The following is a 50,660-nucleotide window of genomic DNA, read 5'->3' as shown; positions in this document are numbered from 1 at the left end:
ACCGAAAAGTTGTTATAAACAACCTTTCTAAATGATGGTGGTGGGAGAAGGATTCGAACCTTCGAAGGCAGTGCCGGCAGATTTACAATCTGCTCCCTTTGGCCACTCGGGAATCCCACCACGGGATGTTGCTATGATGATTAAAGGCCACTTTAACCACCGAAAAGCCGTTATAAAACAACTCTTCAAAATTAATGGTGGTGGGGGAAGGATTCGAACCTTCGAAGGCAGTGCCGGCAGATTTACAATCTGCTCCCTTTGGCCACTCGGGAACCCCACCACAAGTGCGGAGCGGATAATAACAAACATTTCAGCGCTGTAAACCCTTTTTGTTATATTTATCGAATACTTGCTTGATTTTTCATCACTAAGCTAATTTTTGCTTAACTTTACATTTCTTGACGTTACTCCTGCCCTAGTTCAGATATTATTCGGCGAGTATTTTTATGATGGTTTTAGCAAATGAAAAAAATGGCCGTAGCAGTATTAGTCGCCGCAGTATTATCAGGTAGTTACTTTTACTTTCAAGGAACGTCACATGCTGCGCAAAAAAAATCACCGCCCGAGCGATCGCAACGTGTTGTTTCTGTAACAACGGATGAGGTTGCTTCGGTTGCCGTTGCTCAATCGTTATCATTAGTTGGTAAATTGAATGCAGAACATGCGGTTAATGTTGCTGCTGAAGTGTCGGCTAAAATAAAAACGATTGCTGTCCCTGTTAATACAACGGTTACCAAAGGACAATTACTGATCCAACTTGATAATGATAAAGCCGCTGCTGCCTACGATGAAGCATTGGCATATCGTAATGATGAGCAACGTAAATTAACTGAATTTAAACGGTTGCTTGTTCGTGGTGCTATTACTAAAACAGAAATTGATGCTCAAGCTGCCAGTGTCAGCATTGCTAATGCACGTTTAAAAGCCGCATTAGCTAACCTTAACGATCATGCTATTCGAGCACCGTTTAATGGCACTATCGGATTATACGATTTTAGTCCGGGGCATATGGTTGCTGCGGGTGGTGAGTTGTTTAATTTTGATGACCTTTCTTCTATGCGTCTGGATATTGAAGTACCAGAACAATATATCTCCTCTTTAAAGGTTGGAATTAACGTTACTGCTAGAAGCCAAGCCTGGGGCGATCGTGCTTTTGTGGGCAAGATTCAAGCTATTGATTCACGTGTTCAACCTGACTCATTAAATATTAAAGTACGGGTGGTATTTGAAAATAAAGATCACGCGCTAAAACCGGGAATGCTACTCGCTACCGATATTGACTTTATTCCGCATCAGCAAGCGATTATTCCTGTGCAAGCATTAGAATATTCAGGCACTAAACGTTATGTATACATTGTTGACGATCAACAAAAAGTCCATCGCACTTTGGTTGAACTTGGCGAGCGTATTGATAATAACGTAGTGATACAAAAGGGCATTAAAATAGGTGAGCGTATTGTTGTACAAGGATTAGTCAATATGCGCGATGGCATCACCATTAAAGACATAACGCCTGCTGCTGGAGTGACGAGCTAATGTGGTTATCTGATATTTCAGTAAAGCGGCCAGTGGTTGCTATCGTATTAAGTTTGTTGTTGTGTGTATTTGGCATTGTGTCTTTTTCTAAACTGGCTGTACGTGAGATGCCAGATGTAGAAAGTCCAGTGGTGACCATCATGACCACTTATGAAGGTACATCAGCAACGGTAATGGAAAGCCAAGTTACCACGCCGATAGAAGATGAATTGTCAGGTATCAGTGGTATAGAGAATATTACCTCGATCACTCGTAATGGTATGTCGCGGATCACCGTTGAATTTAATATGGACTGGGATCTGACTGAAGGGGTAAGTGACATTCGAGATGCGGTTGCTCGTGCTCAACGTCGATTACCAGATGATGCCAATGATCCTATTGTTTCAAAAGATAACGGTTCTGGTGAGCCCGCGATCTATATTAATTTATCATCATCAGAGATGGATCGTACTCAGCTGACTGATTATGCGCAGCGAGTATTAGAAGATCGTTTTAGTCTGCTTGATGGCGTTAGTTCAGTAAGCCTGAGTGGTGCTTTATACAAGGTAATGTATATCAAGTTACAACCTGTCTTAATGGCAGGACGCGGTATCACCACCAAAGATATTGTTAACGCGCTTAAAGATGAAAACGTTGAATTACCCGGTGGTGAAGTCCGTAACGATCAAACGGTGATGTCAGTACGTACCGCACGCTTATATAAAACCGTTGATGATTTTAAGCATTTAGTGATCCGCAAAACGGCAACGGGAACACCTATTTATCTTAAAGATGTTGCTAATGTCGCGATTGGTGCTGAAAACGAAAACTCGACCTTTAAAAGCAATGGCGTAGTCAATTTAAGTTTAGGCATTGTAACGATGTCTGATGCTAACCCGCTCGATGTTGCGAAAGAAGTGCGCGCTGAAGTGGCGAAGATGCAAAAGTTTTTGCCGCAAGGGGCGTCGTTGACGATTGATTACGATGCAACGGTGTTTATCGAACGTTCGATTAATGAAGTTTATAACACTCTGTTAGTCACGGGTGCGCTAGTGATTCTGGTGTTGTATATTTTTATTGGTCAAGTGCGTGCAACTTTAATTCCTGCAGTAACGGTACCAGTGTCATTAATCTCGGCATTTATTACGGCTTATTTCTTTGGCTTTTCAATTAACTTGCTGACACTAATGGCGTTAATTCTGGCGATAGGATTGGTGGTCGATGATGCCATTGTGGTGGTTGAAAACGTTTTCCATCATTTACAACGTGGAGAATCACCGTTATTAGCGGCTTATAAAGGCACTCGCGAAGTAGGATTTGCGGTTATTGCAACCACAGCAGTCTTGGTGATGGTGTTCTTACCGATATCTTTTATGGAAGGTATGGTTGGGCGATTATTTACTGAATTTTCAGTGTTACTTGCAATGGCGGTGATCTTCTCATCTTTAATCGCATTAACGTTAACACCAGTAATGTGCAGTAAATTACTTAAAGCGAATGTGAAACCAAATCGATTTAATCTGTGGGTTAATCGTCAATTTGATAAATTAGAAAATGGTTATCGCGGTATTGTTACTGTTGCGGTAAAAAAACGTTTCGTGGCACCGATTGTGGTATTAGCGTGTATTGCCGCCAGTGCAGGGTTAATGAAAGTGATCCCCGCTCAACTCGCACCACAAGAAGATCGCGGAGTACTCTTTGCTTTTGTGAAAGGTGCAGAAGGTACCAGTTATAACCGTATGATTGGCAACATGGATCAAGTTGAAGCCCGCTTATTACCATTACTCGGTAAAGGTGTACTGAAATCTGTCAGCATTCAATCACCAGCATTTGGTGGCCGAGCAGGGGATCAGACTGGCTTTGTGATCATGCAATTAGAAGATTGGAATGATCGTTCTGTTAGTGCTCAACAAGCCTTGGGTCTGATCAGTAAAACATTGGCCGGTATTCCTGATGTACGCGTAATGCCAATGATGCCAGGCTTTCGTGGTGGATCATCTGAACCCGTACAATTTGTATTGGGCGGTGCGGATTACCAAGAACTGTTTAAGTGGGCGACTAAGCTTAAACACATTGCTGAAGATAGCCCGTTAATGGAAGGTGCTGATTTAGATTATGCTGAAACAACCCCTGAGTTACTGGTGAATGTTAACCGTGAGCGTGCGGCTGAATTAGGTATTCCAGTAACTGAAATTGCCGAAACATTAGAAGTGATGCTTGGTGGACGTAGTGAAACGACCTTTGTTGATCGCGGTGAAGAATATGATGTTTATCTGCGCGGTGATGAAAATAGTTTTAACAGCTCAACCGATTTAAGTCAGATTTATTTACGGGCGAAAAATGGCAAGCTAGTCACGCTTGATACTGTCGCTTCAATTGATGAAGTGGCATCAGCACAAAAGTTAAGCCATAACCAAAAGCAGAAATCGATCACCCTAAAAGCAAGCCTTTCTGAAGGTTACACGCTAGGTGATGCGCTTGATTTTCTTGATCAACAAGCGATTGATACGTTGCCGTCAGACATTACCGTTAACTATGCTGGTGAATCACAAGATTTTCGTGATAACCAAAGCAGTATATTCGTGGTATTTGGCTTGGCGTTATTGGTGGCTTATTTAGTGCTTGCAGCGCAGTTTGAAAGCTTTATCAACCCGCTGGTGGTAATGCTAACGGTGCCGATGGGAATTTTTGGTGGTCTTGCTGGATTATGGGTAATGGGGCAAGGGCTCAATATTTATAGTCAGATAGGCATGATTATGTTGATTGGTATGGTAACTAAAAACGGTATTCTTATCGTTGAATTTGCTAATCAGCTGCGTGATAAAGGAATAGAGTTTGAGCAAGCGATTATCGATGCCTCGGTACGTCGTCTACGCCCAATTCTAATGACAGCTTTCACGACTTTATTTGGTGCATTACCTTTGATTCTATCAACGGGGGCTGGTGCTGAAAGTCGTATTTCAGTCGGTACTGTGGTGTTCTTTGGAATGGCATTTGCCACTTTAGTAACACTATTAGTGATCCCTGCTATGTACCGTTTATTGTCAGCGAAAACGAAATCTCCAGGATATATTGAAGCGCAATTAGAAAAAGAATTGCAGCATGATTATGTCGGCCGTATTAGCCACGGTGATTTACCGAAGTAAATAATATGAGTAGCGAGTTTGCGAAAGGTTAAAAACTCGCTACTCGCTACTCGTCTCACAATCAGTTAAACTTCCCCTCATAACAACTATCGAGCAAGTAAACTACAATTAAGTGGTTTATTGCCCTGATCGACCTAAAGCCCTTTATAGAAGAAAACCATGTCACAAAATTCTACTGACCAGCAGAGCCCGAAAGGGGTTCGACTTAATAAATTTATCAGTGATACAGGCTATTGCTCACGCCGTGAGGCGGACAAGCTGATTGATCAGGGACGTGTAACCATCAATGGCACTGTGCCAGAAATGGGTATGCGCGTAATGGATAACGACGAGGTATTGGTTGATGATAAGCCACTACGTAGCAAAGAGCGTCCAATCTATATCGCGCTGAATAAGCCAACAGGTATTACTTGTACTACAGAACGTCATATTGAAGGCAACGTGATTGACTTCATTGGTCACCGTAAGCGTATTTTCCCGATTGGTCGTTTAGATAAGCCTTCTGATGGTCTTATTTTCTTAACCAATGACGGCGATATCGTTAATAAAATTCTACGTGCGGGTAATTCGCATGAAAAAGAATATGTCGTCCGTGTTGACCAAGCGATCACTCCTGAATTTATTGAAAAAATGTCTTCTGGGGTTGAGATCTTAGATACAGTGACCTTGCCATGTAAAGTCACTAAAGAAACGAACTTCTCATTCCGCATCGTATTGACTCAAGGCTTAAACCGTCAAATTCGTCGTATGTGTGAAGCGTTAGGTTATGAAGTGTATAAACTTCGTCGCGTACGTATCATGAACATTACGATTGATGGTCTACCAAACGGTAAGTGGCGTTATTTAACTGATGCTGAAATTAATGAAATTCAGCAGTTGATCGCTCAATCAAGTGGTACTGAAGAAGCATCAAAAACTGATGCTGAAGGCCGTACGATTGCAAAAGCAACAGATGCTAAGTTGTATGATCATCGCCAGCAAGAAGCACGCAACGAACGCCATGCAGCTGAAAAGCAGTTTAAAACCTATAGTGGTACTGGTGATTTCAATCGTCGTCCAGATGGTGCTAACCGCAGTAGCCGTAATCGTAATGAAGATCGTAATGGTCACAATGAAAGTCGTGGTGGTCGTACTGATGCACCTCGTCGTAATAATGATGATCGTCCAGCACGTACTTCAGCGCCAAGCCGTGATAGTAAACCAAGCTTTGGCGGTAAGAGCAGCGGTATTAAAAAGTGGAAATCAAAACGCGAAGAGTAAGAGCGTAGATCTTGAGGTTCGAAGTTTCGAGTCTTGAGGAAGAGCAGGGAAGAGCTTAGATCTCGAGGAGTGAGATAAAATAGAAACGAGGAAAAGTGAAGGCAATAAAAGCTGCTTAACTTTCCTCGTTTTTTTGAACCTTATTTTTTCGCTACTCGTTACTACTCTTTCCTCTCCCCCCGAAACCTCATCCCTTTTTTCCCTCACCCTTCGTTACTATTTATTTAAGGATTAAAAATGAAAATTGTCGCGGTAACAGCCTGCCCAACGGGTATAGCACACACCTATATGGCTGCGGATGTTCTTAATAAAACCGCGCATCAAATGGGGATAAAGATCCAAGTGGAAACCCAAGGTGCTATGGGCATCGAGAATTTTCTCACGGCTAAAGATATTGCCAACGCAGATATTGTATTAATTGCCTCTGATATTGAAGTTGAACAACGGGCTCGCTTTACTGGTAGCCGTATTCATTGTGTGACGATTGAGGAAGTATTAGTTGATGCAATAGCGGTAATTGAACGTTGTCAGCAATTGTGTCAATAATTGTGATTACGTCACAGCTCTACTAAAGGAATAATGATGTTAGAAAGACGGATCACATTCTATTGTGGTGAAGCAGGGCTACCTTCTTATCAACTTAATCAACTCAAAAAGTTAACCACTTACTTTCAATCAAAGGTTGAGTTATTTAATGTTAGTCAGCTTACTCGCGCTCCAATATCACAGCCCTTAAAAATGTTGTCATTAGCCAATAAACCGTACGCTTTATGCCAGTTAATTATCAAAGGCAATGATGCTGAATTAGCTAACTTAGTGTTAACTGACTTTATTGGCCAATATGCGTTATCACTATCACAATTGTCGCCTTCATTACCCTTTAAGATCAGTTTCCCATTAACCAGCATTAGTTATGACGATTGTCGCGCCAGTCATTGTAGTGATAAAGCTGATACGATTGCCCAATTAAGCCAAATGTTGGTGGCGCAACACGTTATTTCTTCAGAACAACAACCCGCATTACGGCAAGCGTTATTAGCTCGAGAAACTATTTCTGCAACGGTTATGGGACCGAGTATCGCACTGCCTCATATTATGCATGAGATGATAGCCACGCCTGCAATAGCGATTGTGTGCCATCACCAGTCTATTGATTGGGGCTCATCTCGAGGCAATATCACTCGAGCTATTGCGATGATATTACCTAAACCACCACCTAAAGCAGTGATCATGGCATTTGCGCAGTTTTCAAAATGTTTATTAAATGATGATTATTGCGCAGCGTTAAAATTCGCTCAACAGCCACAAGAACTTAAAGCATTAGTGATTGAAGCGTTGAGATAGTGGCTTATGCTACCGCTCTATATTCTGATGGCGTTCGACCGGTTTTATTTTTAAATACGCGACAAAAATAATTTACATCGATAAAGCCGCAGCGACTGGCAACTTCAGTTAATCGAAATGGATATTGACGTAACATAAATTTGGCGCGCTCAATGCGAACCCAGCAAATATAGTCAGCTAGCCGCATGTGTCCTTGCTGACGAAATAAGCGTGATAGATGGTTAGGCGTAATATTGAATCGATTAGCAATGGTATCGCGACTAATTGCACGGTGAAAATTCTCTTGGATATAAATACAAATTCCTTGATAGAGATCTTCAGTACGGTTTTTTGATTGATGCAGCGGTACATGCAGCATGTTACGGGTGTAGCTTAGCAATGCTTGCAGTAAATGTTCATCCATCGGCTGTTGTTGAGGTTCGGTAGCTAGCATGTTGAGAGCGGTTAAGATCGGATCAATCGCATGTCCGGTCCATGCTTGAATAGAATGCTTTTGGACATCATAAAACTTAGGGCTATCTTTGGTTTTACTGACCAAACTAAAGCCTAATTGACGCTTACCAAATAATAAACTCAGTACTGAACATTCAGTATTCCAACTCGGTTGGTTCCAACTGTTGGGGGGAATATAGATAGCATCGCCAGCCATTAAACTAATTTGGCAAATGCCATTATCACCATCATCAAGTTGGTTAACATATTCACCTTTAAGCACCAGTTCTAGCCGTGGAAAGTTGACTTGATAGCTAAATTGCGGTGGTTGAGTTTTACCGCCTGCAAACCAAATTCGATTAAAGCTTTCTCGTTCCGTTAAGATTGAGTCGATTAAATTAAAGAAAACATTGTCCATAGTATTCACTTTATATTTGCAGTGGCAGTAGCAGGATTGTTAGTTTGTGCTGAATAAACAGTTTAAGTTTTGCTATAGTGCGGTCAGTTAGCGCATAACGTTAATCATAATGGTTAATGCAATGCCATCAACATTTTGAGCAATAATAACAATAGGACCTGAAAATGACTGACTCTACCCGTGCTGTCTTTTATAAGATGGGTAACGTGATCCAAGATTATGCTTGGGGCAGTGTAACATCAATTGAACATCTGTTTGCTATTCCAAATCCACAGCAAAAACCGCAAGCAGAAATGTGGATGGGTGCACATGCTAATGGCTGCTCAACAATTATTGTTAATGGTGAAACTGTTCGCTTAGCCGATTTTATTGCCACAGATCCAGATGCAATTATTGGCGCAGAAACCCAAGCTAAATTTGCTGAATTACCTTATTTGTTTAAAGTGTTAGCGGCAGAGAAAGCATTATCAGTTCAAGTTCATCCCAGTAAGCATCAAGCTGAGATCGGTTATGCAAAGGAAGAAAAAATCGGTATTGCGCGTAATGCGGCTAACCGTAATTATAAAGATCCTAACCATAAACCAGAACTTGTGTTTGCGTTAACGCCTTATCAAGCAATGAATGGTTTTCGTCAAATTACAGAGATCGTGACATTGTTCCAAACCTTAAATATTGAGGTAATTAGCGATCTTGTTGCGCAACTGGCGGCGAATCAAACTGAAGCGGGTTTAGGTGCTTTCTTTGAAGCGATGCTATCACTGGAAGGTGAACACAAAGACGCGGCAGTTAATGCACTATTAGCTTTCTGTAAGGTAAATCAAGAGCAGCCATTATTTGCGTTATTGTTAGAACTAGCTGAGCAATACCCTGGTGATATTGGTCTGTTTGCACCATTGATGTTAAATGTTCTGACATTACAGCCCGGTGAAGCGATGTTTTTAAGTGCGTGTACGCCACATGCTTACATTAAAGGCACAGGCCTAGAAATCATGGCTAACTCTGATAATGTGTTGCGCGCAGGCCTTACACCGAAATTTATGGACGTTCCTGAGCTGGTGGCGAATACAGAATTTACTAGCATGGCGGTCGATAAGCTATTATTGGCACCGACAGTAGCAGAAGGCGGTTTACATTATCATGTGCCAGTGCCTGACTTTAAATTCAGTGTTTATAAGCAAGTTCATGATATTGCTTTACAAAACACTAGTGCCGAAATCTTGTTTGCTATTGATGCGCCATTGACTGTGACCCACCATAACGGTGAAACATTGACGCTTGAAAAAGGTCAGTCAGTGTTTATTCCAGCATACGCGAAAGCATACTCAGCCCATTGTGATGGTATGTTTGCGCGTGCGTATAACTAAGTAACGAGTTTCGAGTTTTAAAGATTACGAGATTGAGCGATGGGTGAAAGCCTGTCGCTTTTTTTGTGGGAATTATCCACACGTTGTAGAATTATTGTGTTGTCGAGTTTTAGTTTATTCCCACTGGCATTCTTAATGCTCAGGCCTAACCCCGTCATTCCCTACAGTGAATGCCCGCGAGGGCGATAGGGAATCTATTATCCACACGTTGTAGAGTCACTTTATTCTCTGGTGTCTTTGAAGCTCGATCACGCATTGAGTAGATCACGGATAATGGGCTAAGTAAATGCCAAACCCAGAGATCGTGTCACTCGTTTCCCTTGCTACTACTCTTCCTCGAAACCTCGCCGCTCCTTTCTGTGATCTATCGCACTAAAAAACCCCATAATCTGCCAAGTTAAAGCCTTATTTAGACAGTGATTAAAATATTATCCAGTTAAATTAAATGATTTATTTATGCTGCGACTCTATTTTAAGTATTTGATTTATATCAATTTAAATTGGTCTTCAACTTGTTTTATATCAGGTTTGAAATATGAGCGATAGCTCACACTGATGATTCAATGTTACAAATTTCCAGTTAAAGCCTTTTTTATACTCTACTTTATCTACCTGAAAAATCCGACAATATTCCCATGCTGATGGCTGATGCGATGTCATCGAGTCCATAAATAAATCATCGGGGATAAAACATGATTACCACTCTCATCAATGAGCAGTTGATTAACCTCAACCTCAAAGCAACTACCAAAGATGAAGTGTTTGCTGAAATGGCAGATATTTTAGTTCAACAAGGTCGCGTTGCGGATAAAACCCAATTTTTAATCGATGTTAAAGCTCGTGAAGAACTAGGAAATACTGGTTTTGAAGATGGTGTGGCATTACCCCATGCTAAGAGTGCCGCCGTTATTAAACCAGCAGTAGCAATTGGTGTCAGTCGTGGCGGGATTGAATACGGTGCAGAAGACGGTTTGCCATCAAAACTATTTTTTATGATTGCTTCTCCAGATGGTGGCGATAATCACCATATTGAAGTGCTGGCGGAGTTGTCATCAAAGTTAATTGAAGATGGTTTTATCGATGCCTTTTTATCAGCGAAAACATCCGCTGACGCATTAGCATTGTTATTAGCTGAAAAACAAGCCGTAACGACATTACCACAAGATAAAGGTTTATTAATTGGCGTTACTGGTTGTCCTGCTGGTGTAGCACATACCTATCTTGCTGCTGAAGCATTAGAAAAAGCAGCAGCTGAATTAGGCTATGAAATTAAAGTTGAAACCAATGGTTCTATTGGGGTTAAAAACTCCCCGACAGCCGAAGAAATTGCCCGTGCTGAAGCCATTGTGGTTAGCTGTGACAAACAAGTCGACATGGCACGTTTTGCAGGTAAAAAGTTAATTAAAACAGGTGTTAAAGCACCGATAAAAGACGGTAAGGGTGTTATTCAACAAGCGCTAGTTGCGAAACCGTTTGATGCTAATGGTGATGGCTTAGAAGACGGCGAAAGCAAAGTATCTAAAGCGCGTTCAGATCTATACCGTTTCTTGATGAACGGTGTATCACACATGATCCCGTTTGTAGTAACAGGTGGTTTGTTAATTGCATTGGCATTAGCGATTGGTGGACAGCCAACGGATGCCGGAATGCAAATACCACCAGGCAGCATGTGGCAAAAAGTGCTTGATGTTGGTGTCGTCGCCTTTACCTTAATGATCCCAGTACTTGCGGGTTACATAGCGTATGCCATTGGTGATCGTCCAGCATTAGCTCCAGGTTTCATTGGTGGCTGGATTGCAAATAACGGTTCATTCTATGGTGCTGATGCGGGTACTGGCTTTATTGGTGCTATTATCGCGGGTCTATTAGTGGGTTACTTTGTGCGTTGGGTGGCAACACGTAATTACCACAAATTATTACAACCATTAGTGCCGATTCTTATTGCGCCGATCACTGGTACATTATTCATTGCTGGTGCGTTCATCTTTATTATTGGTGCGCCGATTGCTGGCCTAATGCATACCATGAATACCGTCCTAACTGAAATGAGTACTGGTAACGTTATTCTACTGGGTATTGTGCTGGGTGGTATGGCTGGCTTTGATATGGGTGGTCCATTTAACAAAGTGGCGTTCTTGTTCTCTGTCGGCATGATTGCTAATGGTCAAACCCAATTTATGGGAGCAATGGCATGTGCAATTCCTGTAGCGCCATTGGGTATGGGGCTAGCAACTGTGATTGGCCGTAAACTTAATATATTTGAGCAATCAGAAATTGAAGCGGGTAAAGCTGCAGGTGCGATGGGCTTAGTCGGTATCTCTGAAGGTGCGATTCCGTTTGCAGCACAAGACCCAATCTCTGTTATTCCAGCTAACGTATTAGGCAGTATGGTTGCGGCGGTAATGGCGTTCTCATTCGGTATTACGAATAGTGTTGCTCACGGTGGCCCTGTAGTCGCATTACTGGGTGCAATGAACAAACCATTATTAGCACTACTGTGTATGGCTACTGGTATGGTTGTAACGGCACTGGTTGCGGTATCATTGAAGAAATTCCGTAAAGCAAAAGCGGATAAAGTGTTAGCGGTAGCATAGGGACTAGATTTCGAGTACCGAGATGAATAAGAAAGCGATGGGTGAAAGCCTGTCGCTTTTTTTGTGTATTGTATTAGAATGACTTTTTATTTTATGTATTAATCTTATGCAAGAAAATAGTCGTAGATATGGTTCAATAGATGGGTTGAGAGCTATTTTAGCTATATCCGTATTTATTCATCACTATGTAATAACATATGTTTGGAAAACAAAAGGAATATGGGTTAGGCCTGAGTCTGATTTTTATAATCATTTAGGACAAGCGAGTGTTGGTTTTTTCTTTATTATTACCGGGTACTTATTTACAAAAAAAATGATTATGACTAAAAATAATTGGTTAGATTTCTTTATAGGTAGAGTGTTTAGAATTTATCCTATTTATTTATTTGTTACCTTTATTGTTATATTGTATTCATTTTACATGATGAGTTTTAATTTAAACGTTCCAATTAAAAATTTATTATTAGAGTTATTTGACTGGGGGGTGTTTGTTACCCCAAGTATTAATGGTAATAACCATGCTAGCTTAATGTTAGCTGGTGTCACATGGACGTTATCATATGAATGGTTTTTTTATATAATGTTACCATTGTTATATGTTATTTATAATAAGATAAAGCCTCTATTTGTTATCTTGGTATTTGCCATTTTTTATTTTAGTATTAATCCTATTGTTATTGAAATTTGGGTGTGGACATTTAACAGTGTTATGTTCTCATTTTTTGCATTCGGTTTTATATGTGCCCTTATTGAATCAAAAACACAAAAAACAAATATTAATGTAAATAATAAGTATGTATTTTGTATGGCTTTATTTTTGTTATTTTTGTTATTTTTGTTATTTAAAACATCTTTTGGATTTTATCAAAGTTTTATTATTGGCATAATATTTTTATTGTTCACTTATGGTTTTGATTTTAACGGATTATTAAAAAATAAAATAGCTATATATTTGGGTGATATTAGTTATAGTATTTATCTTATTCATGGTTTGGTTTTATATACAATATATACAATATTATTTCCTTCGCTATGTTCAACTTTATCATTTAGCCAATATATGCTTTTGATGCCGCTAGTACTCTTGGTTGTTATTTTTGTTTCATCGATCACTTATCTATATATAGAGAAACCGATGATAAAAATAGGGAAAGATATTAGTAAAAAATTTAAAAATAATGTAAATTAAATGTTGTTATTATATTAGGGGGGTTATTGATGGCTGGAAATACTATAGGACAATTGTTTCGTGTCACCACTTTTGGCGAAAGTCATGGAGTCGCATTGGGGTGTATTATTGATGGTTGCCCACCAGGATTAGCACTCACAGAAGCTGACATGCAACACGATCTTGATCGTCGTCGACCTGGCACCTCAAAATATACCACTCAACGCCGTGAAGCTGATGAAGTTAAAATTCTATCAGGTGTGTTTGAAGGTCAAACCACAGGTACATCAATTGGATTGTTGATAGAAAATACCGATCAACGTTCAAAAGACTACTCTAATATTCAAGATTTATTCCGTCCTGGTCATGCTGACTACACTTACCATCAAAAGTATGGGGTACGTGATTATCGTGGTGGTGGCCGTTCATCAGCACGTGAAACGGCAATGCGTGTTGCTGCAGGTGCTGTTGCTAAGAAATACCTAAAACAAGTACATGGCATCGAAGTACGCGCTTATCTGTCACAAATGGGGGCGGTTAAAATTGATAAGGTTGATTGGCAACAAATCGAACAAAATGCCTTTTTCTGTCCGGATGTGGATAAAGTTGACGCATTTGATGAGTTGATCCGTAATCTTAAAAAAGATGGCGATTCTATTGGTGCTAAAATTACCGTCGTTGCACAGAATATACCTGTTGGTTTAGGTGAACCCGTGTTTGATCGCCTAGATGCTGATATTGCCCATTCATTAATGAGCATCAATGCCGTTAAAGGGGTTGAGATCGGTGATGGTTTTGATGTGGTTGAGCAACGTGGTAGTGAGCACCGTGATGCAATGACATTACAAGGTTTTAAAACGAATCATGCTGGTGGCATTCTTGGTGGTATTTCATCAGGACAAGATATCATTGCTCATATTGCCTTAAAACCGACGTCTAGTATCAGTGTTCCTGGAGAAACGATTACTAAACAAGGTGAGTCGGCAGAGGTGATTACTAAAGGCCGCCATGATCCGTGTGTGGGTATTCGTGCCGTGCCAATTGCAGAAGCGATGTTAGCAATCACTCTCATGGATCACTTACTACGTAACCGTGCTCAAAATGCCGATGTGGTAACAACAACGCCGAAGATATAGAGGCGAGGAAAATAGGTTTCGAGATTACGAGTGTATTAGTAACGAGGAAATAGGTTTCGAGATTACGAGTGTATTAATAACTCGTCACTCGCTACTGCCTTTCCTCGTTCTTGCTTTCCCTGCTTTTAAGCTTTTGCTTCTTCAAACTTAAATACCGGTAAACTCCAGCTAAAGAACACAGCAGCCATGCGTAAGCTAAATCCAACGGTTAATGTAACCAGTGTAGTAATATCAGCCGGTACATTAAAATGCAGCATAGTGAGATACATAATACCTGCTAGAAATGACACCGATGCATAAAGTTCTTTATGTAGTACCATTGGTCTACGGCGAGTGATCATATCGCGTAACAACCCACCAAATACACCAGTTACTACCGCAGCAACCACACAAATAATTGGCGATAACCCCATTGTGATCGCGACTTGGCAGCCAATAATACTAAATACAATCAAACCAATCGCATCAAGAATGATAAAAATCTTATGGAACCGTACTACCCATTTACCTAATACGGTGGTAAGTAAGCCTGCAACACAGGTAATGACTAAATATTGTGGGTGAGCCACCCAACCCAATGGATAGTGACCTAATAAAATATCACGTACTGTACCGCCACCAATAGCGGTTGCACTTGCTACTACCATTACCCCAAACCAATCCATATGGCGTTTACCCGCCGCTAACGCACCAGTCATCGCCTCAGCAGTAATTCCGATAATGTATAAGATAGAAAGAAGCATAATAACTGTGATGCCTGTGGTTAATTATGGGGATGACAATATTGTATTAGTGACGCATCTCAACTTCTAATGAAAATAATTGTTTTTGGGATTAATTGAGCTCATGTAAAAATAATATTTATAGTAACAATATAAATATTGACGATAACTGATAATTTAAAGTGAGAGTTCGCGCTTAGTTATGAAAACCTATATACTTCGTGCGTTAAATAATCATGACACGCTAATTATAATTAAATGAAAACATATATAAAACATGACTATAACGATCTTATTCGTTTGTTTAACTCGGTCTTTTTAGATCGTTTAAATACTGAACTATTATTAGGTGGTGATGATCCAATTTATCTTCCTGCTTCAGAGGAACGTAACCACCATCAAATTATATTTGCACGTGGCTATTATGCATCAGCGATGCATGAACTCGGACATTGGTGTATTGCCGGAGAAGCAAGGCGGTTATTAGAAGATTATGGTTATTGGTACCAGCCAGATGGTCGCAGTGCTGAAATACAAGCAGAATTTGAAGTGGTTGAAATTAAACCCCAAGCTATTGAGTGGATTTTATCAGCAAGTTGTGGGTTTAAGTATCAAGTAAGTTGCGATAATTTGAGTGGTAGCTGTGAGCCTGATAGGGTGGGTTTCACCTTAAAAGTACGTCAGCAAGTTTTCAATTATTTGACTCATGGTATTCCAGAACGTGCCAAAATGTTATCTGATGCATTTCGTGCTTTTTATGGCATTGAGCCATTAACAGTAGCTGATTTTCCTAAGCCGATCCCATTAACAGATCATGCTTAACAACAAGGATAGAATATGATCCACTATTACGAACAAAAGCTATTGCAGCTGATTGATGACAATATTGACAGTGCAACGGATGACGAACTGTTTGCTGGTGGTTATTTACGTGGGCATATCTCACTTGCTGCAGCTGATTGTGAGCAGCAAGGTATTACTGATATTGTGAAAATGCAGCAGACAGTAAAACAAAGTTTGCTGGATGCAAAAAGTGAGTTAAGTCCAAGTGATTGGCAATTAGTTCAGCAATACAGTGATAAATTAATGGCATAGTTGCATGTTATAGCATGCAATCATGAGTAAGTTTAAAATTAGAATTAGTGCTTTGTGGGTGTATAGCAAATCCCAAGGGCGGTAGCGTATTTCTAAAATAGAATGAGTAGCAAATATGGACCTATCTCGAAATCAAACTGATGAAGTTAGTTGTGATCAGATGTGTAGGGTGTTGTGGCAAGGGAAGATCTGGATAATAGTTAGCATTTGTCTTTTTGCTTTGGTTGGAGGGTATTATAGTTTATCAATCAAACCGTTGTGGGGAGTATCTGGGATTGTCTCCTATGCTGAAAATACAAAAATAATTTATGGCAAGAATAAGAATAATCAAGGTTTAGTTGATTCTTATTATTATAAAGGATTAAATGAGAATAAAAAAAATAAGACTATTGATAGTATAATTTCAAATAAAGTTTTATTTGGAAATTTTTTCCCTTTCTTTGAATCTTTCAATAATAAAAAGAAGTTCATATTATCAAGTGAAATAGTAAAAAACTATACACAGAATAAAAAAATAAAATTAGATGATAATTTTATTAATGTCATGGCTAGTAATATGTCTATATCAAAGAGTAAAAATGATATATATAAATTAAAGGTTATAACTGCAGATTCTGAAATTAGTGTTAATATTCTTAAATCATATGTTAGTTTTATTGAAAATAAAATAACTAAAGATAGTCTTTCCAAGTTGAATTTATATTTTATTGAAAATAAATATTTCTTTAGTAATACTATTGCTTTTTCAAATAAAAAAGAAAAAAACTTTGAAACATTTATTAATTTTATTAGTGATATGAATGGTTCTGTTGGGAATATAAGGAAAATAGAGATCATACCGTTTAAGGTGGAAAATATTAACCTTTCTGTAAGGTTAGAAAATCCAATAAAACATTCAATGTCAAAAATAATATTTATATGGTCTCTGTTTTTTATTTTCGGATTAATGTTTGGTGTTTGTTTCGTTCTGATTAAAGATATATTTAACCGAAAAAATAACTATCAATAAGAGGTTTTTAATGAAAATTCTTGTTACAGGTGGAGCTGGTTTTATTGGCTCAGCCGTGATTCGTCATATTATAAATAATACTCAAGATAGTATTGTTAATGTGGATAAATTAACCTATGCGGGAAATTTAGAATCTTTAATTGATATTGAGAATAGTGATCGTTATATATTTGAACAAGTTGATATTTGTGATCGTGCCGAACTAGATCGTGTTTTTGCAGAGCATCAACCTAATGCAGTAATGCATTTAGCTGCTGAAAGCCATGTTGACCGTTCTATTGATGGTCCTGCTGCATTTATTGAAACCAATATTGTCGGCACATATACCATTTTAGAAGCAACACGTGCTTACTGGAATCAATTAGACCAAACACGTAAGACCGTATTTCGTTTCCATCATATTTCAACCGATGAAGTCTATGGTGATTTGGATGGTACGGATGACTTGTTCACTGAAACAACATCGTATGATCCATCAAGTCCGTACTCAGCTTCTAAAGCGTCAAGTGATCATTTAGTGCGTGCTTGGCTGCGTACATACGGCTTACCAACTATTATAACCAATTGCTCAAATAACTACGGTCCTTATCATTTTCCTGAGAAATTGATCCCACTCATTATATTGAACGCTTTAGATGGTAAAGAATTACCCGTTTATGGTGATGGAATGCAAATACGTGATTGGCTATATGTAGAAGATCATGCATGTGCACTGTATACCGTTGTTACCAAAGGTGAGATAGGTGAAACCTATAACATCGGTGGTCATAATGAAAAAGCTAATATTGAAGTGGTGAAAACAATTTGTTCATTGCTTGAAGAATTAGTCCCTAATAAACCTGATGGCATTGCTCAATACCAAGATTTGATCACTTATGTTACTGACCGCCCAGGTCATGATGTCCGTTATGCTATTGATGCTTCGAAAATTGCGCGAGAATTAGGCTGGCAACCTGCTGAAACATTTGAATCAGGTATTAGAAAAACCGTAGAGTGGTATTTAAATAATAAAAAATGGTGGAGCCGAGTATTAGATGGTTCATACAGTTTTGAGCGTTTAGGTACATCAATAAATAATAGCGAGAAATAAAATGAAAGGTATTATTTTAGCTGGCGGCTCTGGTACGCGTCTTTACCCTATTACTCGCGGTGTATCGAAGCAATTACTACCAATTTACGATAAGCCAATGATCTTTTATCCGTTATCAACATTAATGTTAACGGGTATTAAAGATATTTTAATTATTACTACGCCTGAAGATAATGAAAGCTTTCGTCGCCTACTTGGTGATGGTACTGATTTTGGTATTAACCTTGAATACGCAATTCAGCCTTCTCCTGACGGTCTAGCACAAGCATTTATTATTGGTGAAGATTTTATTGGTAATGACAGTGTGTGTTTAGTGCTTGGCGATAATATCTTTTATGGTCAATCATTTGGACAACAACTTAGTCATGCTAAGGAACAAACTTCTCAAGGAATTTCGACAGTATTTGGTTATCAGGTAAAAGACCCTGAGCGATTCGGCGTTGTTGAATTTGATGACAATATGAAAGCCATTTCTATTGAAGAAAAACCTCAACAACCGAAATCAAATTATGCGGTAACAGGATTATATTTCTATGATAATCGTGTTGTTGAAATGGCTAAACAAGTAAAACCATCACATCGTGGTGAGCTTGAAATAACCACACTTAATGAAATGTACTTAAATGACGGGTCATTGAATGTTGAATTGTTGGGTCGTGGGTTTGCGTGGCTTGATACGGGTACCCATGAAAGCTTGCAACAAGCAGCATCATTTGTTGAAACAGTACAAAATATCCAAGGCTTAAAAGTCGCTTGTTTAGAAGAAATAGCATGGCGTAATAGCTGGTTAACAACAGAGCAAGTGCGGTTGTTAGCTGAACCAATGATGAAAAATGAATACGGTCAGTATTTAATGCGTGTTATTTCTGAAGCAAAATAAGAAGTGAATAAACATTGTGAAAGTATTAATTACAGGTAGCAGTGGTCAAGTAGGTAGCTGTTTAGTAAAACAGCTACAATCTTGTCCTGAGATTGAACTTTTAGCTGTTGAAAGAAATAAACTTGATATTACCTCTGAGCAAGATGTAATAAAAACAGTCAATGATTTCTTGCCGACTATTATTATTAATGCAGCTGCTCATACCGCTGTTGATAAAGCTGAAGATGAAGTTGAATTGTCTTATGCTATAAATCGAGATGGCCCTAAATATTTAGCGCAAGCCGCTGAGAAAGTTGGTGCAGCAATATTACATATATCAACAGATTATGTTTTTTCGGGTGATAAACAAGGCTTGTATAGTGAGTCTGATTCAGTTAGTCCGCAAGGTGTATATGGCGAAAGTAAATTAGCGGGTGAAGAAGCAGTTATTAATGCTTGCCCTCGCCATATTATTTTACGTACCGCGTGGGTGTTTGGTGAAGATGGCAATAATTTTGTTAAAACCATGCTTCGTTTAGCAAAGCAAAGAGATTCATTAGGTATTGTTGCTGACCAGTTTGGTGGACCAACTTATGCTGGTGATATTGCTGCGGCATTAATTAAAATAGCGAAAACTATCACTGATTCAAAAAATACATTCAATATTGGTGATTATGGAATTTACCATTTTTCTGGCTTGCCGCATGTGAGTTGGTTCAACTTTGCCCAAGTTATTTATGATAAAGCTGTTACGCAAGGTGTATTAATTAAATCCCCTGATATAAAAGGAATTAAAACTGAAGATTACCCAACACCTGCGAAGCGGCCAGCCAATTCAACTTTAAATACCAACAAAATAACAACAGTATTTAATATTCCAGCAAGTAATTGGCAATCAGCATTAGATCATTTAGTTGATTATGTTTAAGACTAAATTAGAGAAGAATAATGAAAGTTATAGATACTAGCATCCCTGATGTGAAAATTATTGAAGCTACTGTTTTTGGTGATGATCGCGGTTTCTTTATGGAAACATGGAATCAAAAAAAATTTGAAGACTTAGTGACAGGTAAATCAACGAAGTTTGTACAGGATAATCATTCAAAGTCTAAAAAAGGTATTTTGCGTGGGTTACATTACCAAACTCAAAATACACAGGGTAAGTTAGTCCGTGTAGTTTCTGGTGAAGTTTTTGATGTAGCGGTTGATATTCGTAAAGATTCAGCAACGTTTGGTCAATGGGTAGGTGTGTACTTATCTGCTGAAAATAAGCGACAACTTTGGATTCCCGAAGGTTTTGCCCATGGTTTTTATGTTACTAGTGATGAGGCTGAGTTCGTCTATAAGTGCACTGATTACTATAATCCTTCTGCTGAAATATCAATAGCTTGGAATGATTCTAATATTAAGGTTGAGTGGCCTCTATCAAATGAACCAGTGTTATCAGAAAAAGACGCCAATGCCTTAGAACTTATAATGTTGGATTATTAACAAATGTACAAGAATACACTGTTTAATATTATAGGCATGTTGATTCCAGGACTTATATCTATACCAGCTATGGCATATTTAGCGCGAGGACTAAATGTTGAATTGTTTGGTATTTTGATGCTGTCATTTTCAATCCTAGGTTATAGTGGATTATTTGATGCTGGTATAACAAGAGCAGTCATTCGAAAAATAGCGACTCAAGATGAATTAGATTTTGATAAAAAGATAATGGGAACAGCATTAGTTTCGGTGTTTTTTATATCAATTATTGCAGCTGTTGGTATATATTTCGGCTCAAGAAATATAACAAGTTTATTAAATGTAACCTCAAATGAAGTTGTTGATGTTACATCATCTATAAAATGCTTAAGTATTATTGTACCTTTCTTTCTCGTTGGTACTGTTGCTTTTGCATATCTAGAGGGTAAACAAAAGTTTCTAGAGTTAAATAAATATAAAATATTTACAGGAACAATAATCTCATTATTTCCTGTAGTTTCTGTATTTATCCATAATAGTTTGTTTTCTGCTATTGTTGGGTTGTTAATTGCGCGAGTATTAGTCTCTTTTGTTGCCTTTTATTCCTGTTCTAAATATTTAGGGAAGGATTTCTTATGTTTCAAGTGGGATATATTTTATGAGTTAATAACATTTGGTGGATGGATAACATTATCAAATATTATCAGTCCTTTAATGGTATATGCTGATAGGTTTATTCTATCTAATATAATGGGAGCAGACAAAGTAGCCTTCTTTGCTGCACCCACTGATTTAATTCAAAAGATAAGTATTATTCCTGGTGCATTAGCTAAAACAATTTTCCCATATTTTAGTAAAAATTCAGATGATAGTAAAAAAATTGCCAGACAAGCATATATTAGTTTAAGTATTGTGTTATTTGCTATATTAGTACCATTGTTTGTTTTCTCTAAAGAAATATTATCATTTTGGCTTGGTAGCGAATACGGTATAAATTCTACAGTTGTATTGAAAGTTTTAATTGTCGGGTTTTTCTTTAATTCGCTCGCTCAAATACCATTTTCACGAATTCAAGCTTTAGGGAGTTCTAAATTAACCGCATATATTCATATGGTAGAAGTAATACCGTTCTTTATGATTCTCTTTGTTTTAGTTCATTCATATGGGTTTGTTGGGGCTGCTATAGCTTGGAGTATTCGAGTTATTATTGATTTCATTGTACTTGAATATTTTTCTAGAAAGATGCTTTAATTATGAATTACTCAATATATGCAACATTTATTATTACATTCTTTTGTGTCATTGCATATTATAAAAGGATGTCATTATTCTCTCCATTAGTCCTAAATTGTTTTGCTTGGGGGGTAAGTTTTGTTCCCGGTATCTTTTTTTACACAGATTATTACCCTATAACCAATAGTGTATTTACAGCTTGGATGGTATGGTTTTTTATAACGAGTATATTATTTATAATATTTGAACCCCAAAAACCAGCTAGATTTAAAGAATTATGTAACTCAAAATTAGAAATAAGATTTAACTATCAATATGTGGTTTATATACTTGCTTTTATTCTAGCATATAGAATATGGGTTGTGGGAAGTAGTGGTCAATCTCAATTTTTCTTGAATTTAAGGTTGGCTACGATGAATGAAATAGGTTATCAAACCATTGGTCTTATTGGGCGATTTTATCCGTTAATTCTTGCTCTATTTGTTTTTGAAAATATATATGAAAGTAAAAAAAATCAGGCTAAACGTATAGCGTTATGGGTATGGATGGCACTTTTTGCATTAGCTGTAATGGGTAAGTTTGCTATATTGACACCAATATTAATTTGGATCGGAATTAAAATATCAAAGAAAGAAATAACGGTAAAAAATATATTTATCATTGTGATTTTTACTGTGTTGTTTATGATTTTTATGCAGTTAATAAGGTCAGATGGTAAAACTAGCGTTGATTATTTTAAATTGTTATCTGTATATACATACTCTCCCATTGTAGGGTTAGGGTATGTGAACTTTAATTTATCTCCACTTTTTGGTGCTAATTCACTACGATTGCTTTATGCGATAGGTTATGCATTAGGTTTAAATGGGCCCCCTGTTAATTTAATCTTTCCTTATGTAGAAATACCAAATTTAACAAATGTTTATACAGTATTATATCCATTTTATATAGATTTCAAAATTGGAGGTGTACTTATATTTTCAGTAATATATGGCTGTGTGTTTGGTTTGTTATATAAAGGGGTTAATTTTAAAAATACTTTCTTTATAGCATTATACTTTATTTTTATTCCTGCATTATTCACTCAGTTTTTTGTGGAAAGTTTATTTTCATTATTATCGTTTAATATACAAGTCACGTTTTGTCTATTAGTTATATTTATAATTTCAAGGAAGAGTGATGCAAACTGTTGATATCTTAATGGCAACATATAATGGTTCTGATTTTATTAGAAATCAGATCTTATCGCTACAGCAGCAAACAGATGTTAATTGGAAGTTGTTTATTCGTGATGATTTTTCTACTGATAATACAGTAGCGATAGTTAATGAAATTTCTAGTCTTGATTCAAGAATAATATTAATTAAGGATGAGCTTGGAAATATAGGGCCAGGTAAAAGTTTTATTGAGCTAACTAGATACTCTGAATCAGAATATGCTATTTTTTGTGATCAAGATGATATTTGGTTTGAACGCAAAATTGAAAATTTAAAAAAATATGCAAATATTAAATTAAGAGGAGATGTACCTGGATTAGTGTATTGCGATGCTTATGGATATAATAGCAATAAAGGGGTTATTACATTGCCAAGTATTTCTACTGTTAGAGCCGAAAACCTAAATGAATTTTTGTTTTTTAACTCTGGTTATCAGGGATGCTCTATATTATTTAATAAGTTTCTATGTAACATGTTGAAAGAATATACTGCCAAATTCTATTTACATGATGATATTACTTCTCTTATCGCTCATGTTTTTGGTGATGTTCACTTTTTAGATGACAAATTGATGTTATATCGTCAGCATGATAAAAATGTCACAGGTAATGTTAATAATAATGATATTCGAAGTATAATAAAAAGAGCATTGAATACGGATGGCGCTGTTTTAACTAAACTGCATTATGATGAAAAAAAATGTTTTTATGATTTTTATAAAGATTCAATATCAATAAAAGATAAAGAGTTGTTTAAGGCTTACTTTAAATATCCTGAGTTATCTTTATTTAATCGTTTACTTTTAATAAATAAATATGGATTTAAATTAGGGCAGTATAAATTTAGATTATTATTTAAGACATTATTTCAACGTCCAATAAGTAGATAGTTTGGATTGTAAGTTACTAGATATACTGTTGTTATAATAGGATGTTAATAGGAATGAAAATTTTATTGGTAATTACTGGGTTAGGCATGGGTGGTGCTGAGAATTTAGTTGTAAACCTAGCTGATAAGTATGTAGAGCAAGGGCATGAGGTTGTAATCGCTTATGCTTTCGGTGATGCTGTTGTTACTCCGAAGAATGAAAATATTCAACTTGTTTCGCTTGGTGTGAGTAGCTATAGCGATTTTTTTTCTGCCTATTTTAAATTAAGAGCTCTTGTAACAAAATTCCAACCAGATGTTATTCATAGCCATATGATACATGCTAATTTATTAGCGCGCTTGGTACGATTAACAATAAAGATTCCTCGATTAGTTTGTACTGCACATAATACAAATGAAGGTGGTCGTTTGCGTATGCTTGCTTATCGAATAACTGATGGGTTAGCTGATATTTCAACTAATGTTAGCCAAGAAGCAACAGATAAGTTTCTTGAGTTGGGAGCCGTTGCAACTGGACGAATGATCACAGTGTTAAATGGTATCGATACTGATACATTTTTGTTTAGTGAAGAGAAAAGAATAAAATATCGTAATCAATTTAAAATTAATAAGGATGAAAAATTAATTGTTGCTGTTGGTAGTTTAAATCCACGAAAAGATTACCCTAATTTACTTAACGCTATATCTATAGTTGTAGCCAATAAATTAAATGTTAAAGTAAAGATTATTGGTGACGGCCCATTAAAGGATAATTTATTACAGTTAGTTTATGAATTAAATTTAGCTGATGTTGTTGAATTTGTAGGTATAAGCCGTGATGTTTCTGGAATAATGTCAGCAAGTGATCTATTTGTTCTATCGTCATCTTTTGAGGGCTTTGGGTTAGTCGTTGCTGAAGCAATGGCGTGTGAAAGGCCTGTGGTTGCTACAGATTGTGGAGGTGTGAAAGAGGTTGTTGGAAGTATTGGCAAACTCGTAGCTCCTGAGAATTCAGATGATCTTGCTAAAGGAATCATTGAAGTTTTGAGCAAATCAGAACAAGAATTACAGCAATTAGGTAAACAAGGACGACAACGTATGCTAAATAGATATTCTTTAGGTTATGTTGTTGAGCAATATATAAATTTATATAATCGGAGTAAGGTTGAGTGAAAATACTCCAAGTTACCACCGTCGCGACAACATTAAATGCATTTCTTTTACCTTATGCAAAAGCATTTAAAGCTTTAGGGTGGCAGGTTGATGCTGCAGCTGAAGGTGTAAATGATTTTCCTAATGTTATTGCTGCACACGATAATGTTTATAATATTGATTTTTGTCGTAACCCTCTAAAAATAAAACAGTTACTTGCATCTGTTGTTCAAATTCGTCGTTTAATCAAGCGTAATGGTTATGATGTTGTACATGTACATACACCAATAGCTGCATTTTTAACACGTTTAGCGACGGTTGGTTTAACAAAGACTAAAATTTTTTATACGGCACATGGCTTTCATTATATAAATACAAATACCAAAGTTAAGAATTTTATTTTTTATTTGGCAGAAAAAATAGCTTCGTTTAAAACAGACTATTTGTTTGTTATTAATAATGAGGACTACAGGTTTGCGATTGATAAAAAAATAGCGAAAAAAGATAAAGTCACCAAAATATATGGTATTGGTGTTGACGAAATTTTATATCAGTTTAATGAAGATATGCGAATTCAAAAACGTCGGCAGCTAAATGTCGAGAGTGAATTTGTTATTTTGCAAATAGCAGAACTAAATGATAATAAAAATCAGCAACAAGTATTGCATGCTCTAGCGAAATTAAAGCAGCTGCAACTTGGCTCTTTTAAATATATATTGGCAGGTGTTGGATCAGAATTGCAATTATTAGAACAACTGACTAAACAACTAAATTTAACTGATGATGTTCAATTTCTTGGATTCAGAAATGATGTACAAGACTTAATATCAGCTTCTGATGTTGTGTGCTTATCATCTCAACGAGAAGGGTTACCTCGTTGTATCATGGAAGCTATGTGTGCTGAGCGTCCAATTATTGCGAGTAATATCCGTGGCTGTAATGATTTATTATCATCAGGCTGTGGCGAGTTAGTTAAATATAATGATACTGATGCTTGGGTTGAGGGGTTTACAATACTTATTCGAAATCCAGAGTTACGCCTAATAATGGGTCGTAAAGGGTTACAAGAAATCAAAAAAAATTATACAGAAAAAGATGTTGTCAGTTCGGTTATTGATATCTATCAAAGGTATGTTTAGTATGAAACGTCTATTCGATATTGTTATTTCAAGTTTTGCTTTGATTGTATTATCTCCAATAATTGCTATTACTGCTTATTTTGTACATAAAAAGCTAGGATCACCTGTTTTATTTCGTCAGGCTCGTCCTGGACTCAATGGTAAGTCATTTGAAATGATTAAATTCCGTTCTATGCGAGACGCTATAGATAAAGAAGGTAATTTATTACCTGATAGTGAACGGTTAACTTCTTTTGGTGCAAAATTGCGTTCAACCAGTTTAGATGAACTTCCTGGTTTGTGGAATGTACTAAAAGGTGATATGAGCTTGGTAGGACCTCGACCATTATTAGTCGAATATCTACCTCTTTATAGCGTTGAGCAAGCACGCCGCCATAATGTTCGTCCTGGAATTACGGGATGGGCACAAGTTAATGGACGAAATGCTATTTCTTGGCAAGAAAAATTTAAACTCGATGTGTGGTATGTTGATCATCAATCATTATTGTTGGATATCAAAATATTATTATTAACAGTTAAAAAAGTTTTTTTAAAAGATGGAATTACTGCTGCTGGTAGCCAAACGGCCACAGCATTTACTGGGAACGATGATGATAAAAGGTAATTTATATATATTGGGAGCGGGTGGTTTAGCTCGAGAAATTTATTCATACCTAAAAGAGTCTAATTATATATATGACGGCTATACTTTTTCTGGTTTCTTAGATGATAATGTGAATGCTTTGATGGAGTATAATTATTCACATAAGATTGTAGATGAACTATTTACTTCAAAATTGAATGATAATGATGTAGTTATTATTGGTGTTGCATCTCCTAATATTAAAGAAAAATTATTTGAATATTATAAAGATGAAAGTTGCAGTATTATTACCTTTTATCATACCAGTTCAAAAGTTGGTTTGAATTCAACTGTAGGTATAGGCTCCGTTATTGGTCCATATAGTGTGATTACATCAGATGTAAAAGTTGGTAATTGCTGTACGATAAACGCATTGTCAACAATTGGTCACGATGCATCTTTAGGTGATTATTGTACTTTGAGTGGACATTGTGATGTGACTGGTTTCGTTTCTCTTGGTAATAAAGTATTTATGGGAAGCAGTGCTGCTATTATACCTAGTAAAAGAATTAGTGATAATGTTATTATTGGCGCTGGTAGTGTTGTTATTAGTAATTTAAAATCTGGGATTACTGTTTTTGGTAATCCAGCAAAAAAAATAAGGTAAAATATGTCTACTGAAAGTAAATTATTAGAAATTATTGCTGAAATTATTGAAGTTGAAATTGAAGATATTTCTTTGGATACGGAACTAAATGAAGAAAATTGGGATTCATTAGCAGTTATTACATTTATTTCTGAAGTTGACTCTGAGTTCGATATGGTAGTTTCACCATCAAAAGTTAGTGAAGTATCTAAAATTTCAGATTTATTAGAACTTATCGAAAATAACAAATAAAAGGAAGGCACTCGAAAGAGTGCTTTTAAAAAATGATAAAAATTAATGATGTTTCAATATCTAGTATTTCTTCTTGTGTGCCTAAAAATATAATTAGTAACTCTGAATTATCTGTTAAATATAGTAGCTGTGAACTGGATAAATTAATATCAAGTATTGGTGTTAATACTCGACATATAGCTCCTAATTTAATGACATCATCTGATTTATGTTTTTCAGCTGCTCAACAATTAATAAATAAAAATAATGTTGATCTAAATGATATAGGAGCATTAATTTTTGTCAGTCAGACACCGGACTATCAACTTCCTGCAACTGCATGTGTCTTACAGCATAAACTTGGTTTGCCTGTAAATACAATAGCATTTGATGTCAATATGGGATGTTCTGGTTACGTATATGGTCTCTATATTGCATCATCGCTTGTTAAATCGGGCATGAAGAATGTTTTATTACTTGTTGGTGATACAATAAGTAAAATAGTTAAACCTGGTGATAGAAGTACTGAACTATTATTTGGTGATGCAGGTACAGCATCATTAATAACAGCTAAAAAGGGTTTTGATATTTGTTTTGAATTAGGAACTGATGGTTCAGGTTTTGAACATATTATAGCGAATAAAAAGATGGAGCCAGATGCAATTATTCGAGGTATGAAGTCAGCATATTTAGAAATGAATGGAGGTGAGGTCTTCTCCTTTACATTAAAACGGATACCAAAATTAATTAATGGTTTTTTATCTTCGTTAGATATTAATAGTGAAAACATTAATGCTTGTGTATACCATCAAGCCAATCGCTTTATGATTAATCATTTATCAAGAAAAAGTAAATTTGAACCTAAACAAGTTCCTATTAGTATTGATCAATTTGGTAATACGAGTTGTGCATCTATTCCTCTGACATTATGCTCTCGTAAAATAGATTCTTATAAGAATCTATTGTTAGTTGGTTTTGGTGTTGGTTTATCTTGGGGGGCTGTTTACTTAGATCTTTCAGATACAATTTTATTACCAGTGCAGGAAATTTAATATGATAGAGAATTTACTTACAGCTAAAAAAGTATTGGTAACTGGAGCATCTTCTGGAATAGGTAAGGCTATTGCTATTTTCTTTAGTCAACAAGGAGCACAAGTTATACTTTCTGGACGTAACAAAGAACGTCTTGATGAGACATTAAAGCTTTTGACGGGTGACGGTCACATAATATTTAGTTCTGATATATCAAAAATAGATGATTTGAAGGCATTAATGGATTTTAGCTTCAATAGTTTTGGTGCTTTAGATTCTATTGTTCACTGTGCTGGAATACAAAAAACGTTACCTCTTCAAGCTATTAAAGAACAGCAATTTGACGATATTTTTAATATAAATGTAAAAAGTGCTCAATTTATTGCGAAATTTTTACGCCGGAAAGGTCGTTATAATGTAAATGGTTGCAGTTTAATTTATATTAGTTCTGTTGCTGCTTTTTGTGGTGAGCCAGCAATATCAACGTATTGTGCATCAAAAGCTGCTTTAATTGGATTATCTAAATCACTTGCCGTTGAATTAGCTAAAATAAATATTCGTGTTAACACCATCTCTCCAGGTGTTGTTCAAACGAATATGGTAGATGGTTTAAAGCAGCAGTTATCAGAAGAACAATATAACCAAATATTATTAAATCATCCATTAGGGTTAGGCAGGCCTGAAGATATTGCACACGCTGCTGCGTATTTAGCAAGTGATTTATCTCGTTGGGTTACGGGTTCAAATTTAATTGTTGATGGCGGTTATAGTACTCATTAATAGGACATTTTTTAATGAAAGCAATTATTATGCAAGTTGCAAGTTACCTGCCTGAATATATACTTACTAATGATGAATTAGCTATAACGTATCCAGAGTGGAGTGTGGATAAAATTTATGATAAAACTGGGATATCAGCTCGTCATATTATAGCTGAAGATGAAACTTGTTCTGATATGGCAATCAAGGCAGCCGAGAAAATATTTGAAACAAATAAGATACAACGATCAGAGATAGATTTTATTTTATTATGTACTCAAAGTCCTGATTATAAATTACCAACAACTGCCTGTATTGTTCAAAAAGCTTTAGATATACCTACAACATGTGGTGCTTTAGACTTTAATTTAGGATGTTCAGGTTATGTATATGGTCTCGGTTTAGCAAAAGGATTAATTGAATCAGGTCAAGCCAATAATATATTGCTGATAACATCAGAGCTTTATTCTAGATATATCTCACATGGAGATAAAAGTGTAAGGACATTATTTGGTGATGGAGCTACTGCAACATTATTATCAGGTGTCCAATCAGATATGGATAAAATTGGCCCATTTGTTTATGGTTCAGATGGTAGCGGACAAGATAATTTAATTGTACCCCATGGCGGAAGTAAATATCCTATTGATATTCAATCGTCTGAAGTTTTTAGTGACAATAGTGGTAATTCTCGTGCTCTTAATAATTTATATATGAATGGCGGTGAGATTTTTACATTTACACTAAAATCCGTTGCTAAAGTTGTTTTTGAATTATTAGAAAAGGCTAATATTAATTTGCATGAAATTGATTACTTCGTTTTTCATCAAGCTAATAAATTTATATTAGATAAATTGTGTAAAAGAATAGGTATTACACCTGAGAAGTTTTTAAGATCATATGAAAGTTATGGCAATACAGTTTCATCATCAATCCCATTAGGTTTAGAAAAAGCAGTATTAAATAATAAATTTAAATCAGGGGATAAAATATTGATTGTTGGCTTTGGTGTTGGTTATTCATGGGCTGGAACTATTATTACTTGGAGTTAAAGTTACAATGTTAAATACCCCTTTTTCACCATGGCCTTCTTATACAGAAGAAGAAGCTAATGCTGTAAGTCGAGTTTTATTATCTAATAAAGTTAATTATTGGACTGGTACTGAATGTCGTGAATTCGAAAAAGAATTTGCAAAGTGGGTCGGATGTGATTATGCGATCGCATTAGGTAACGGGACACTAGCATTAGATGTGGCGTTAAAAGCCATTGGTGTACAACCTGAAGATGAAGTGATTACAACATCACGTACATTTTTAGCAACAGCATCATCAATTGTTACTGCTGGTGCAAATCCTGTTTTTGCTGATGTTGATTTAAATAGTCAAAATATTACGGCTGAATCAATTGAAGCGGTAATAAGCCCTAAAACTAAGGCGGTAATAGTTGTTCATTTAGCGGGAATGCCAGCTGAAATGGATGACATCATGGCGCTATCTGAAAAGTATGGGTTTTATGTTATTGAAGATTGTGCTCAGGCACATGGTGCAATATATAAAGGTCGTGCTGTTGGTACTATTGGTCATATTGGCGCTTGGTCATTCTGCCAAGATAAGATTATGACTACTGGTGGTGAGGGTGGCATGGTTACCACTAATAACCATGATTTTTGGTCTACTATGTGGGCTTATAAAGATCATGGCAAGAGCTATGATGCTATTTATAATCGCCAACATCCAGCAGGTTTTCGTTGGTTACATGAGTCTTTTGGTACTAATTGGCGTATGACTGAAATGCAGGGCGTTATTGGTCGAATCCAATTAACGCGCATGTCTGAGTGGACACAGAAACGACAGCACCATGGAAAAATGTTGGATGATGCTGTAGCTGAGTTTGATATTATTCGAACGGTTGAAATTCCTGAATATAGCCAGCATGCAGAATATAAGCACTATATGTTTATTCGCCCAGAGTTCTTAGCTGAAGGATGGACACGAGATCGTATTGTTGAAGAAATTGTAAAAGCAGGAGTTCCTGCATATCAAGGCAGTTGCTCTGAGATATACAAAGAAAAAGCATTTGATAATACAGCTTGGCGCCCGAATCATTCTTTACCAAATGCAGTTGAGTTAGGCGAAACAAGCTTAATGTTTTTAGTACATCCAACCTTAACGGCTGAAGAAATACAGAAAACATGCAGTGTTCTTCAGCAAGTTCTAATTAAGGCATTACGTAGTTAACATCTTTGGTTTTTTGTTTAAAATAAAGGCGGTGCTTTTCCGCTTTTATTTTATAAATAATATATCGTCTGTAACTTTTGATGAAATAGAAGATAAGTAAAAATTACCCTCTGAGGATGTATGGCTATTATTGATGCTTTTTTCTCAATTCCTAGACCTTATAAGCGAGTTATAAGCGTCTGTATTGATCTTATTTTTATACAAATTGCGTTCTGGGGAGCTTTTTGGACTCGCCTTGGTGATTTTGATCAAACGCATAGTATTGATTATTGGTATTTAGTTTCATTTTTATCAGTGATCACTATTACGTGTTTTATTCGAATTGGCTTTTATCGCGCTATTTTACGTTATTTAAGCGTGCACGCGATATTTACGCTAGCGATAGGGTCCTTAGTGTCAACGGTTGTATTTGTGCTTGCCACTTACTTCTTTGGTATTTGGGTACCGCGGACTGTTGCTATTATTTATTTGGCGTATTTGTTTATATTGACGGGTGGTGCAAGGCTTTCTATTCGAGTGTTTTTTACTCAGCTAGAAATGAAGCGCAAGCCTAATATTATTGTGTATGGTGCAGGCGTTGCTGGGCGACAATTAGTTAATTTATTACGTCAAGGGGGGGATTTAAATCCAGTCGCTTATATTGATGATAATAAAAAATTGCAGCGTAGTGTATTACAAGGTTTAACAGTATATAAACGTGAGCAGTTATCTCGGTTAATCGCTAAGTTTGATGTTAAGCAAGTTCTATTAGCGATGCCGAGTGCAACACGTAGTCAGCGTAAAGCGATTATCTGTGCATTAGTTGATCTTCCAGTCGAAGTGCTGTCGATACCTAATCTTGATGCTATCGTACATGACAATGTGTCGTTAGATCAGTTACATGATGTGCCGATTGAAGATCTGTTAGGTCGTGAATCCGTGTTACCTAATGAACAATTAATGGAAGCTAACATTAAGCATAAAGTGGTGATGGTGACTGGTGCAGGGGGATCAATTGGCTCTGAATTATGCAGGCAAATTATATTGCATCAACCGCAAACATTACTCCTGTTTGAGTTATCTGAATTCGCGTTATATACCATCGAGAAAGAGTTATCGGAATACATTGCTAAGCGTGGTTTAGAGATTGAATTAATTCCATTACTGGGGTCAGTACAACGAATTAACCGTCTTGAAACCATTATGTCTACCTTTAAAGTCAATACGATTTATCATGCTGCTGCATATAAGCACGTACCTATGGTCGAATACAATGTTGTTGAAGGTGTACGCAATAATATCTTTGGTACTTTTTACACAGCTCAAGCAGCAATTAATGCCGGTGTGTCTTCATTTGTATTAATCTCGACTGATAAAGCAGTTCGTCCAACAAATGTCATGGGTACAACAAAACGAATGGCTGAACTAGGTCTGCAGGCATTGGCTGAACAAGAAGCATTGAAACCTAATGGTACTCGTTTTTGTATGGTACGTTTTGGCAATGTTCTCGGTTCCTCTGGTTCAGTGATCCCATTATTTAAGCGTCAGATCAAAGAAGGTGGGCCAATTACTATTACTCATCCTGATATCATTCGTTATTTTATGACGATACCAGAAGCGGCCCAGCTAGTTATTCAAGCGGGAGCTATGGGTAAGGGGGGTGATGTGTTTGTGCTTGATATGGGTCAGCCTGTAAAAATAGTTAACTTAGCTGAAAATTTAGTCAAACTATCAGGTCTTGATGTGAAGTCAGAACAAAATCCTTACGGCGATATTGAGTTTAAATATACCGGATTACGTCCAGGTGAAAAGTTATACGAAGAACTATTGATTGGCGACAATGTTAATGAAACAGAACATAGTCGTATTATGACGGCGAATGAACGTTTCTTACCATTAGTTGAGTATCAACAATTTCTTGAACGATTGGATAATGCGTGTCATGACTTTGAACATGAACTCATTCGTCAAATATTAATGGATGCTCCAACAGATTTTAAACCCAGTGATGGTATAAGTGATGTTGTTTGGAAGCGTAAACAATTGACCCATTAATTCGTTATTTGAAAAAGCCTAGCTCGAAATTGAGTTGGGCTTTTTTTTTGCCTTTAATTTGTTATCGCAGGAGGGATAGGGCGTACCTTAACTTCTGGGATTATGGAGTGGGGATCTCCTTCTCGTTATTTCCTACAGTGAATGCCGAGTAACTCCTCGTCATTCCCTACAGCGAGGTTACGAGCGAGATAGGGAATCTACTATCCACGCGTTGTAGAGTGAATGCATTCGCTGGTATCTTCAGGCTCAATGGTATGGTGAGTAGATCCCGGATAGTTCGTACCTCACTTCCGGGATGACGAATGAGGGTTAGTGCTTTAGCTTTAAGGATGACGGGTGATGGTTTCCGTCATTCCCTACAGCGAGGGACGAGCGAGATAGGGGATCTACTATCCACGCGTTGTAGAGTGAATGCATTCGCTGGTGTCTTTCAGGCTCAATCGCATGGTGAGTAGATCCCGAATAGTTCGTACCTCACTTCTGGGATGACAGGTGATAGTTTCCGTCATTCCCTACAGCGAGGGACGAGCGAGATAGGGGATCTACTATCGGTGCGTTGTAGAGTGAATGCATTCGCTGGTGTCTTTCAGGCTCAATGGCATGGTGAGTAGATCCCGAATAGTTCGCGCCTCACTTCCGGAATGACGGGTGATAGTTTCCGTCATTCCCTACAGTGAGGGACGAGCGAGATAGGGGATCTACTATCCACGCGTTGTAGAGTGAATGCATTTGCTGGTGTCTTTTAGGCTCAATGGTGTGGTGAGTAGATCCCGGATAGTTCGTACCCCACTTCCGGGATGATGAATGAGGATTCGTACCTTAGCTTCAGAGATGACGGAATATGGATCATGCCTCAATTTCGAGATGACGGAATTGAACGCCCATAAAAAATCCGCCATAACCGTGAGGTTATGGCGGATTATCAGCGAGTACTTATTACGTAATAAATACGTCGTACTAAGCTATTGTGCCAGTAATAATTACTGAGCAACAACTTGAGTAACTGTCTCGATGTTTAGCTCAGGAATGATGATGTCAACACGACGGTTTTCAGCACGACCTTCAGCAGTATCGTTAGAAGCTACTGGATCTAGCTCACCACGGCCTTCGCTAAGAATACGATCTTCCCCCATGTTTAGGTGTGCGCGTAGTTCTTTAGCAACAGTTGCTGCACGCTCTTGAGATAGAGTTTGGTTGTATGCTTCAGGACCAGTGCTATCAGTGTGACCAACAACAGTAATTGTTGCATCTGGGTATTGGTTTAGACGCTCTTCGAAAGGCACTAGGTGTGCAGCATCGCCAGCAGTAATTTCAGCGCTATCGAATGCGAACGGTACAGTTAGCTTTAGCTCTTCGATAGTTGCTACAGATACTTGATCTACATAAACAACTTCAGGAGCAACTACAGGTGCTGGAGCGCCCCAGTGATATGCTAGAGAAACGCCAGCGAATTGAATGTCAGCACCGCCAACATCTTTGTAGTATTGGTATTCAATACGTGTAGAAACGTTGTTGTTGATGTAGTACTCAGCACCAACACCAGCTGTTGAAGCCCAGCCGTTGTCATCGTGAGTTGCGCCGTTCTTAGCGTTCCAATCGTAGTAGAAAGCACCTAGCTTACCAAAAATGTCGATTTTATCGTTGATAGCGTAAGAGAATTTACCAACAAGATCTGCACCTTGAGCTGTAAATTTGCCTAGACCATTCTCAACACTTGCACTACCTAGGTTAGTGTAACCAACTTCACCAGCGAACCATGGTGTGATCTGGTAACCAGCAAAAACACCGCCTGAAAGGTTTTTGTTATCAAGATCGATGTTGTTCGTGCTGTCTTTGATGTCGTAGAAGCTATTACCTAAACGAGCACCAGCATAAAAAGGGTTATCTGTTGCAGCATTTACCGCGCCAGATACAAGAAGAGCAAGAGGTAGTACTAGAAAAGTTTTTTTCATAATATTTGCCGTATTTTCCTAATTGTAATAGATCCGACTTAAGCCGGTAATTTTCGCACTATTTATATGAAAGTGCTTGTCTACACCCTACAATAACAAACGCTATTGGGATATATTTTTCATATATAATAATGCATTTTTTTTGAATGACATAGCAATTAAACGGTGTTTCATTTATTTTGCTATTTAGAGTGTAACAAACTGTTAATAAAGAATTATTTAATGCTAAAAAGGTATACTATTTACTGTTATTTGCTTTTACCACAAGTTCAAAAAATGCGTATTTACAAAAATGAGTCGAATAGTGACGAAAATCGGTAACCCAAAGAATGAGTTACCAATCTATTAACACAATTTAGTTATTAAAAGCTTTACGTCCGCTCCATGGTTGACGCCCATCCGTTAAGTCATAAAGGTGATATTGGCGACCTAACATTTGACCACCATCACGGTTCATTGGTAACCATGAGATATGGGCACGGCTAGTGCTTGGCTTAACGGTTAGGATGTCGAATGGAATCGAGATATAGAAGCCTTTATTAAAGCTACCTTCACCGTATTCTGCTGCTGACATACTCGTTTTAGTGATAAAAGCACCAGCAATGATGCCGCTATCAAATTGCTTCGAGAAGTCGATAGTTACACCAGTATCTTCAGCTAAATAACGCCCAGCACTGACTTTTAATAGTGTATTCGGTAACCATTGCCATTGTGGTTGGTAATACGCGGTTAAATTACCCGTTGTAGTGCCTGTTTGGACTTCGTATGGGCGACCTAAATGATCATCGTATTGGTTTTGATCTTTAAAGAATCCAAACGCCGAATGTGGATCACGCTGCTTAACATAATTGACATCTAGCCCCAGAGCCCAATTACTGCCAACAGGGCGGTAAAGCACCTCGCCACCCACGCCACCAAACATCACTTCTAAATAACCCGCATACGCTTGTGCATACCAATTACTTGATACTTGATCCAACCACGTTAGCTGTAAGTTATTCATTCGTAATGTGTTATCAGTAATGTACTGACGTACCAAAGTACGCACACGTTTATTATGGGTGCCATCTGGCGGCACATCATATTTAAATTTGTCGTAAGTATCGTAGAGATTTAAATAAACCGAACCGCCGATTGTGAAATGGTTATTAAACCAATAATCAGCACTGGCAGTAGCACCGACATTAAACATGTAGAAGCCTTCTGAGCCACCTAGTGATTGCTGTAGAGTTGGTGCAATACCGATATTCCAGTTCTGATTCAGATCAACCATTTGTTGACCTTGAATAGCGTTAGGTGCAGCAGTAGTACGACTATCAGCAATATTACTGCCGATATAATCATTGTTTGCGACTTGCAGCAGTTGCTGACGGTTAAGCACTGTTTCAGTGATTGGCTGATTAGCAACCGTTTCAACAATATGGAATTGTTCTACTTTTGGGGCCTGGTTATTAAGTAATATTCCCGCGCGTAACTGAGCTTGATCACGATCGCGATATTTAACCTGCTCAGCAACCACAGTAATGCTACTGTCGCCATTCTGATAAATGGTTGGATTTTTGTAGCCAGCAATTTTCTCAACATCTTGGGCTAATTGTTGCCATTGCTCGGTGGTTAAATTATTTGTTGCAGGTGTGGTTGTTACCGTTGGTATTGGCTCATCTAACCAACTGGCTTTAAGTTGGTTAAAGTTAGTATTAACGCTTAAACCAAAGCTAACAGTAGTACCACGTTCATAACTGATATTAGCGGTTGCCCAATCGGTTAATTGATAGACAGCACCAATATTGAATGGCGATTTTGGTGTCATATCATGACCACGGTTAGCACGGAAATCATCCGTGTAATCGTTACCGTCATACTCTAACTTTAGCTGCAATGGTTGCCATGGCGTTTGGTATTCCACCCCACCATAAAGGGCAGCATTACCTTTAAACCAACGGCCAGTATCAAAACTACCACCATTATCTTTAAAGCCATTGTTACGATTGCAGAAAGTATCACTGACTTTGCACAGTGGGTTAGAGATATTGCCACGCTGGCCGATATAACCCCAACCTAAACCAAGGGTGAAATCTAATGGTCCAACTCGCTTGTTAGCGGCAATAAATTCACCATCAAATAAGCCGGTACCACCAAGGTCACGAATACCAATCGCCACTTCCGGTAACCAATAAGACTCTTGCCATAAACGTAGCTTGGCATCGATACCTTTGTCGGTATAGAGCGTATCGCCACTAAAGCTATGATCACCACTGTAATAAAGATCAGGAACTTGAGTATAACGAATGGTCGTTTCTAGCCATGGCAATAGTTGTAGTGACGCCCAGTAATGGTGGTAATCACTGCTAATAGTAGTACCAAAGGTAAACTCTCCCTCTGGTTGCATACGCGCAGTTGGCATCTGCATTAAGCCCACACCGCCAAAATCACTGTTGGAATAGCGCATTTCAGGGTAGCTAAACTCATCTGCCTGCGCATTACACAATGGCAATAACGCGATAGCTAATGCAGATAAAGTAAATAAAGGACGTTGATATAGGTTGCGGCGAGTAGAAGCCGATGTGACAGAGTTCATTACAACGTCCTGTTGGTTAGCATTGAAGAAATATCGTGGTTTAAGCCACTGTAATCATGAAATAAAGACTGATAACCAAGGTAGATAATCGCCCCTGGTGCAATATCGGCGTGGTTGTTATTCCAATACGCAATCGAATGTTGTTGTATTACCCCATCAGGCTGAATCACAGTCACGTAACTGTTGGTAGCAATATCAATTGGCGTCACTTGAGCTAAATAATCGTTAGCTGCCATTCGAGGTTGCCAATCAAGTTGTTGCGGTTTTTCAATCGCACCAATAACGGTGACCGAAGTTGGACGATTAGCCAGTTGCAACTGATAGTTACCTGTTAATAATGGGTTATCGGTTTGGTTTAAACGTACTTTATCGATATCAATAGCCACAGCTAAGCGTTGAGTCTTAATCTGTTGTTGTAACCACTGAGCGGTATTAGCAAAACTATGGCTAATAGCGACATCGTCGCTGTGGTGTTGACTTAATTGGGTTAACTGCTTTATCAACACCGATTTAGTTGCTGGCTCGGTGGTGGTGGTTAAGCTACTACCAAGCCAATACGGTGTTGCAGTAACAGTACGGAGTTTAAGGCTATCGCTAACAACTTGTGCCAACCGTACCGGCTCGGCGTATTGTAAACTTACTGCCGCCGCTGAGTGGCCGTTAGCATGGAGAGTGATAAGGTTTTGTGCCACGGTTGGCATTGAAACCAATAAGCACAGACTTGCTAGCGCAGAGTAAATCGAGTAGCGAGCTGTTGTAGTGAAAACTGAACAAGACATAAAAGATACTACCGTTAGCCAAAAGGTTTAAGAATAGTCATTTCAACACTCGGTAAAGAGGGGGCTAAATATTGCTGGCTCTTTACCACTTTTCCCGTCGTTTGATCTATCCAAAAAGTATTACTGTAGTGGCGATCAAGCTGCTTTACGGTGACATTTTCACGAAAGCGCAGCACAGGCACTGAGTTGCCATGAATGGTTAATACTTCAGGCTGCTCAAACACAAATTGTGAGTCGAGTTGATAACCGATGTGGTAACCCGGTTGCCAATCAATCGTGCGCTGCCAAGTTGTGGGTGTTGATGCCAAATGTAAACCGAGTGCTAATGGATCGGGAGTATTACTTTGAGTCGCTAATAAATTACCAGCGCTCAAGTTAACGGTTTTTATAATTCGTCCGCTTTGGGTTACTAGCATGCCGTTATCACTGGCAAGCCATTTAAGTTGTGGCGGTGACGTTTTAGGGGAGGCATTAGTGATTGTTTCACCTGTAGCAGATTCAGCCAGTGCCAGCACCATAAATAGCTGCGCTTGGTTATCGATACGAACATAAGTGCTAGCATAAGGTAATGCTGCAACGGTATAAGCCGATTTGTGAATATCTGCGCTGCCTTGTACGGCAAGGCGAACAGTATCGTTAACACTGGTTATTTTTTGACTACAGCCTGAAAGCAATAAAGCTGCTGCCGAGATCAGCAACAGCTTTGAAATAGGGGGACGAGTGATATTTTTAAGCATGGGGCAGTGCTTCCGATAGGCTATCCAAAGAGAGCTATAGATTGCGATAATCGAATAGCTTACAAAATAGAATAACCGTGACAAGCACGGTTATTTTTTTATTAACCTAAATTTTTATCAGGTCAAATCTGATCAATTACTTAGCTGCGCTAACAGAAGTAGAAGTAGAAGTTGTTGTTGAGTTAGTGTTGCCTGAATCTGATGCAGCTAGTGCGATTGCAGCTACTGCCGCAGCACCACCAACAACAACAGCAGTAGTTGTACCTGCCGCTGTTGTAGATGCTGCTGGAACACCAGCTGCTTGACCTGTTGGTGCAGGTGCTGCTTCTACTGGTGCAGCATCATCTGCAACATAACCGCCAGCAAATGCTGATGAAGACATAGCCATAGCAGCTAGAAGAACGAATGCATTCTTTTTCATGATGTAAATCCTTAATTGATAAAAACAATATATATGCTGTCAAAAAAATGACATTTATTATCGTAAATTATTGGTGTGCTGAATTAATAATTATACCGAATAATTACATATAACCACGTAATGTTTTTTTAGTCTCGATTGGTTTGAATGTGCGGTTTGTGATATTCATCACCATTATTGGATTATGGTTGGTATTATTTATAGTTATATGTTGCAAGTATTTGCTTTTTATGCTTAACCCTTTGTATTACAAATGGTTACAATATGTATTGTGTGACAAAAATATAATATGATAGATAATAAATGAGCAAATTTTTATATTTCATTTCATACGCAAATTAAGTAGAATCCATCAGCAATATAAATAACGCCAATATTACGTATTATTTTTTTTTAGATAAATATGTAATATAAACACTGATTATTGCTTATATATATTCATAGCGTTTATGTTTTATTGTCAACAAAAAAATCATACTTTTTTAAAGCAAGTGAGGAGCTGTAACCTTCGGGCGGTAGCATTCTCATTTGAAAATACATTCCCATCCATCAATGCTGAAATGAACTTAATCTCATGGAATTATCAAAAAAATTGCTTGTCACAGCAGTTGCTTCTGTAATGTTAGCTGGCTGTAGTATGCCGGGATCGCATCTTAGCCTTGATGGTAAGCACGTTACTGAAGTCAATCAGGAACAACCTACACTTGATCAACAAGTGAATGTTTTCCCGTTAACTGTTAATAATATTAGTCAATTTAAAGTGGCGAAAATTGCAGCGCAGGTAAACACCAAGCTTGAACAAGAGCTTGCTGGTTATGAATATCATGTTGGCCCTGGCGATATTTTAAATATTACCATTTGGGATCACCCCGAGCTGACTATTCCTGCTGGTTCTTACCGTAGTGCAAGTGAAGCCGGTAACTGGGTTCATGCTGACGGTACAATCTTTTATCCTTACATTGGAAAAGTGCAGGTTGCGGGTAAAACGGTATCGCAGATTCGAACTGATATCGCGCAGCGATTAGCGGAATATGTTGAAAAACCACAAGTTGATGTCAACGTGGCGGCGTTCCGTGCTCAAAAAGCCTATGTTACTGGCGAAGTAAAAAATCCAGCCCAACAGCCGATAACTAATGTGCCACTAACTTTGCTTGATGCGATTAATAAATCTGGTGGGTTGGCGGCTGATGCAGATTGGCGCAATGTCACATTAACCCGCAATGGTAAAGATCAAACCTTATCGCTATATGCGCTAATGCAACGTGGTGATTTAACCCAAAACCGCCTGTTACGTAACGGCGATATTGTCCATGTGCCACGTAATGATGCTCAAAAAGTGTTTGTGCTGGGCGAAGTTAAAGAGCCTAAGCTACTTAAAATTGACCGCGCAGGCATGAGTTTAACCGAAGCCTTAAGCGGTGTCGGTGGCATTAATGAATTGCAAGCGGATGCAACTGGCGTGTTTGTTATTCGTGCCAATCATCCTGATTTAACTAAAACACCGCATGCACCCGCTGCGAATATTTATCAGTTAAATATTAAAGATGCGACCGCATTAGTGATTGGTACTGAATTTGAATTACAGCCTTATGATGTGGTGTATGTAACTGCAGCGCCAATTGCGCGTTGGAACCGTGTGATTCAACAACTTGTGCCAACCATTGGTAGCTTTAATCAGTTATCTGAAGGCATGAACTACTATTTGAACCTGAAGTAATTCATACACTAATAATTTAATAACCTATATTTAAATGGCGAGTAAAGCGACAAATGCATTACTCGTATTTTTTGTGTCTTATTTCTAATTATGTAGACGGATGATATTTTAGACTTCGAACCTCGCAATATCATCCCTCAAAAGCTATTTACTATGTTCAATAAAATTCTTGTTGTTTGTGTGGGCAATATTTGTCGTTCACCATCAGGCGAGCGTATCCTGCGAGCTAAATTACCCAATAAACATATTGCCTCGGCTGGCGTTGGTACTGCGAAAAGTGGTTTAGCCGGAAAACCTGCTGATAAAATGGCAGCTGAAGTGGCACTGGATCATGGTTATTCTCTTGAAGGCCACCAAGCGCAGCAAGTAACCAGTGATTTATGTCGTGATTATGATCTGATTTTAGTGATGGAAAAGGGTCATATCGATGCTGTTACAAGTATTGCCCCTGAAGCTCGCGGTAAAACGATGCTATTTGGACAATGGATTGGCCAACAAGATATCCCAGATCCATATCGTTTAAGTAAAGAAGCATTTGATCATGCATATGATTTAATTGATCAAGCCGCTACAGCATGGGCGAAGAAGTTGTAATTGATCGCTTTATCTGTAAATGACGGCATGTTTGTCTTCGTCACTTCCAATAGCGAATGACGATGCGCTATTTCCGTCATCCCCTACAGCGAGGGACGAGCGAGATAGGGGAACTACTCTCAGCGCCGTATATTTAACTATCAACACCCTTAATTAAATAATGTCGGGATGACGCCTTGGCTCTTTCTCGTGCACATCTTTGAAATTTTTAAATCGGAATCTTTACTTCATGACTGCGACTCAAAACACCCAACCTCACTCTTCTCCAGGAACGGACGAAGTCGATATTGGTAAACTGTTTGGTATTTTAATTGATAATCGGTGGTTGATTATTATCACCACCTTTATCTTTGCTGTTGTCGGCATCGGTTATGCTTTACTTGCAACCCCAATTTATAAAGCGGATGCCTTAATTCAAATTGAAGCCAAAAGTACAGGTATGCCAGCCCTTGGTGGTGACATGGCAGAAATGTTTGGTGGTGGTGAATCAAGTGCAACTACTGAAACTGAAATCATCAAATCACGGATGGTATTAGGTGAAACCGTTGATAAATTAAATCTGACGATTGTTGTTAGCCCTGAATATTTTCCTGTTATTGGTAAAGGTTTAGCGCGCTTAATGGGCGAGCAGCAATTTATCAATGTATCACGTTTTACGGTTGCTGATGGCCGTGAACAGGGCGGTTATCAAATCGTTGTTACTAACGCAGATAAAGGTGAGTACCAACTTAATGATAGTGATGGCCGTAAGCTATTAATCGGTAAAGTGGGGGAATTAGCCCAGACGAACGGTTATCAACTTTTTATTACGGATTTACAGGCAGCTAAAGGCGATGAGTTTTCGTTAGCAAAAATTAGCCGTATTGATGCAATTCAAAATCTACAACGTAATTTGTCTGTAGCAGAGCAAGGTAAACAAACCGGTATTTTACAATTATCAATGCTTGGTGAGAATCGCGCGGATATTAAAGCAATTGTTGATGACATCAGTAAAAACTACTTTTTGCAAAACGTAGAGCGTAACTCGGCTGAAGCTGAAAATAGCTTGGTATTTTTAAAGCAACACTTACCGGAAATTAAAATCCAGTTAATGGCAGCAGAAGATAAACTTAATAGTTACCGTCAAAATAATGAATCAGTAGACTTAAGTTTAGAAGCAAAATCAGCACTTGAAACCATGGTCGGCTTAGAATCTCAGCTAAACCAGTTAACCTTTAAAGAAACCGATATTTCACAGCGTTTTACCAAAGAGCACCCAGCTTATATATCATTAATGGATAAACGTAAAACATTATTGAAAGAGCAGACTCGTTTAAATAAGCGTATTGAAAAATTACCTGCAACCCAGCGTGAGATTTTACGCTTAACCCGTGATGTTGAAGTTAACCAGCAAATTTATGTTCAACTACTTAATAAAGTTCAAGAGCTTAATATTGTTAAAGCCAGTACTGTTGGTAATGTGCGTATTCTTGATGCCGCGCAAGTTTATACTAATGCAGTTAAACCAAAGAAAGCACTAATCGTTGTATTAGCAACCTTATTGGGTGGCATGTTAAGTGTTGCAATTGCGTTCTTGCGTGCTGCTTTACATCGTGGTGTTGAAAACCCTGATGAAATAGAAGCACTAGGCTTACCTGTTTATGCATCAATTCCGTTATCAGATTGGCAGACTGATTTAGAAAAGAAATCTAAATCAAAGCAACAATTACAGATTAGCCAAGCTTTACTGGCAGTTTCAAACCCTGCTGATTTATCAATTGAAGCACTGCGTAGTTTACGCACCAGCTTACATTTTGCGATGATGGAAGCACGTAACAATATCGTGATGATCTCCGGTCCAAGTCCAGGTATCGGTAAGTCATTTGTATCAGCTAACATGGGGGCGGTAATGGCTAAAGGCGGTCAGCGAGTATTGGTAATTGATGCCGATATGCGTAAAGGTCGCATGGAACGCCAAATGTGTGTTGATAGTAAACCTGGTTTAGCGGATTACTTAAGTGGCCAGCAAACATTAGAGCAAGTGATTAAATCACCGGGTGTTGAAAACCTCGATTTTATCGCTCGTGGCGCAGTGCCACCTAACCCATCTGAGTTATTAATGCACCCGCGTTTAAAAACGTTGTTGGATTGGGCATCTGAAAACTATGATTTAGTGTTAGTCGATACACCACCAATTTTGGCGGTAACTGACCCAGCAATTGTTGGCGCTCATGCTGGCACAACCATGATTGTGGCACGTTTTGGCTTAAACCCAGTTAAAGAAATTGAAGTGACTAAACACCGTTTTGAACAAAATGGTATTGAAGTTAAAGGTTGTATTCTTAACGCCGTGGTGCGCAAAGCAAGCTCAACTTATGGCGGTAACTATGGTTATTACAACTATAGTTACGCGAGTGATAATAAGTAATTAGCCACCCTCGTCATTCCCTACAGCGAGGTTACGAGTGAGATAGGGAATCTACTTACCGAATGTTGAAATATTAAATGGTCGATATTGGTGTAAATAGATTCCCGTCATTCTCAACAGTAAATGTCGAATTCATCCTCATTGTCTATAGCGAATGTACGAGCAAGTCCCGTCATTCCCTACAGCGAGGTTACGAGCGAGATAGGGAATCTACTCACCACGTGTTGTAGAGTTAATATTTATATAGAAATAATCCCTAGCCCCTGGGGACCTATTCCTTCTACTAGCCAAATAACCAGTAAACTTGTTTATAACAAAGCATTAGTCTCTACGGCTAGTGCTTTTTTATGGCTCAAATTTTAGTTTTTGTGTCTAAGAACCTTAAAAACACTGAGTTGGTCTGATTAAAAAATTAATTTTTTACACCCAAAGCAACGCGTTTTACATACCCATTTTAGTTTATATTTCATTTTTATAAAGTTGGCAATAATGAATACTTCATATGTGTTTGTCTTTCTTATGTCGTTTATAACGTTATTCGTTATGCGAAAAGTGGCGAAGAAAATTGGTCTGGTGGATAAACCTAACGCCCGCAAACACCACAAAGGGGTCGTGCCTCTGGTGGGCGGAATTTCCATTTACTTAGCATTATTAGCTGGCTTTACTTTGTTTCTACCGATGAGCCTAAACTTGCAATTGTATTTGGGCTGCTCGGCGATTTTAATTGTGCTCGGCGCGCTGGATGATTACTTTGATGTCAGCTTTAAAATCCGCTTAATCGTGCAAGCAGGGATTTCACTAGTGATGATCTGGGGCGGTGGCCATAGCTTGCATAATCTAGGTTTTTTGATGGGCAGTGACACCATTGCACTTAATGAAGTGACTGGTTCCGTGATCACCGTGATTGCGGTTATCGGTGCCATCAACGCGTTTAATATGGTCGATGGTATTGATGGTTTGCTGGGCGGTTTAGCCTCGGTGACGTTTACGGCATTAGGGATTGTATTTTATATCAGTGGTAATGAGTATTTAGCCACGATTTGTTTGTTAATTGTAACCGCATTGATCCCTTATATTCTGTTGAACCTCGGTTTTCCGCTAGGGCGACGCTTTAAAATATTCATGGGTGATGCAGGTAGTATGTTTATCGGCTTCTCAGTAATTTGGATGCTGATCCGTGGCACTCAAGAACCAGAAATAATCGCATTTAAACCAGTAACTGCCTTGTGGTTAATTGCATTGCCGTTAATGGATATGGCAACCATTATGATCCGCCGCATGCGCAAAGGCCATTCGCCGTTTAAACCTGATCGTGAGCATCTGCATCATATCTGCGAGCGCATGGGCTTATCGTCATTAATGACGTTATTTATTATCTGCTTATTAGCATCGATTTGTGCGGCGGTGGGGATTATTGCTGATCTCAATGGTGTTGCGGAATCAACTATGTTCGTGGCTTTCTTAATCATGTTCGCTGTGTACTTTACAGCAATTAGTCATATTTGGCGGATCACGACTTGGGTGAATAAGTTGTTTGGCCGACAAGAAAAGACTCAAGAAATACACCAATAACAATTAGATATTTAAATACTAAATTTATTTCCTCACACTTTTGATTAGATATTAATTATGAATAAGAAACGTATATTAACAGTTTTTGGTACGCGTCCCGAAGCAATTAAAATGGCACCATTAGTTCATGCTCTTGCAAGTGATGAACGTTTTGAAGCTAAGGTTTGTGTTACAGCGCAACATCGTGAAATGTTAGATCAAGTATTAGAGTTATTTGAAATTACACCTGATTATGATTTGAATCTTATGAAAGCGGGTCAGACATTAAATGATGTTACTGCGCGAATATTAATTGAGTTAAAACCTGTTTTACAAGAATTTAAACCTGATGTCGTACTTGTTCATGGCGATACAGCAACAACATTTGCAGCTAGTTTAGCTGCATATTATGAGCAAATAGCTGTTGGGCATGTAGAAGCTGGCCTTCGTACCGGTAATATTTATTCTCCATGGCCAGAAGAAGCCAATCGACGTTTAACGGGTACATTGGCTAAATACCATTTTGCTCCAACAGAAACATCTAAAAAGAATTTATTAAAAGAAAACTTTTTAGCCGAAGATATTTATGTCACTGGTAATACAGTGATAGATGCTTTATTGATGGTGAAGAATAAAATTGATACAAATGCTGATTTGAACGCAACACTAGCAGCTCAATTTCCTTTCTTAGATGAGTCTAAAAAAATGATCTTGGTCACTGGTCATCGACGTGAAAGTTTTGGTGGTGGTTTTGAGCGTATTTGTGAGGCTCTTGCTATTACGGCAAAAGAAAATCCAGATGTTCAGATTGTTTATCCGATGCATTTGAATCCAAACGTCCGTGAACCTGTAAACCGCATTTTAAATGATATTAATAATATTTATTTAATAGAGCCGCAGCAATATTTACCATTTATTTATTTAATGGATCGCTCTTATTTTATTTTAACAGATTCTGGTGGTATTCAAGAAGAAGCACCATCTTTGGGGAAGCCTGTATTAGTTATGCGTGATACGACAGAGCGCCCAGAAGCAGTCCTTGCTGGAACAGTAAAATTAGTTGGTACTGATACTAAAATAATTTTATCTGAAATAAATGACTTGTTAAAAGATAAAAACGCATATAAAGCTATGAGCTTGTCTCATAATCCTTATGGCAATGGTCGTTCATCAAGTACCATTATAAATATATTAGTTGGTTAAAATGTCTGAAATACACTTATTTCTTATTTGGTCAGAAGCTAAAGAATCAAGAAACAAAATAATAAATGATCTTGATGGCGAATTTAATATATTACATATTGAAACAGTTGCTTGGAGTTCAGAGTTATTCTCTGAAAATTTAAGTAGACTTTATGGACAAAAACTACCAAATAATAGCTTTAAACAAAAACACTGTGGAACTGGACCATTTACCTGCATAATTGTAGAAGATATAAATCCAACCTACGAATCTATTGATATAGGTTCAGGGAGAGGGTATTTATTATTAAATAAAAATATCTATAATTTGAAAGTTAAATATAGAGAATGGACTGGTGGTGGTCATAAAATACATGCAACTAATAATATAGAAGAAAGTGAGCATGATATAAGATTAATTTTTCATAAGAAGCCAATTGATTTTAAGGAAAAAAAAGAATTTGGAGATTATGATTTAGATATTAAATACAGAGATTTGCTTGGATCTCATGGATATAAAAATAGTGATGATTTTTTACTTTGTCTGAATTCCGTTCCAAATTATGTAATAATGAGAGGGGAGATTGATAAGTATTTTTTAAATGGTAATGAAGATATAGATATTCTTGTTGAGAATAAAAAAGACTTTATATATACATTGAATTTGAAGCATCAAGGGAAAAAATTTTCAACCAGTCGTTATCAAGTTAAAATTGGTGATGTATATGTACATATAGATATTAACTATATCGGTGATGGTTGCTTCGATTCTCGCTGGCAAAAAAAAATGCTAAATGAAAAAATCATAAATAAAGATATATGTATATTAAATGAAAGTAATAAGCAGAAAGCTGACATATATCATTCTATAATACATAAAAATATAATAAGACAGAGTGAGTCTCTAACTCTATTTAATAAAATTATTAAGGAATTTGATATAACCGTTCCTCAAGATCCCATGATTGAATACTATGGTTATCAGTACAATGGACCTAAAGAGAGCTTATACAGACAATTATTCCCTATTTATCGAGAATTTAGATATGTATTACATAAAATTAAAACAAAAATTATATCTTTATAGACGGAAGTATCTATATAAATTTTTTTCATTACTTTTTTGTAATGTTTATATTTTTGTTTTAAAAAATAATTATAAATATGAAAGGGTAGATAAGTATTTAGTTGACAAATGGCATGACGGTTTTTTTTATTTAGTTGCTTATAAGGATAATAATAAATATTTTTTAAAAGGGGAAGTTTTTAGAGAATTTTTAGTAAATGAAATTTTTTTTTCAAAAAGGCTAAGTAACTTGGTTGGTGATAAATATATTATTTCACCAATAGCTACTTATCGGTGTTTTAAGTCTTTATTATTAGCTTATAATTTCAGGGATGAAGTCGAAAAGAAATTAGATAATGAAGATCTAAATAAAATATATGAAATAGTGTACAAGATAAATCAAAATGGTATATTTTTTAGGGACTTAAAAAGAGATAATATACTTATTTTAAATGATAGGGTTGTTTTTTTTGACTTCTCTTTTATGTATGAAAATTCACCCGACGTGGTAAAGGTTAGGGATAAACACTTATTAAATGCTATTGGTACTGACTATAGACCTTCTAATTATTTATGGGATGATTTTTATTCTCTATATAAAATAGCAAATGAAGAGGAAATAAAAGGGAATACCGTTAATAAAGTTGAAAATATGATAGGCAAATTTGTTTTAAATATTGATGAGTGTAAATAATGGTTCGTGAATATAGTGTTGTACTTTGTACCTATAATGGCTCATTTTATATTAAAGAGCAAATTTATAGCATTCTAAATCAAACAGTAAAACCTAAAGAAATATATATATTTGATGATGGTTCGAATGATGATACTATTAAAATAATAAAGAAAATAGATTCTGAAATTAAAATTAAAATTAAAATAAATAAAAAAAATCTCGGATATGCCAAGAATTTCGATAGTGGAATTAAAAGTATATCTGCGGAGGTTATAGCTTTATGTGATCAAGATGACTTCTGGTTACCAAATAAAGCAGAATTGATTCTAAATGAAATGGATTACAATACTGAAATGGTTTTTAGTGATGCTTATTTAGTTGATGAAAAACTTAATATGTTAGAAAAAAAGCTTTCTGAATTAGGACATATAAAGAAGGTGCCTACATTTAATAATCAAATTTGTAAAGATTTTATTGTAACGGGAGCAACAGTCTTTATTAATAGGGACTTTGTTTTGTCAATTCCTGAACTTCCTGAAAATATACCACATGATGCGTGGTATAGTATTTGTTCTGCGATAAAAAGGAAAATAAAATATATAAACAAACCTTTGATATTATATAGACAGCATTCGAATAATTTAATAGGAATTAAAGAGACAACTTCAATTTCTAGCAAGAAGAAAGTATTACAAGTTAGAATGGATATATATAATCAGTTATTAGCAAGTTCTTATTTAAATGAAAGCGAGTATGAACTTATATACAATAATAAATTATTTATTGAGTATAAGTTTAAGCTATATAACGAAATAAGAATTAGTATGGATTTTTTTAAAAACTTTTTTAATTACTTTAAATTTGATAACGGATTTAGAGCGATAGTTAGAGATTATATGATAATAAATAACAAAAAATAATTATTGTTATATATGGTCCTGTGAGATTACGAATGTTAAAAAATAGCCTCTCTAGTTTTATCGTTACTATACTAGCAACAATTCTTTCATTTTTTGTTAGTGTTTTATTGTCTCATAAATTAAATGTTGTTGATTTTGGTATTGTGCAATTTTACTTGTCATCAGTATTATTCATGTCTGTAATATCAAGATTAGGGTTTGATCTTATTTTTATTAAATATTGGAAAGAATATGATTCATTTAAAAAGCAGGATTTAATATTTATAACTTCAATTGTAATTCTTTTACTTTCTATATTATTTTCTTTACTTTTCTTCTTTTATTACAAATTAGATATCAGTATTGGAG

The 50,660-nt window shown here is 37.2% G+C and carries 45 protein-coding genes and 2 tRNA genes; 38 read left to right on the top strand and 9 right to left on the bottom strand.

Annotated features, from left to right (window positions below; genetic code table 11):
- Nucleotides 1-35 precede the first annotated feature (35 nt).
- Together C0W29_RS19800 and C0W29_RS19795 are read right to left on the bottom strand one after the other, a co-directional pair.
- A tRNA-Tyr gene (locus C0W29_RS19800) sits at nucleotides 36-120 on the bottom strand.
- A 75-nt stretch (nucleotides 121-195) separates the two neighbouring features.
- Nucleotides 196-280: transfer RNA gene (locus C0W29_RS19795), tRNA-Tyr, on the bottom strand.
- Between the two features lie 182 nt (nucleotides 281-462).
- Between C0W29_RS19795 and C0W29_RS19790 the strand changes: the two genes are divergently transcribed.
- The 5 genes from C0W29_RS19790 to C0W29_RS19770 all read left to right on the top strand — a co-directional run bounded on the left by C0W29_RS19790 (nucleotide 463) and on the right by C0W29_RS19770 (nucleotide 7,265).
- Nucleotides 463-1,536, top strand: coding sequence for an efflux RND transporter periplasmic adaptor subunit (locus C0W29_RS19790; RefSeq protein ID WP_045045362.1), 1,074 nt, complete (start codon nucleotides 463-465; stop codon nucleotides 1,534-1,536).
- Nucleotides 1,536-4,661, top strand: coding sequence for a multidrug efflux RND transporter permease subunit (locus tag C0W29_RS19785; RefSeq protein WP_107174164.1), 3,126 nt, complete (start codon nucleotides 1,536-1,538; stop codon nucleotides 4,659-4,661). Before C0W29_RS19790 ends, C0W29_RS19785 begins: the two co-directional genes overlap by 1 nt.
- A gap of 159 nt (nucleotides 4,662-4,820) precedes the next feature.
- Complete coding sequence (gene rluF / locus C0W29_RS19780; RefSeq protein ID WP_045043327.1) at nucleotides 4,821-5,921, top strand: 23S rRNA pseudouridine(2604) synthase RluF; 1,101 nt, start codon at nucleotides 4,821-4,823, stop codon at nucleotides 5,919-5,921.
- A gap of 237 nt (nucleotides 5,922-6,158) precedes the next feature.
- A complete protein-coding gene (locus C0W29_RS19775; protein WP_036793601.1) occupies nucleotides 6,159-6,467 on the top strand; it encodes a PTS fructose transporter subunit IIB in 309 nt (102 codons plus the stop codon).
- Nucleotides 6,468-6,503: 36 nt separating this feature from the next.
- Nucleotides 6,504-7,265, top strand: a complete 762-nt coding sequence (locus C0W29_RS19770; protein ID WP_045045364.1) for a PTS sugar transporter subunit IIA — start codon at nucleotides 6,504-6,506, stop codon at nucleotides 7,263-7,265.
- A gap of 4 nt (nucleotides 7,266-7,269) precedes the next feature.
- On the opposite strand, the gene C0W29_RS19765 is transcribed toward C0W29_RS19770, so the two are convergent.
- A complete protein-coding gene (locus C0W29_RS19765) occupies nucleotides 7,270-8,115 on the bottom strand; it encodes a helix-turn-helix transcriptional regulator (protein WP_045043325.1) in 846 nt (281 codons plus the stop codon).
- A gap of 164 nt (nucleotides 8,116-8,279) precedes the next feature.
- Between C0W29_RS19765 and manA the strand changes: the two genes are divergently transcribed.
- The 4 genes from manA to aroC all read left to right on the top strand — a co-directional run bounded on the left by manA (nucleotide 8,280) and on the right by aroC (nucleotide 14,377).
- Nucleotides 8,280-9,479, top strand: a complete 1,200-nt coding sequence (manA, locus tag C0W29_RS19760; RefSeq protein WP_045045365.1) for a mannose-6-phosphate isomerase, class I — start codon at nucleotides 8,280-8,282, stop codon at nucleotides 9,477-9,479.
- Nucleotides 9,480-10,171: 692 nt separating this feature from the next.
- Nucleotides 10,172-12,073 carry a fructose-specific PTS transporter subunit EIIC gene (locus C0W29_RS19755; RefSeq protein WP_045045366.1) on the top strand — a complete coding sequence of 634 codons (1,902 nt, stop codon included), beginning with the start codon at nucleotides 10,172-10,174 and terminating at the stop codon, nucleotides 12,071-12,073.
- A gap of 106 nt (nucleotides 12,074-12,179) precedes the next feature.
- Nucleotides 12,180-13,262 (top strand): acyltransferase family protein, encoded by a 1,083-nt coding sequence (locus C0W29_RS19750; RefSeq protein WP_080895430.1) that lies wholly within the window; start codon nucleotides 12,180-12,182, stop codon nucleotides 13,260-13,262.
- Nucleotides 13,263-13,291: 29 nt separating this feature from the next.
- Nucleotides 13,292-14,377, top strand: a complete 1,086-nt coding sequence (gene aroC, locus C0W29_RS19745) for a chorismate synthase (RefSeq protein WP_045045368.1) — start codon at nucleotides 13,292-13,294, stop codon at nucleotides 14,375-14,377.
- 125 nt (nucleotides 14,378-14,502) lie between these two features.
- Here aroC and C0W29_RS19740 read toward each other — a convergent pair whose 3' ends face one another.
- Complete coding sequence (locus C0W29_RS19740) at nucleotides 14,503-15,120, bottom strand: trimeric intracellular cation channel family protein (RefSeq protein ID WP_045043321.1); 618 nt, start codon at nucleotides 15,118-15,120, stop codon at nucleotides 14,503-14,505.
- A gap of 249 nt (nucleotides 15,121-15,369) precedes the next feature.
- On the opposite strand from C0W29_RS19740, the gene C0W29_RS19735 reads away from it, so the two are divergent.
- From C0W29_RS19735 to C0W29_RS19640, 20 genes are all read left to right on the top strand, one after another.
- Nucleotides 15,370-15,921 (top strand): elongation factor P hydroxylase, encoded by a 552-nt coding sequence (locus tag C0W29_RS19735; RefSeq protein ID WP_045045418.1) that lies wholly within the window; start codon nucleotides 15,370-15,372, stop codon nucleotides 15,919-15,921.
- A 15-nt stretch (nucleotides 15,922-15,936) separates the two neighbouring features.
- Nucleotides 15,937-16,194, top strand: coding sequence for a YfcL family protein (locus C0W29_RS19730; RefSeq protein WP_045045369.1), 258 nt, complete (start codon nucleotides 15,937-15,939; stop codon nucleotides 16,192-16,194).
- 115 nt (nucleotides 16,195-16,309) lie between these two features.
- On the top strand, nucleotides 16,310-17,203 hold the full coding sequence (locus C0W29_RS19725; RefSeq protein ID WP_045045370.1) for a Wzz/FepE/Etk N-terminal domain-containing protein: 894 nt from the start codon (nucleotides 16,310-16,312) through the stop codon (nucleotides 17,201-17,203).
- A gap of 10 nt (nucleotides 17,204-17,213) precedes the next feature.
- Entirely contained in the window at nucleotides 17,214-18,293 is a 1,080-nt protein-coding gene (gene rfbB, locus C0W29_RS19720) for a dTDP-glucose 4,6-dehydratase (protein WP_045045371.1), read from the top strand.
- 1 nt (nucleotide 18,294) lies between these two features.
- On the top strand, nucleotides 18,295-19,173 hold the full coding sequence (gene rfbA / locus C0W29_RS19715; RefSeq protein WP_045045372.1) for a glucose-1-phosphate thymidylyltransferase RfbA: 879 nt from the start codon (nucleotides 18,295-18,297) through the stop codon (nucleotides 19,171-19,173).
- Nucleotides 19,174-19,186: 13 nt separating this feature from the next.
- Nucleotides 19,187-20,080 carry a dTDP-4-dehydrorhamnose reductase gene (gene rfbD / locus C0W29_RS19710; RefSeq protein ID WP_181318122.1) on the top strand — a complete coding sequence of 298 codons (894 nt, stop codon included), beginning with the start codon at nucleotides 19,187-19,189 and terminating at the stop codon, nucleotides 20,078-20,080.
- Nucleotides 20,081-20,100: 20 nt separating this feature from the next.
- Nucleotides 20,101-20,643, top strand: a complete 543-nt coding sequence (gene rfbC / locus C0W29_RS19705) for a dTDP-4-dehydrorhamnose 3,5-epimerase (protein WP_045045374.1) — start codon at nucleotides 20,101-20,103, stop codon at nucleotides 20,641-20,643.
- Between the two features lie 3 nt (nucleotides 20,644-20,646).
- Nucleotides 20,647-21,873 carry a flippase gene (locus C0W29_RS19700; RefSeq protein ID WP_045045375.1) on the top strand — a complete coding sequence of 409 codons (1,227 nt, stop codon included), beginning with the start codon at nucleotides 20,647-20,649 and terminating at the stop codon, nucleotides 21,871-21,873.
- A gap of 2 nt (nucleotides 21,874-21,875) precedes the next feature.
- Nucleotides 21,876-23,048 carry an O-antigen polymerase gene (locus C0W29_RS19695; RefSeq protein ID WP_107174165.1) on the top strand — a complete coding sequence of 391 codons (1,173 nt, stop codon included), beginning with the start codon at nucleotides 21,876-21,878 and terminating at the stop codon, nucleotides 23,046-23,048.
- Nucleotides 23,035-23,961 (top strand): glycosyltransferase family 2 protein, encoded by a 927-nt coding sequence (locus tag C0W29_RS19690; protein ID WP_045045378.1) that lies wholly within the window; start codon nucleotides 23,035-23,037, stop codon nucleotides 23,959-23,961. Before C0W29_RS19695 ends, C0W29_RS19690 begins: the two co-directional genes overlap by 14 nt.
- 53 nt (nucleotides 23,962-24,014) lie before the next feature.
- Complete coding sequence (locus C0W29_RS19685) at nucleotides 24,015-25,112, top strand: glycosyltransferase (RefSeq protein WP_158260036.1); 1,098 nt, start codon at nucleotides 24,015-24,017, stop codon at nucleotides 25,110-25,112.
- Nucleotides 25,109-26,230, top strand: coding sequence for a glycosyltransferase family 4 protein (locus C0W29_RS19680; protein ID WP_045045379.1), 1,122 nt, complete (start codon nucleotides 25,109-25,111; stop codon nucleotides 26,228-26,230). The genes C0W29_RS19685 and C0W29_RS19680 overlap by 4 nt, the downstream gene beginning before the upstream one ends.
- A gap of 1 nt (nucleotide 26,231) precedes the next feature.
- Nucleotides 26,232-26,834, top strand: coding sequence for a sugar transferase (locus C0W29_RS19675; protein WP_045045380.1), 603 nt, complete (start codon nucleotides 26,232-26,234; stop codon nucleotides 26,832-26,834).
- Entirely contained in the window at nucleotides 26,767-27,459 is a 693-nt protein-coding gene (locus C0W29_RS19670) for an acetyltransferase (RefSeq protein ID WP_235869054.1), read from the top strand. Before C0W29_RS19675 ends, C0W29_RS19670 begins: the two co-directional genes overlap by 68 nt.
- Nucleotides 27,460-27,462: 3 nt before the next feature.
- Nucleotides 27,463-27,690: a phosphopantetheine-binding protein gene (locus C0W29_RS19665; protein WP_045045382.1), complete on the top strand. Its 228-nt coding sequence runs from the start codon at nucleotides 27,463-27,465 to the stop codon at nucleotides 27,688-27,690.
- Between the two features lie 32 nt (nucleotides 27,691-27,722).
- Nucleotides 27,723-28,721: a ketoacyl-ACP synthase III gene (locus C0W29_RS19660; RefSeq protein ID WP_045045383.1), complete on the top strand. Its 999-nt coding sequence runs from the start codon at nucleotides 27,723-27,725 to the stop codon at nucleotides 28,719-28,721.
- 1 nt (nucleotide 28,722) lies between these two features.
- On the top strand, nucleotides 28,723-29,481 hold the full coding sequence (locus C0W29_RS19655) for an SDR family NAD(P)-dependent oxidoreductase (protein WP_045045384.1): 759 nt from the start codon (nucleotides 28,723-28,725) through the stop codon (nucleotides 29,479-29,481).
- 14 nt (nucleotides 29,482-29,495) lie between these two features.
- Complete coding sequence (locus C0W29_RS19650; RefSeq protein WP_045045385.1) at nucleotides 29,496-30,512, top strand: 3-oxoacyl-ACP synthase III family protein; 1,017 nt, start codon at nucleotides 29,496-29,498, stop codon at nucleotides 30,510-30,512.
- A gap of 7 nt (nucleotides 30,513-30,519) precedes the next feature.
- On the top strand, nucleotides 30,520-31,698 hold the full coding sequence (locus C0W29_RS19645; protein ID WP_045045386.1) for a DegT/DnrJ/EryC1/StrS family aminotransferase: 1,179 nt from the start codon (nucleotides 30,520-30,522) through the stop codon (nucleotides 31,696-31,698).
- Nucleotides 31,699-31,818: 120 nt separating this feature from the next.
- A complete protein-coding gene (locus C0W29_RS19640) occupies nucleotides 31,819-33,732 on the top strand; it encodes a nucleoside-diphosphate sugar epimerase/dehydratase (protein WP_045045387.1) in 1,914 nt (637 codons plus the stop codon).
- 980 nt (nucleotides 33,733-34,712) lie between these two features.
- Here the strand turns inward: C0W29_RS19640 and C0W29_RS19635 are convergent.
- From C0W29_RS19635 to C0W29_RS19615, 5 genes are all read right to left on the bottom strand, one after another.
- Complete coding sequence (locus tag C0W29_RS19635; protein ID WP_045045388.1) at nucleotides 34,713-35,684, bottom strand: OmpA family protein; 972 nt, start codon at nucleotides 35,682-35,684, stop codon at nucleotides 34,713-34,715.
- 355 nt (nucleotides 35,685-36,039) lie between these two features.
- Nucleotides 36,040-38,262: a YjbH domain-containing protein gene (locus tag C0W29_RS19630; protein WP_045045389.1), complete on the bottom strand. Its 2,223-nt coding sequence runs from the start codon at nucleotides 38,260-38,262 to the stop codon at nucleotides 36,040-36,042.
- Nucleotides 38,262-39,041 carry a capsule biosynthesis GfcC family protein gene (locus C0W29_RS19625; protein ID WP_052671685.1) on the bottom strand — a complete coding sequence of 260 codons (780 nt, stop codon included), beginning with the start codon at nucleotides 39,039-39,041 and terminating at the stop codon, nucleotides 38,262-38,264. Before C0W29_RS19625 ends, C0W29_RS19630 begins: the two co-directional genes overlap by 1 nt.
- 14 nt (nucleotides 39,042-39,055) lie before the next feature.
- Nucleotides 39,056-39,778: a YjbF family lipoprotein gene (locus C0W29_RS19620; protein WP_045045390.1), complete on the bottom strand. Its 723-nt coding sequence runs from the start codon at nucleotides 39,776-39,778 to the stop codon at nucleotides 39,056-39,058.
- Between the two features lie 136 nt (nucleotides 39,779-39,914).
- Nucleotides 39,915-40,199, bottom strand: a complete 285-nt coding sequence (locus C0W29_RS19615; RefSeq protein ID WP_045045391.1) for a hypothetical protein — start codon at nucleotides 40,197-40,199, stop codon at nucleotides 39,915-39,917.
- Between the two features lie 574 nt (nucleotides 40,200-40,773).
- Between C0W29_RS19615 and C0W29_RS19610 the strand changes: the two genes are divergently transcribed.
- The 9 genes from C0W29_RS19610 to C0W29_RS19570 all read left to right on the top strand — a co-directional run.
- Nucleotides 40,774-41,916 carry a polysaccharide export protein gene (locus tag C0W29_RS19610; RefSeq protein ID WP_045045392.1) on the top strand — a complete coding sequence of 381 codons (1,143 nt, stop codon included), beginning with the start codon at nucleotides 40,774-40,776 and terminating at the stop codon, nucleotides 41,914-41,916.
- A 153-nt stretch (nucleotides 41,917-42,069) separates the two neighbouring features.
- Nucleotides 42,070-42,510 (top strand): arsenate reductase/protein-tyrosine-phosphatase family protein, encoded by a 441-nt coding sequence (locus C0W29_RS19605; RefSeq protein WP_045045393.1) that lies wholly within the window; start codon nucleotides 42,070-42,072, stop codon nucleotides 42,508-42,510.
- Nucleotides 42,511-42,739: 229 nt separating this feature from the next.
- A complete protein-coding gene (locus C0W29_RS19600; RefSeq protein WP_045045394.1) occupies nucleotides 42,740-44,917 on the top strand; it encodes a polysaccharide biosynthesis tyrosine autokinase in 2,178 nt (725 codons plus the stop codon).
- A gap of 489 nt (nucleotides 44,918-45,406) precedes the next feature.
- Nucleotides 45,407-46,489 (top strand): UDP-N-acetylglucosamine--undecaprenyl-phosphate N-acetylglucosaminephosphotransferase, encoded by a 1,083-nt coding sequence (gene wecA / locus C0W29_RS19595; protein ID WP_107174168.1) that lies wholly within the window; start codon nucleotides 45,407-45,409, stop codon nucleotides 46,487-46,489.
- A 57-nt stretch (nucleotides 46,490-46,546) separates the two neighbouring features.
- Entirely contained in the window at nucleotides 46,547-47,671 is a 1,125-nt protein-coding gene (gene wecB, locus C0W29_RS19590; protein ID WP_045045395.1) for a non-hydrolyzing UDP-N-acetylglucosamine 2-epimerase, read from the top strand.
- A 1-nt stretch (nucleotide 47,672) separates the two neighbouring features.
- Nucleotides 47,673-48,737, top strand: a complete 1,065-nt coding sequence (locus C0W29_RS19585; protein ID WP_107174169.1) for a hypothetical protein — start codon at nucleotides 47,673-47,675, stop codon at nucleotides 48,735-48,737.
- Nucleotides 48,697-49,410 (top strand): protein kinase family protein, encoded by a 714-nt coding sequence (locus tag C0W29_RS19580; protein ID WP_107174170.1) that lies wholly within the window; start codon nucleotides 48,697-48,699, stop codon nucleotides 49,408-49,410. Before C0W29_RS19585 ends, C0W29_RS19580 begins: the two co-directional genes overlap by 41 nt.
- A complete protein-coding gene (locus tag C0W29_RS19575; RefSeq protein ID WP_107174171.1) occupies nucleotides 49,410-50,312 on the top strand; it encodes a glycosyltransferase in 903 nt (300 codons plus the stop codon). Before C0W29_RS19580 ends, C0W29_RS19575 begins: the two co-directional genes overlap by 1 nt.
- Nucleotides 50,313-50,344: 32 nt before the next feature.
- Nucleotides 50,345-50,660, top strand: a 316-nt coding sequence (locus tag C0W29_RS19570; protein ID WP_146147155.1) for an oligosaccharide flippase family protein, incomplete at its 3' end; no start/stop codon positions are given.

This window comes from Photobacterium kishitanii (genome assembly GCF_003026355.1).
In the GTDB taxonomy this organism is placed as follows: Bacteria; Pseudomonadota; Gammaproteobacteria; order Enterobacterales; family Vibrionaceae; genus Photobacterium; species Photobacterium kishitanii.
The sequence above is the reverse complement of the archived record's forward strand: the minus strand, read 5'-3'. Positions and strand labels throughout refer to the sequence as shown.

Coding starts and splice junctions, on each gene's coding strand:
- C0W29_RS19790 (WP_045045362.1), top strand. CDS start 463: ATGAAAAAAATGGCCGTAGCAGTATTAGTCGCCGCAGTATTATCAGGT.
- C0W29_RS19785 (WP_107174164.1), top strand. CDS start 1,536: ATGTGGTTATCTGATATTTCAGTAAAGCGGCCAGTGGTTGCTATCGTA.
- rluF (WP_045043327.1), top strand. CDS start 4,821: ATGTCACAAAATTCTACTGACCAGCAGAGCCCGAAAGGGGTTCGACTT.
- C0W29_RS19775 (WP_036793601.1), top strand. CDS start 6,159: ATGAAAATTGTCGCGGTAACAGCCTGCCCAACGGGTATAGCACACACC.
- C0W29_RS19770 (WP_045045364.1), top strand. CDS start 6,504: ATGTTAGAAAGACGGATCACATTCTATTGTGGTGAAGCAGGGCTACCT.
- C0W29_RS19765 (WP_045043325.1), bottom strand. CDS start 8,115: ATGGACAATGTTTTCTTTAATTTAATCGACTCAATCTTAACGGAACGA.
- manA (WP_045045365.1), top strand. CDS start 8,280: ATGACTGACTCTACCCGTGCTGTCTTTTATAAGATGGGTAACGTGATC.
- C0W29_RS19755 (WP_045045366.1), top strand. CDS start 10,172: ATGATTACCACTCTCATCAATGAGCAGTTGATTAACCTCAACCTCAAA.
- C0W29_RS19750 (WP_080895430.1), top strand. CDS start 12,180: ATGCAAGAAAATAGTCGTAGATATGGTTCAATAGATGGGTTGAGAGCT.
- aroC (WP_045045368.1), top strand. CDS start 13,292: ATGGCTGGAAATACTATAGGACAATTGTTTCGTGTCACCACTTTTGGC.
- C0W29_RS19740 (WP_045043321.1), bottom strand. CDS start 15,120: ATGCTTCTTTCTATCTTATACATTATCGGAATTACTGCTGAGGCGATG.
- C0W29_RS19730 (WP_045045369.1), top strand. CDS start 15,937: ATGATCCACTATTACGAACAAAAGCTATTGCAGCTGATTGATGACAAT.
- C0W29_RS19725 (WP_045045370.1), top strand. CDS start 16,310: ATGGACCTATCTCGAAATCAAACTGATGAAGTTAGTTGTGATCAGATG.
- rfbB (WP_045045371.1), top strand. CDS start 17,214: ATGAAAATTCTTGTTACAGGTGGAGCTGGTTTTATTGGCTCAGCCGTG.
- rfbA (WP_045045372.1), top strand. CDS start 18,295: ATGAAAGGTATTATTTTAGCTGGCGGCTCTGGTACGCGTCTTTACCCT.
- rfbC (WP_045045374.1), top strand. CDS start 20,101: ATGAAAGTTATAGATACTAGCATCCCTGATGTGAAAATTATTGAAGCT.
- C0W29_RS19700 (WP_045045375.1), top strand. CDS start 20,647: ATGTACAAGAATACACTGTTTAATATTATAGGCATGTTGATTCCAGGA.
- C0W29_RS19695 (WP_107174165.1), top strand. CDS start 21,876: ATGAATTACTCAATATATGCAACATTTATTATTACATTCTTTTGTGTC.
- C0W29_RS19690 (WP_045045378.1), top strand. CDS start 23,035: ATGCAAACTGTTGATATCTTAATGGCAACATATAATGGTTCTGATTTT.
- C0W29_RS19685 (WP_158260036.1), top strand. CDS start 24,015: ATGAAAATTTTATTGGTAATTACTGGGTTAGGCATGGGTGGTGCTGAG.
- C0W29_RS19675 (WP_045045380.1), top strand. CDS start 26,232: ATGAAACGTCTATTCGATATTGTTATTTCAAGTTTTGCTTTGATTGTA.
- C0W29_RS19670 (WP_235869054.1), top strand. CDS start 26,767: ATGGAATTACTGCTGCTGGTAGCCAAACGGCCACAGCATTTACTGGGA.
- C0W29_RS19665 (WP_045045382.1), top strand. CDS start 27,463: ATGTCTACTGAAAGTAAATTATTAGAAATTATTGCTGAAATTATTGAA.
- C0W29_RS19660 (WP_045045383.1), top strand. CDS start 27,723: ATGATAAAAATTAATGATGTTTCAATATCTAGTATTTCTTCTTGTGTG.
- C0W29_RS19655 (WP_045045384.1), top strand. CDS start 28,723: ATGATAGAGAATTTACTTACAGCTAAAAAAGTATTGGTAACTGGAGCA.
- C0W29_RS19650 (WP_045045385.1), top strand. CDS start 29,496: ATGAAAGCAATTATTATGCAAGTTGCAAGTTACCTGCCTGAATATATA.
- C0W29_RS19645 (WP_045045386.1), top strand. CDS start 30,520: ATGTTAAATACCCCTTTTTCACCATGGCCTTCTTATACAGAAGAAGAA.
- C0W29_RS19640 (WP_045045387.1), top strand. CDS start 31,819: ATGGCTATTATTGATGCTTTTTTCTCAATTCCTAGACCTTATAAGCGA.
- C0W29_RS19635 (WP_045045388.1), bottom strand. CDS start 35,684: ATGAAAAAAACTTTTCTAGTACTACCTCTTGCTCTTCTTGTATCTGGC.
- C0W29_RS19630 (WP_045045389.1), bottom strand. CDS start 38,262: ATGAACTCTGTCACATCGGCTTCTACTCGCCGCAACCTATATCAACGT.
- C0W29_RS19625 (WP_052671685.1), bottom strand. CDS start 39,041: ATGTCTTGTTCAGTTTTCACTACAACAGCTCGCTACTCGATTTACTCT.
- C0W29_RS19620 (WP_045045390.1), bottom strand. CDS start 39,778: ATGCTTAAAAATATCACTCGTCCCCCTATTTCAAAGCTGTTGCTGATC.
- C0W29_RS19615 (WP_045045391.1), bottom strand. CDS start 40,199: ATGAAAAAGAATGCATTCGTTCTTCTAGCTGCTATGGCTATGTCTTCA.
- C0W29_RS19610 (WP_045045392.1), top strand. CDS start 40,774: ATGGAATTATCAAAAAAATTGCTTGTCACAGCAGTTGCTTCTGTAATG.
- C0W29_RS19605 (WP_045045393.1), top strand. CDS start 42,070: ATGTTCAATAAAATTCTTGTTGTTTGTGTGGGCAATATTTGTCGTTCA.
- C0W29_RS19600 (WP_045045394.1), top strand. CDS start 42,740: ATGACTGCGACTCAAAACACCCAACCTCACTCTTCTCCAGGAACGGAC.
- wecA (WP_107174168.1), top strand. CDS start 45,407: ATGAATACTTCATATGTGTTTGTCTTTCTTATGTCGTTTATAACGTTA.
- wecB (WP_045045395.1), top strand. CDS start 46,547: ATGAATAAGAAACGTATATTAACAGTTTTTGGTACGCGTCCCGAAGCA.
- C0W29_RS19585 (WP_107174169.1), top strand. CDS start 47,673: ATGTCTGAAATACACTTATTTCTTATTTGGTCAGAAGCTAAAGAATCA.
- C0W29_RS19580 (WP_107174170.1), top strand. CDS start 48,697: ATGTATTACATAAAATTAAAACAAAAATTATATCTTTATAGACGGAAG.
- C0W29_RS19575 (WP_107174171.1), top strand. CDS start 49,410: ATGGTTCGTGAATATAGTGTTGTACTTTGTACCTATAATGGCTCATTT.